Genomic DNA, 57,045 nt, shown 5'->3' on the forward strand with positions numbered 1-57,045 from the left:
GATGCGGCGCTGCTCTGCGCGCTCGCGTTCCCCGGCGCGTTTCTCACGGTGATCGTCGGGCAGACGAGCCTCCTGAGCGCGACGCTCGCCGGTTGCGGGCTGCTGATGCTGAATCGTCGTCCCGTCATCGCCGGCATCTGCTTCGGATTGCTGACGATGAAGCCGCAAATGGCGATCCTGTTCCCGCTCGCGCTGCTGTGCGCCGCTCAATGGCGCGCGCTGGCAGCGTGGGCGGCAACGATCGCCGGCGGCTTCGCGCTGTCGACGCTCGCGTTCGGCCTCGGCGCGTGGTTCGCATTCGCACACGGAATTCACGACGCAGCGCAGCTCGTCGGCGCCGGCCACGCACGGCTCGCGCGCATGCCGACCGTCTTCGCGCTCGCCACCCTCGCCGGCTGGCCAGTCTACGTCGCGCGCGGCCTGCAGCTGCTGTCGGCCGCGGTCGCCGCGATCGCCGTGGTGTACGCATGGCGCGGCGCGTGTTCGTACGCGCTGCGTGCCGCGACGCTCGCCTGCGCGTGCCTGATCGTCAGCCCCTATCTGTACGACTACGACCTGACCTGGTACGGGATCGTGATCGCATGGTACGCACGCTATGCGTGGACGCACGGCTGGCGGCGCTTCGATCGCGAATGGCTGCTGCTGATGTGGGTGATGCCGCTCGCCGGCCTCGTGCTGGTGCCGCATCTGTCGTTCCAGTTCATGCCGCTGGTCACGCTGGCTTCGCTGGCACTGCTCGTCAGCCGGATTGCACAAGAAAGGCACGACGTGCCGTCGATGCCCGACGCACGCGACAACTCGACCGAGACCGGCTTCCCGCATCCGGTCCGCTCACACCACCGCCCGGCGCACGGACTGCGCCGCAGCGGCCGCACGACCGTCGGCGTCGGCCGCTGACACGTCATCACAGGGGACCCATCATGCGCGAACCGCTCTACACACCGCTCGTCTCGCTGGTCGTACCGTTCTACAACGAAGGCGAAGCCGTCGAACGCTTCTTCGACGTCGTGATCCCGCTGATGGCCAGCCTCGACGCGATCCGCTTCGAGATCGTCTGCGTGAACGACGGCAGCCGCGACGACACGCTCGAGCGCCTGATCCGGGTCAGCATGGGCGACCGCCGCGTGCGCGTGATCGATCTCACGCGCAACTTCGGCAAGGAAGCGGCGCTGACCGCCGGCCTCGACGAAGCGGCCGGCGACGCGGTGATCCCGCTCGACGCCGACCTGCAGGATCCGCCGAGCCTGATTCCGGTGATGCTCGAGCACTGGCGCGACGGCGCGGAAGTCGTCGCCGCGAAGCGCAGCAACCGCGCGTGCGATTCGTTCGCGAAGCGCACCGCTGCCGCAATCTACTATCGCGTGCACAACGTGCTGTCGGACGTGAAGCTGCCGGAGAACGTCGGCGACTTCCGGCTGATGGACCGCAAGGTCGTGAACGCGCTGCGCAGCCTGCCCGAGCGCCATCGCTTCATGAAGGGGCTGTTCGCATGGGTCGGCTACCGGACCGTGATCGTCGAGTACCAGCGCGACGCGCGCAGCGCCGGGCATTCGAAGTTCTCCGGATGGAAGCTGTGGAATTTCGCGATCGAAGGGATCACGAGCTTCAGCACCGTGCCGCTGCGTAGCTGGACCTATATCGGCGTCGGCATCGCCGCGCTCGCGTTCCTGTACGGCGCGTTCATCGTGGGGCGCACGCTGCTGTTCGGCAATCCGGTGCACGGCTACGCGTCGCTGCTGTCGGTCGTGCTGTTCATCGGCGGCATCGAGCTCATCGGCATCGGCGTGGTCGGCGAATATATCGGGCGCATCTACGACGAATCGAAGCAGCGTCCCGTCTATCTGATCCGCCGCCGCTACCAGACGCAAGGCAAGGTGGTCGAGCTGCCGGTCGCGCGCGATACGCGCCGCGCGGCCGCACGCCGCCGCGTCCAGCCGGCCCGCATGCGGGTCGGCGCCCGCTGAATCGGTGCAGCCGGCGATGTTCGCACTGCTCTACGCCGAGCGCGTGCGGCTGGCGCGCTTCGGCCTGTCCGGGCTCTGCTCGACCGCGCTGCACGTGCTGATCGCGTCCGCGCTGTACGCGCTGTTCGATGCGACGCAAGTGATCGCGAACGCCGTCGCGTTCGTCGGCGCGACGGCGTTCTCGTATCTCGCGAATACGCTGTGGAGCTTCTCGTCGAGGGTGCACTCGCGCAACCTGGTGCGCTATCTGACCGTTGCGCTGGCCGGCTTCGCCGAAACGATGGCGCTCGCGCGCGCCGCCGAACTGCTCGACGTACCGCGCGGCTGGGCCATCGTCGCGATCGCGCTGCTGATCCCGCCGACAATGTTCGTGCTGCACCGGGTGTGGACGTATCGGTGAATCCTTCACGCCGGCATCGCGACATGTGATTCCGGCGATTGCAAACGCGCAATCGATACAAGGTCCGCCGGCGCGGCTGGCTGCATGCCGTCGTGACATCGATCGCCGAGCCATTCCACGCATCGCGACGAACGCATCCGCATCGGATTGCGTCGTCGGGGAGCAGGCCCGGTTCATCGCGAAGCCGGTCGCCGAATGCACATGGACGATGTCGAGCATCGCGTTCGGGACGGCCCGCGGTAGGGTCGAAGCATTCATCGATCCGTCACGGAACCATCGCACCCGAGACGCGCGATGCCTGCTAGCATGGCGCGTGGCCTGTCCGAATCGCGAGGCTGCCGGCAACATGTCGCGCGGCGCGGGTCGCGCCGTCGCCTCCGTGTCGGTCATGCCGCGGCACGTCGACGCGGACGCTTCCCGGGGCACGCATCGTGCGCCGCCATCATTCGCCTTCCACCCGACGGCCGGCTTCGCCGCATGCTGTCGCGCGCGCCGCCGGCACGAGATCCGTCCATGCCCAGGAAAAAATCCAGCCTCTGGCTACGGCCTTTCGACCTGTTGACCGCCGCGACGCGCACGCGGCCCAAAAGAAAGACCGCCAAGCCGGCGCCATCGGCGAAGCGCCCCGCCACCGCACGCACCACGCGTCCCGCCCGCGCGCCGGCGCCCGCCGCCCGCACATCGCCGCGCCAGGCACCCGGCACGTGGCTGCGCTCGTTTCATTCCGCGCGCCCCGCCGCCGGCCAACTCGTCAACCATCTTGCGTACGCGCTGTACCTGCCCGCTGCACCGGCGACGACCGACGGCCTGCCCGTCGTCGTCATGCTGCACGGCTGCAAGCAGACCGCCGAGTCGTTCGCCGCTGGCACCCGTATTTGCCGTGTCGCCGAGCGCGCCGGATTTGCCGTGCTGTTTCCCGAACAGGCGAAGACCGCCCACGCCCATCGCTGCTGGAACTGGCATGGCGATGCGTCGCAGTCGGAGGCCCCGGCGATCGCATCGCTCGTCGACGCGATCGTGCGGGAGCGCGGGTTCGATCGCGACCGTGTCTATCTGGCCGGCATCTCGGCCGGCGCCGGGCTGGCCGCGCGTCTGGCGCTCGACTTTCCCGATCGCTTCGCGGCCATCGGCCTGCACTCCGGGCCGGCCATCGCGCCGCCGATGTCGACGATGGCCGCGATGAGCCTGATGCGCCGCGGTCTGCGCGACGATCCGATAGGCGTCGTCGATGCCTGCGTCGACGGGCGCGCTTATCCGGGCATGCCGGCACTCGTCGTGCACGGCGGGCTCGATACGGTCGTCGCCGAGCAGAATGCGCTGCAGCTGGGAGTCGCGTTCGCGCGGATCAATCGGCTCGTCGACGCACAGGGTGAGCTGCGCGTCGGCGAGCAACATACGTACGCGCACGACGATGCGGATTACACCGACTATCTGCGCGGCGGCACGCTGATCGTGCGGGTCTGCATCGTGCGCCGCCTGGCGCACGCGTGGAGCGGCGGCGATCCGCGCGAAGCATTCCACTCCGCGACCGGGCCGGACGCGACCGCGATGTTCTGGAATTTCTTTCGAAGGCGGCGGCGCAAGCGGTAGCGGAGCGACGCGTCACCTGTCATTCAAACGCGTTGCCCGACTGCCGCCGCCGCGCCCGCGTGGCCCTGCGCGCGCCGGATCGGCAGTCGAACGCGGAACGTCGTGCCGCGCCCCGGCTCGCTCGTCACGTCGATTGTGCCGCGATGACGCTCGACGATCCCGTGCGACACCGACAACCCGAGCCCCGTTCCCTGCCCGACCGGCTTCGTCGTGAAGAACGGATCGAAGATCCGCCGGACGATATCGGGCGTCATGCCGGTTCCGGTATCGCTGATCGCGATCGACACCTGCTCGCCGTCGCTCGACGTGCGGATCGTGATCACGCCGCGCGTCGGCATCGCGTGTGCCGCGTTGACGAGCAGGTTCATGAACACCTGGTTCAGCTGCGACGGAAGACATTCGACCAGCGGCAGGTCGCCGTACTCGCGCACGATGTCGGCCTTGTACTTGAGTTCGTTGTGGACGACGTTGAGCGTGCTCTCGAGGCCCGCGTGGATATCGGCCACGCTCCACTCGCCGCTGCCCGGCCGCGAGAAATCGCGCAAGTCCTGCACGATCCGGCGCACGCGCACCGCGCCGTCGATCGATTCGTCGATCAGCGTCACGATCTCGTCGCGCACGTAGTCGAGATCGGCCGCGCCGCGCAGCGCCGTCAGCGCGTCGCGCGCCGCGGGTTCGAGCTGCGGCAGCGCGGCTTCGTGCGCGGCGATCACGTCCAGCAGGCTGCGCACCCACGTCCTCAGCGTATTGAGGTTCGCGCTGATGAAGCCGATCGGATTGTTGATCTCGTGCGCGACGCCGGCCGCGAGCTGGCCGATCGATGCGAGTTTTTCCGATTGAAGCAACTGCACGTGGGTTTCCTCGAGCGCGCGCAGTAGGCGCCGCTGTTCGTCCTTCTCCTGTTCGAGCCGACTCTGCGCCGCGCGGCGCTCGTCGATCTCGCTCGCCATGTTCTCGCGCGTGCGTTGCAGCATCGCCGTCGTCTGCTCGTAGCGCCGCAACGCCGTTTCGAGTTCGGCGGTACGCAATCGCACCAGCCGTTCGAGCGTGTCCGTCATGCCGCGCAGAAAGGTTGTGCGCGCATCGAAGCGGCAGACGAGCAGCGTGACGATCAGCGTCGCCGTCGTGAACAGCGCGATGGTCGTCGCAAGCCACGGCCCGTCGATGCCGTTCGCGGCGCCGCAGCGCGCGTCCGGCGCGAAATGCGCGGCCGCCATCGCCGTGTAGTGCATGCCCGTGATCGCGATGCCCATGATCAGCGCGGCGCCGATGCGTTGCGCGGTCGCATGGCGCGCCTGTTGCGCGCGCAACGTCTGCGCCATCCAGAGCGCGGCGGTCGATGCGATCACGGCCACGCCGATCGATGCCGCGAACAGCGCGGGTTCGTAGCGAATGCCCGGCACCATGCGCATCGCGGCCATGCCCGTGTAATGCATCCCGACGATCCCGGCGCCCATCAGCGCGCCGCCCGCGAGCAGGTGCCGGCGGCTCAGCCGCGCACGCGTGACGACGTTCAGCGCGAAATACGACACGAGCACCGCGATCGCGAGCGACGCGCCGGTATCCGGCAGCGCATAACCGAGCGGAATCGGCAGCGACAGCGCCAGCATCCCGACGAAGTGCATCGACCAGATCCCGGTGCCCATTGCCGCCGCGCCGCCGGCCAGCCATGCGCGCTTGAGCCGCGGGTCGTCGAGCAGCGAGATGAACGCCGCCAGGTCGAGCGCCGTATAGGAGGCCAGCGTCGCGATGACGAGCGACAGCAGGACCAGCAGCAGATTATAGGTGCCATGCATGATCGGCGTCCCGGTCGAAATGAACGCGGTGCTGCGGCGGTGCGGCCCCGTGCAGCGTCACGCGGGCGGCGCGGCGGCGCTCGCCTGCGTCGACGCGGCCGCGCCGGTCTGCACGAGAATGTCGAACGACGTGCCCTCGCGTGCTTCGAAGCGCCGCACGAGCTCGATCTGGTGCGCCGACATCACGCTGCCCTTCGTCATCAGCAGCACGCCGCGATGCGTGCGCAGATCGTCGGCGAGCTGCATCCCTTCGCGCAGTTGTTCGGACCGGATCTCCGCGACGGACGCGGCGATGCGCAGGCTCGCCGGATCCCGCACCAGCTCGATGAAGCGCGCGACGAGCAGCGGGTCGTAACGCACGCCGGCCTGCGAATGCAGCACGTCGATCGCCTGTTCGACCGAATGCGGCGAGCCGATCTCGCCGTTTCGCAACCCCTCGAAATCGCGCGCGATCGCGACGATCCGCGAGCCGAGCGGGATCGCGTCGCCCGCCAGCCCGTCGGGCGTGCCGCGGCCGTTGAAGCGCTCGTACTGGTGCAGCACGATCGACGCGACCTTGTGCAGCTGCGCGACCGGCGTGAGCACCATCTGCGCGCGCAGCGGATGCTGCTGGAACAGGCTGTGTTCGTCGGTCGTCATCTTGACGAGCGGCTTGTGCAGCAGCTCGTCGGGCAGCGACAGCTTGCCGATGCCGTGCAGCAGTCCCGCGTAATACACGTCCTGCGCGTGCAGGCTGCTCATCCCGGCCGACAGCGCGAGACGGCGCGCGATCTCACCCACGCGCATCGCATGGCCGCTCGCCGATCCGCAGCGCATCTCGATCATGCTCGCGCACACCTGGACCATCGCGGTGAAACTGCTTTTCAGGTCGTGCTGTGCGGCTTCGAGAAACAGCACCGTTTGGCCGAGTTCCTCGGTGCGCGCGCGCACCTGCGTTTCGAGTTCCGTATTGAAGCGGCGCAGCACTTCGTTCTGCGCTTCGGTCAGTGCTGCCAGTCGCGCTGCTTCGCCGCGCAGGCGCCGCTGCTCGAGCGCCTGCTCGAGAGTCATCAGCAAGTCGTGATCGTCCCACGGCTTGTTCAGGTAGCGATACACGCCGCCTTCGTTGACGGCCGCCACGATCGATGCGATGTCGGAATAACCGGTCAGAAGGATGCGCATCGTGTCCGGAAACAGCGCGCGGGCGCGGGCGAGAAACGCCGCGCCGCTCATGGTCGGCATGCGCATGTCGGACACGATCAGGTCGACTTCGGTCGACGCAAGGATCTCGAGCGCGGCTTCGCCGCTTTCGGCGGTCAGGACCTCGTAGTGCGCGGGCCGCAGCACGCGCCGCAGCGCGGACAGCACGCTCGGCTCGTCATCGACCAGCAGGATCGATGGGGCGGCGGCGGGGGTGTCGGATGCGGCGTCGGTGATCGATTCGGGTGGTGTAACGTTCGTTCCGTTTGTCGCGGATGTCGTCATGGCAGGCCTCGGATTGTTTATCTTCACCACCTCTGTGACATCGGCGCGTGCCGCGTATTCCGTATTGGGGAAAACGCTGATTCGTATGAACCGAAGCGGCATGCGACGCACGACCGGCAGCGCGCGAGCCGGTCATCCGGAACGCGTGATGCCGACTTCCGGTATCGTTGCGGGACGCGTCGATCGCGGCGCCCCGTCGCATCGCGATCCGTTCGCCTCATTCACCCCACAGGAGCATTCATGATTCTGGAAATGGCATCGCTCGAAATCGATCCGTCGCAGGCCGAGCCATTCGAGGCGGCGGTTCGCCAGGCCCTCCCGCTGTTCGCCCGCGCGCGCGGCTGCGGCGGCGCCGAGCTGCATCGCGTGATCGAGCGCAGCGGCGGCTACCTGCTCGTCGTCAAGTGGGACAGCGTCGACGACCACATGGTGCATTTCCGGCAGTCGGACGACTTCCAGGCGTGGCGTCAGCTGGCGGGCCCGTTCTTCAAGAGCCCGCCGCAGGTCGTGCATACGGAAGTTGCGGTGAAGTAAGCGCGGTGAAGCAACCGCCGCAACGAGCCAACCGATCCATCGCGGATGACGCTGCGTCGGCGCCCTGACCGTCCGCCGCGCCAGCGCACCCGCCTTCCCAACGAGCCCTTTCATGACCGTCGACCCTTCCGTCCTCTCCGCGTTCACGCCGACCGGCAAGCTGCGCGCGTCGATCAATCTCGGCAACCCGATCCTCGCGAACCGCGACCCGGCGACGGGCGAGCCGTTCGGCGTGTCGATCGACCTCGCGCGCGCGTTCGCCGAGCGGCTGTCGGCCGAGCTCGAACTCGTCGTGTTCGATACGGCCGCCAAGTCGGTGCAGGCGCTGACCGACGAGCGCGCCGATTTCGGCTTCTTCGCGGTCGATCCGCTGCGCGGCGAAACGGTCGCGTTCACCGAGCCCTATGTGCTGATCGAAGGCTTCTATCTCGTGCGCGACGCTTCGCCGATCCGCGGCAACGCAGACGTCGACCAGCCGCACAACCGCGTGGCGGTCGGCAAGGGCAGCGCGTACGACCTGTTCCTCACGCGTGAGCTGAAGGCCGCGCAGATCGTGCGTGCGCCGACGTCGCAGGCCGTCGTGCCGACCTTCGTCGAGCAGCAGCTCGAAGTCGCGGCCGGCGTGAAGCAGCAGCTCGAGGCCGATGCGGCGAAGACGCCGGGCCTGCGCCTGCTCGGCGAGCGTTTCATGGTGATCCGCCAGGCGATGGGCGTGCCGAAGAGCCGCGGCGAAGCGGCCGCGACGGTGCTCGGCGCATTCGTCGAGGCAATGAAGGCGTCGGGCTTCGTCGCGGAGTCACTGCGGCGGCATGGCATCGTCGGGGCGTCGGTCGCACCGCTGGCCTGATTCGCACACCCGTCAAGTGTTTCCGACGACGCCGTCGTGCCAGGTCGGCGCGGGCCGTCGACAACCCGGCGCCACCTGGCGCTCGACACTTCGCTCGCGTGGCTGAACGTCGTCATCGGCGGGATTCGGCGCGGCACGGTGTTTTGCGAACGACTGCCGGTGCGCACGTTCATGATGCGGCGCGATGTCCCGCTGCTGTTGCGCCGGCGGGCGATCGAGGCGCTGCCGTCGCGGGGTGCGCGGGCGAGCGGGACGCCGCGGCGCCCGGCCCGGTCGGCGGCTGCGGCGCGGAAGCGGAAGCGGAAGCAGGCGCTGGATTCGGCGGCGACGAAGCGGGTTGGCTCGTGTGGGCACTCCCTGCCGAGCCTGACGCCGCTGATCCAGAAGCTGCTGGTCCTGAGCCCGCTGATCCCGACGCCGCCGACCCCGAACCTGCCGACCCCGAACCCACTGCCCCTGAACCCGCCGCTCCCGAACCCGCTGCCCCCGAACCCGCCCCGCCCGAACCCGCCGACCCAACAGCCGGCGGCGCACGCAGCCCACCGTCCAGCGCGGTCCTGCGAGCGGCCATGTCGGCCTGTTCGGCACTACGCTGGGCGGCGCGATCGGCGGACAGGCGCGCCGCTTCTGCATCCGGATTGATCGTGTTGACGCGGATGCGTTCGACGTCGCCCACACCCGCCAGCCGGTTCAACGGCACGTAATCCGTACGAAACACCAGTTCGACGCCGCTGCTCAGGTTGAGGTCGGCGTGCGAGCTTTCGGTCGTCTGGGTCCGGTCGGTCGACACGTAGCCGATCGTGCTCTGCACATTGGCCTCCGCGCCCCAGGGCCCGAAGCGCGCGCCCCCGCTCACGCCCACCGTGTTGCGCGTGTCGAACTGCGAGCCGCGGTCGTTGGCGGCGACGCTGCTCGCGTCGATATGGAAATTCATCGCGGCATTGAGCCGCCCGCTCTCGATGACGATGCGCTGCAAACCCATCTGCACCATCGTCGCGAGCAACTGCTGGCGGTTGCGGGCCAGCACCTGCTGGGCGAGCGGCACCAGGCGCTCGGGATCGGCGGCCGTCACCGCGTCGCCCGGCCCCAATCCCAGCGCGGTGCGCAGCGCCGCTTCCGCCGGCGGGGTCGCGCCCGCGCGCAACGCCAGCCGGGTCGACGCGTCGCGCTCGGCCTGCAGTTCCTGCTGGCGCTGGCGGCGCTCGTCCGGCGGCAGGCCCGCCAGTTCGTCGGCGTCGTCGGCGGCCTCGTCGTCGCCGGTGACCTCGTAGGCGGTGGGGAAATGCTCGGCCAGCCACTGCCGCGCGCCGGCGATGCCGACGTTGCTGTCCGCGAAGCCTTCGGTGGTCTGCGCGACATTGCGGATCAGGTCGACGAACGCGGTCAGCTGCTGCTGGTTCGAATCGTTCATCGCCTTGAAGACGCCCGTGATCAGCTCGGTCACGAAGCGCGGGAACGACACCGCGTTGAGCACGGCCCGGGTGGTGCCGGCCATCCGGTCGATGGCGGTGCCCGAATACGCCGAGCCCGCGTCCTGCGCGACGGCCAGTGCGGTGCCGGGACGCGCCGCGAGCTCGTCATGATCGACCGCGAGCGAGCCGATCCGTGCCAGTCCGGACGCGAGATCGCGGCGCATGGCCGGATCGAGTGCGCCAAAGCCCTGCTGCGCAGACAGCAGTTCGCGGACACGGTGGCGAACGTCGGGCCGCGGCACCGCCGAACGCGCAAGATGGGCGGTTGCCGTCATCTCGGCGGCTCCGCCGCGCATCGCGCATTCCGCGTCCCGCAACTCATGCAGCACGGCCGGACGGGCGACGGCACGTCCGCCGCCGTCGGCACCCGGGTTCTGCCGCCCGTCTCGCGACGGCCTGAGCGACGCGGTTCCATGTCAGCTTCCGAGCGCCGCCCACGGGTTCGACGGCGCGGCCGGGCGCGCGGCCGGCGGCACGGCGCGGCCGTCGTCCGGGACGGAAGACACCGGGCCATCGGGTTTCTCGCCGAGGCTGAGCGTCGCCTCGATCCAGTCGGCGGCGGAGGCGATCACCGGATTGTCGGTGCGCAGCAGCGGCGACGCGCCGTCCAGCGCATCCGCGACGTCCGCCAGCCATGCGATCACGGTCATCCCGGCTTTGCCGCGCCGGACATAGGCGGCAGGCTGGGCCGGCGGCTGCCGCGAAAGCCGGCCGATGCCGGCCACCACGCCCCAGATGTCGCGCGCGGCGAAGCCGTGACGCAGGTCGGCATGGCCGAGGATCGCGAACGCGTCCCTGAGCATGCCGACGATCTCGCCGGCCATGAACGCGGTCACGCCGGTACAGGCGGCGCCGAGATTCTGCGCGAGCGCGCGCGCGGCGTTGCGGACCCGCGCCTGGCGCCCGGGATCCCCGCCCGGGTCGGCACCGGGCGTCTCGTCGAGCTTGTAGAGCGCCTCGCAAAGCACGAGCATGCATTCCTCGAACTGGACGTTGCGCTCGGCATCCGCGGCCGCCGGGCCGTACGCGGTGCCGAACAACCGTGCATAGAACGCCGCGCGCTCGCCGGCCGCGAGCTTCTCGGCGCGGTGACGCCACCAGTTGGCGACCAGCGGCTCCGCGCCGCCGAGATCGACGCCGACGGCGCCGCTCGCCGACAGGCCGGCGAGCGCCTCGACCGCGGGGATCACGCCCGCGGGCTCGAGGTCGGCCGCCAGATAGAGCGACGCGAGCGCCCGCAGCTGCGCCTTGTCGACGCGCGCGGCAACGGGATCGGGAATCGCGATGTCGCCGAGCTCGTCGAGCGCGAACGCGAGGCCGTGCGCGGTCGCGCGCTCGACGAGCCGCTCCCCCGACCGGATGGCCGCCGCGAGCCCGGCATCCGCCGGCGGGACGATGAGCGTGCGCGCCATGATTCAGTGCTGCCCGGCCGGCACGCCGGCGGCAGGGGCCGGCTTGTTGGGGTTGTACGGCGTCGAGTTGCCCTGGATCACCGACATCATCTCGGGCGTCGCCATCTTGTCGAGCGGCAGGTAGTCGCTCTTGAAGTTGACGCGAACCTCGCCCGACAGCTTCGCCTTCACCTCGGCCTTCGATTCGCTCGTGTCGTCGAGCGCCGACCCGACGGTGGCCACGTGTTCCTGCTGCCCCTCGAACGCGGCGTCGGCCGAATACGGCGTGTACCAGCTGCCGTAATGGGCGTTGAGCGATTCCTTGTACTTCTGGCTCTCGCGGTCGTGCATCGACGCGGTGTAGGTGCGTTTCGCCGTGTCGCTGGCGCGCATGTCGAACACCACCTTGGCGTTGATCGACCCGTCGGTGACGACGATGCGGTTGATGCCGAGCATGACCATCGACGACAGCAGCTGCTGGCGCTGCTTCGCCATCTGCAGCCGCGCCGCGGTGACGAGGCGCAGTTCCGACTTGTCGTCGGACAGGTCGGTCACGGGCGGATCGAGGTTGTAGTTCCGGCTGATCTCGGCCAGCCGCTGCTGCGCGTTGTCGCCCTGCGCCACCAGCCGCGTCGGGGCCGCCGCCGCGGCCGCGCCGGCGCTGTCCGCGTCGAACGCGTCGGCGCCGTCCTGCGCCTGCACCGACAGCACGTCGGGGAACGAATCGGCGAGATAGTCGCGGCCGGCGCCCTCGCTGATGTTGTCGCTCATGAACTGGGCGGTGGTCTTGGCGACATTGGCGATCAGTTCGCCATACGCGCGCATCTGCTCGATCGAGCTTTCGACGATCGCCTGGAACACGTTCTTGATCAGGCCTCCTACGAATTTCGGAAAATCGACCTTCTGCACCATCTGGCCGAACTGCTCGACGCCCTGCTTCACCGCGCCGGCCTGGAAGTCCTTGCCGGCGAAGCCGGGATCCTGCGCGAGCTGGCGCTTGGTCGCGGTGACGGGATCGTCGGCCAGCGCCGCGGCGGCCGGCGCCGGACGCGTCGGCACGAGCGGGTGCGCGAGGCCGGTGGGCGGCAGTTCGCCGTTCGCCTCGCGCTCGGCGATCTCGGCATGCACGCCGTTCGGGTCGGCCAGGTAGGCGAGCACCCGCACCGTATCGGCGGCGATGCGGCGGCGCTCGTCGTCGGGCAGGTCGAGGAACGACGGAATCGCGGTCAGCAGGCGGCGCACCTCGGGCCGCGTCGCGTCGAACGCGGCGGCGCTCGTGGGCGGCCGCACCGGGTGGAGCGCGTCGGGGGGAGCGGGCAGGCGCATGGCTCAGTTTCCCCTGGCCGCGGCCGGCGCCGGCGCGGCGGCCGGCGCCGCCGCCGGGGCTGAAGCCGCCGCAGGGGCGGACGCCGCCGGCGGCGTTTTCGGGCTGGGCAGCACGTTCGGATCGGCCGGCGTCGCGTTGCCGGTGATGGTGGCGATCATCTGCGGCGTCGCCATCTTGTCGAGCGGCAGGTAGTCGCTCTTGAAATTGACGTCGACCGCGCCGGACAGCTGGATCTTCGTCTGCATCGCCGCGTTGCTGGTTTCCGACGCGGCCGTCGACGCGGTGATGATCGGCTTGTTCTCGTATTCGTAGTCGCCCTTCGCGTAGTAGTCGGCGCTGTACTGACGGCCGTTGTCCTTGTCGTTGCTGGAGTCGTACTTGCCGCCGCGATCGTAGGTGCCCTTGCCGGCGTAGGTCGACTGGACGTTGCCGTCCTTGTCGCGGGCGAGGTCGACCGCGGTGGCGCTGCGCTGCTTCGAAAGCGTGTCCTGCGCGCGCACGTCGTAGATGATCTTCGCGGAGATCTTGCCGTCGGTGACGACGATGCGGTTGATGCCCATCAGCACGATCGACGCCAGCATCTGCTGGCGCTGCTTGGCGAGCTGCATCTTGAAGCGGTTGACGATCGCCAGCTCGGAGGCCTCGTCCGACAGGTCGAAGGTATCGCCGTCGCCCATCTGCAGGCGGGCGCGCACGGTCTTCGACGCTTCGTCCGGGTCGACCCCGTCGCGCACCTGCACGCGCGGGCTCGGCGTGTCGCCGCTGTCGTCCATGCCGATCTCGAACAGGTCGGGAAACTGGCCGACCATATGATCGCGCGCCTGGTTCTCCGTCACATGTTCGTCGGCGAACTGGCCGAGCGATTTCGCCACCTGCGCGATCATTTCCTGATACGCCTTCATCTGCTCGATCGAGCTGTGCGTGATCGACTGGAACACGCCGCTGATCAGGCTCGCGACGAAGGTCGGGAACTTGACCTGGTTCAGCAGCTCGCCCGCGACCGCCGCGCCCTCGTGCGCGGCCGCCGCGGTGAACTTGGACTTGCCGATGCTGTCGACGGCCTGGTTGTGCGTCGAGAAATCCGCCTCGTGCGCGGAATGATCCGTGTTGTCGTCGAGCGCGCGCGCCGGCGCGGTGCCCACCCCGCCCGGAATCTCGTGGCCGGCGAACCCTTCGGGCCGCGCGAGGTAATCGGCGATCAACGCGGTGTTGCGCGCGATGTCGCGGCGATCGGCGTCGGGCATCGCGTTGAACGCCTGCGACCGGGTCAACATCTGCGCGACGCCGTGGCGCACTTCGTCGGCGGGCACCGGCGGCGTGTGCCGCGGAGCGGCCGCCGCGGCGCGCGGCGGCGGCGGCGCGATCGGCGTGGAACGGGCAGCTTGCGGGAACATGGCGACCTCGCGGGAAACGCGTGACGAAGCGATTCGGATTCAGTTGGCCTGGGCGGGCGCGTCCACAGGCAGTTCGAACTCGATGGGGCGCAGGTAGAGACTCACGCGTGCCGGGCAGGCCGCGTCCGTGCGCAGGCTGATGATCGAGAAGCGGCCCGGCCAGTGCGCGTCCTCCGGCGTGAACGCGCCCATCCAGCGCTCGAGCGCCTGCAATCCGCGCGGACGCTCGGCGAGCCCCATCGTCAGCAGGCTGAGGAACGCGGGCGGCACGTCGGGGATCGCCGACAGCAGCACGTAGAGCTCGAAATCCGGCCCGTCCGGGCCGAGCCCGAACGCGAGCAGCGCGCCGTGCGGCGGCAGGTCGAAGCGTCCGCCGAGCACCAGCCCCAGGAGCTGCATGATGCCGGGCAGCCGATGGCCGATGCCGAGCGCATCCATGACCGGCTGCAGATCGGCGAGCCGCAGCGCGCGGGTGCACGCGAACGTGAGCCGCTGGCCGCCGAGATCGCGCTGGGCCGCCATCGTGGTGAAGAGCGGCTTGAGCCCCGGCACCATCTGCAGCGCGGCCTGGACGATGCCGGCCAGGTCGCGGGGCAGGTTCTCGATCGTGCCGGCGTCGCCGGGCAGCTCGTAGTACACCTTGGACGCATAGAGCCCGTCGCGGTCGTAGCTGGAGCCGAAGAACGCGCCGTAGTCGAGGTTGCCGCCCGGCCGCGCGAAGCCCCGGAACGGCTCGCTCGCCTGGTCGAACCAGTGCAGCGCCTCGCGGCCGATGAAGTCGCGGATCAGCTTGCGCATTTCGCGGGTCGACTCGTCGCGCCGGTCGATCGCCGACGCCTCCGGCGGCAACGGCTCGATCGTGAAGCGCAGCTTGCCCGGCTGGCTTTCCGAGAAGCTGGGCTCGAACGGCACCGCCATCGGCATCAGCGCGTTGTCGCGGAACCGCAGATCGTCGGCGCCGTCGCCGAAGGTGCGCAGGAACAGGTCGCGCGACGGCGCGAATGGATCGGCGGTGCCAAGGCTTCGCGCGGCGCTTTTCAGGCGGCGTTCGACCCGGGCGACGACCGGTTCGCGGATTGAGGTCAGGGGCATGGCTCGGCTCCGGCAGGGTTCGAAAATGGCGCGGCACACGCGACGCCGCTTCAGTGCGGACGGTTCGAGTAGTAGCTCGCGCCGTTGTGCGTGCCGACACCGTAGCCCGCCTTCACCGGCACGCCCGCGCCAAGGCCGATGCCGGCGCCGATGTCGCCGACGCCATCCAGCATCTCACGCGCCATCGCCGGGATCGGCACCGGCTTCGAGGTCATCTGCGGCGCCTCGCGCGGCTGCGAGAACTGCTCGATCTGCGTATCGGTGGTCGCGGTATCGGCCAGCCACAGCTCGCATGCGTTGACCAGGTCGTAGTCGGTCGGGTCGACGGTCGACTTGTGGTTCGACGAGACGTCCGGGTTGGCGATCTGGTCGATGCTGAGCAGCGGGCCGGTCGCCTTGTTGACGCGATCGACGTTGTTGGCCAGCCACGCGGTGATGATCGTGCCGCAGGTCGCGAGCGTGCGATAGCGCGAGCTGGTGCGCGCGCCGCCCAGGTCGTAGGTCGCGACCTGGTCGATCACCTGCCACATGTCCTTCGCGCCGTAGCAGCCGCGGATCTCGGGGTCCTGCAGCAGGTCGATCATGAACTTGACCTGCGACTGGATCTCGCGCGCGGCGTAATGCGCCATGCCGTAGCCGTGCAGCGACAGGTTGCCGGCGAGATCGCGGGCGGCCTTGCGCACCTGCTGGTGGTTGATCGGGTTCGGCACGTTCGCGCGCAGCAGCGAGTCGACCTCGGTCTGTCGCACGAACGACGACACCGACGACACGAAGCGGATCCACAGGTCGTTGAACTCGCGATTGCCGGCCGTGTTCGGATCGCCGCCCGGCACGCCGAGCGTGATGGCCGCGAAGTTCTTGCGCTCCTGCTCGGAGATGCGGTTCGGCGTTTCGCGCCAGTAGCGATAGAGCAGCTTGCCGGCATTGCCCGGGCCGATCGGCAGCGTGCCGTGCTGGAACTGCTCGACGATGCGGTCGACCACCTGGAACACCTTGAGTTCGTCGAACATCGCGGCGACGATCATCGGGCCCATCACGCGCACGTTGTCGGCGACGATGTTCGCGTCTTCCAGATCCTCGAGGTTCGGCAGGTCGATGCCGAGATCGGCGATCGCGTCCTCGCCGCCGATGTTCTGGACGGTGTTCAGCTCCTCGTTGATGCGGCGGCGCAATTGCGGCTCGTCGGCCTGGATCTTGCGGGCCTGCAGGCCGCGCATCACGCGCGCGAATTCGGTGGTGACCACGCCCGGCTGCTCGCCGCCGCGGCCGTCGGGATCGCCCTCGATGCACAGCAGCGCCAGCACCCGCTGCGCGAGCCCACCGTACGAATTGGCCTCGCCCACCGCCGCGAAGAACTGGCGGGTAAAGGCGTTCATCAGCACGTTGTCGCCGTCCGGCACGGTCTTGCCGCCGTCGACCTTCACGGGCGGCGGCGTGGCCCCGTCCACCGCGAGGATGCCCAGCACCAGCGCGACGAGCGTGATCGACACGGCCTCCGGGTCCGAGCCGTTCGCGCCATTGGCGCCATTGGCACCATTGGCGCCGCTCACGTCGCCCGCGTCGAACACGAGCTGGCCGTTGACCTCGGACAGCAACGGCGGATTCACCAGCGACTTGCTGGCGAGCAGTTCGCGGGTGGCGACGAACAGCGGATCGCACACCTGCGGCACGCCGTCGGACGGCTTCGTGTCGTAGACGACCGCGAGGATGGCCTTGCACAGCGCGAGCTGCTCCCGCTCGGCGGCGACCGGCGGCCGCTTCAGCGACTCGAGCCGGTTGACGATATCGACCAGCCCGTCGCGTGCCCGGGTCTCGAGGTCGACGAGGTCGAGGAAGCGGACTTGATTGTTGACATGAAACATTTAACTTCTCCTTGAAATCCGGTCGGTTCGGGGGAGTGAGCGGGATCCCGTGCGCCAGTCAGCCGTCGTCGGCACGGCCGTCCTTGCCCGTGCAACCGTCGTCGCCCGCCGCTTCGTACGCGTCGATGCGGCCGGACAGCGCCTGCAGCGCCGCCGCCGCGTCGAGAATGCCGGCGCCGCAGCCGTCGGCCGCGCCGGGCGCGAACGGGCGCGCGGTGGCGACGACCAGCTCGCGTACCGTCGCGCCGTCGAGCGGATAGGCGCGGCGCTGCGCGTACGCGACGAGTAGCGCCGCGGCGCCCGCGACGAACGGCGCGGCGAAACTGGTGCCGGTCGCGAGCTGATAGGCCTCGATCGCGCTCGTCAGCACCCGTTCGCCCGGGGCGCACAGCGCGACGTGCGGGCCGCGCGTCGAGAACGGGGTCGGCCGGCCGTCGTCGCCCACGGCGCCGACCGCGATCACCTGCGGATAGGCGGCGGGCCAGTAGCGGGTCACGGCGCCGTTGTTGCCGCTCGCGGCCACGAGGATGCAGCCGCGCGCGGCGGCATACGCGACCGTGTCGGCATGCGGTTTCGGGCGGTTGGCGGCGATCGTCGCGTCGTCGGTGCCGAAGCTCATGTTGATCACCTTCGCGCCGAGGTCGACCGCGAGCTTGAGCGCGCGATCGAGGTCGGCGATCGCGCCGAGCCCGATCGCATGCGCCTTGCCCGGCAGGCGGGCGGCCGCCAGCGCGCGCATCGGCAGGATGCGGCAGTCGCCGCCGAGCCCGCGCGGCATCGCCACGCCTTCGGCGGCGATGATGCCCGCGCAGCCCATGCCGTGACCGACGAAGCGGTCCTCGGGAAAATCGCCGCGATGGCCGTGACCGCTCAGCAGCTGCACGCCGGGCGACAAGTCGCCGGGCTCGAGCCGCACCGTATCGGCGCCCGCGCGGAAGGCATGCGCGAATTCGGGATGCTGGCGCGCGATGCCGCTGTCGATCAGACCGACCGTGACGCCGCTGTCGCCCGGCTCGATCGCGTGCGCGTCGGCCATGCGCACCAGCGCGCGCGCATCCTGCGCAACCCGCGCGGCCGGCGGCACGGGCGCCAAGCGGCCGGGCGCGTCCATCGGGACCGTCGCCACGTAGTTGGGCGTCACGCTTTCCACGGTCGCGAGCTGGGCGAGCGAATCGCACAGCGCGCCGATCGGCGTGCCCGCCGGCACGCGCAGCAGCAGCGTGCGGGCCATCCCGGTCGTCTGTTCGATCGCGTCGTAGCCGAGGTGCGCGTGCCCGGGCACCCAGCGCCCGGCCGCCGCGCTGAACGGGCGCACCGCGAGAAAGCGGCCGGCGAACGCAACCAGGATGCGGTCGACCGGGCCGCCGTCGATGCATTGCGCGGCGGCCAGCGCGCCGCGCGTCACGTCGCGGATCGACGGCACGTGCTCGGGCGCTTCGCCGAGCGCCAGCTTGACGAGCAGGCTGGTCGGCAGGCTGAACTGACGCTCGCCGGGCGATGCCCACGGCGTGCCGAGTGCATGGATCGTCATGGCCGCGCCTCCTCCTGGCCGGGCACGGCGGCCAGGGTCATGGGTCTGGCCGCGGGCGCCGGCGGCGGCGCGAATGCGCTCAGGTCGAACGCCAGCGCGGCGGCGTGGCGGCTCGTCGGCGAGACGGCGAGTTCGCCGGCCCACTGGTCGCGGCCGGGCGCGAGCAGCAGCTCGTCGTCCGCCGATTGCAGCACCGCGACCGGGCGATTGCCGATCCGCACCAGCGGCGCGTGCGTGCCGTTGACGAGATTGCGCCCGATCACGCGCAGCAGCGGCGCCGCATCGGGCTGCGCGTCGGTAGCGGGCGCCACCGGTTCGATCCGCTCGACGCTCGGCGCAGACGCCCGGTCGAGCGCCCGGCGCAGCCGGTCCACGGACAGGTTGGTGACGCGGCCGATCGCATGCACCATGTCGCGCTGCTCGGCCTGCCGAAATTGCCGGACCGTGCGCACGCCGGCCCATTCCAGCCGCTTGCGGTCCTCGGCCGAGAGCTCGTCGCCCAGCGCGTCGAGCGGCTGGTCCTTGCTGTCCTCGGACAGCGCGATCGCGTTCTCCTCGATCGCCGGCCGCGTGATGGTCGTGAAGACGAGATGGAACGTGCTGCTGTCGGTGTCGCCCGGGCCGGCGGGACGAATCCACACCTCGCTTTCGACGAATTCGACATGGGCACGCAGATCGAGGTTGACGTCCTTGATCGCGAAGGTCAGCGGCAGGTTGAGGTTGCGCGCCTTGATCGCCATCGCCGCCTGCGCGTTGTCGAGCTGGCTCTGCACGGCCTGGATGAAATCCTCGAGGCGCAGGCTGGCGTTGCTGTTCATCGCACCGCTCCTTCGACCGGCACGGCTTCGAGGACGATCGCGAGCCGCGCCGGCTCCGCATCGAAGGCCGTGCGGGTCAGGAACTGCGGCAGGTCGCCGACCAGCTCGATGCCGTCGGCGCCCCATGCAATGCGCAGGTCGAGCGGCAGTTCCATCGCCATCGAGCGCACCCGCAGCCCTTGCGCCGCGCCCGCGGCCAGCTGTCCGGCGACGTCGGCGAACGCGCCCAGCGTCTCGCCCAGCGGCCGCGGCGCGATCATGTGGGTTCTCCTCGTGCGGATGCGGGTGCGGGTGCCGCCGGCGCCGACGAAGCCGACGAGGCCGACGAGGCCGACGCGGCCGACGGGGCGGCGGACGCGGCCGGCAGCGCAGGCGCGGCGGCGGGCGCCTGCGTCGCGGCGGGAACGGGCGCCGCCACCGGCGCCGCGGGCTGGGCGGCCGTCGCCGCCGGCGCCGCGATCCGCGCCGCCGGCCGGCTGTGCCGCTCCAGCAGATTGCGCGACGCCTCGTCGACGAAACGGTCGAGCGGCAGCGTCTCCGATGCGAAATTGATGCTCACCTTCCCGGTCAGCGTCGCCTTGAGATCGGTGTCGGTTTGCGCGTTGACCGCGACGGTCGAGACCGTGGTGACGACATCGCCCGACGTTCCCCGTCCGCCCCAGGTCGTCTGCCCCGACGACGGGTCGTTCGACGTCGCATACTGCACGGCGGCGCGATCGCGCGCCTTGGCCTGGAAATTGAGGCTCGCCGCGATCGTCCCGTCCTTGACCACGACCCGCTGCATGCCCAGCAGCACCATCGTCGACAGCGTCGACAACCGGTGCTGCGCGACGCGCTCGCGGGCGCGGGGCAGCACCACCGATTCGAGCGTCTGGGTATCGAACGTGCTGTCGGCCGCACCGAAATCGGCGAGCCACGCGGGCGCGGGAGCCGCATCGTCGTCGCCGGGCCGGGCCACCGGCGCGAGGCGGTAATCGCCGCCGTTCTGCGTCAGCGTCACGTCGTGCGGATACTGCTCGACCAGCCACGCGCGCGCCTGCCCGTCGGTCACGTTCTCCTGCGTGAACTGGTCCAGCGGCTTGGCCACCGCGCCGACCAGGTCGGCGAAACTCTCGACCTGCTTGATCGAGCTGTCGACGATCGCGTCGTAGGTGCCATGCACGAGGCTCGCGACGAAGGTCGGAAAGTCGATCGCATCGGCGAGCGCCGCCGCACGCCGGCCGATGGCGTCCGTCGCCTTCTCCTTGGCGGGCGCCGACCCGCCCGGGGCCGCGGGCGCCGCGCCGCCGGCCGGCATTGCTTGCGGCAATGCGCCGTCCTGCCTGCCCGGGTCGCCCGATCCGGACCCGTCGACGATCTCGCGGCCGAACGCGTCGCGAGCAAGGGCCACCGCGGGCGTGATCGCGCCGCGGGGTGGCGGAGGGGGAATGTGGCGGGCCATCGCGCGTGTCCCTCGGGGTCAGGCGGGTTGCAGTTCGCGCGGCGCCGGCTGCGTGCCGCTGGCCGGAAGCGGCGGCGCGCCGTCGACGCCGTGCACGGTCTGGAAGCGGCCGTCGCCGTTCAGCGTCACCTCCGTCACGCCGACCTGGTCCTCCTCGCCGGCATGCCGGAACGTGGTGGTGATGCGCAGCTTGACGCTCGCCCGTTCGGGGGTGCCGGAACCGCGGCCGATATCCGCGCGCACGAACGCGCTCCAGCCGTCGAGCATCTGGCCGTGGTCCGCGGCAATCGTCACGTCGCCGACCGCGCCGCCCTGCCACGCCCAGTCGATCGACACCGGCGCCGACGTGCGGCCGCTCGGCCCGTCGATGTACGGCCAGTCGTCCAGGGTGATGCGCTGGCCGGCCATGCGCGGCTGCCCCGCGCCGCCCGCCAGCGCATTGGCGGGCTGGACCAGCCCGGCGAGCTGCGCGAGATCGTAGCTGCGCCCGTCGCGGCTCTCGGTGCGCCGGGTCAGGCTCACGCCGAAGCCGAACTCGCCGCCCGCGGCCGGCGGCTCGACGCCGAGCGCGTAGCCCGCACCCGCCGCGCTGCCGCGATTGATCGTGTGGCCGAACGTGCCGCCCGAATGCATCAGCTGGATCACGCCGATGCCGGCCGCCGCCTCGTATTCCGACACGAAATCCTCGTAGGTCATGATGTAGCGGCTGCCGGTCGAGTGGGTCGGCGGCACGGTCCGCGCGCCGGGATGGCCCGGCGTGCCGACCACGCGGTCCAGCGGATCGGTGATCCGCACGAAATACGCGTCGCCGCTGCGATACATGCCCGTCACCACCACCGCATGGAAGAAGTTGACCGGCGCGCGCACGACTTCGGCGACCCAGATCGGTCCGTTCGCCTCCAGCAGCCGCCGAAAGCCTTCGGGCGCGAAGCACGCATTGGGTTCGACCGTGAGCGTCGACGCCCCGGCGAACCCCGCCACCTCGGCCGGCGCCAGGCCATCGCGCATCTGGCGCTCGAGGCTGATGCAGCGCGCGAGCAGCGTCGGGTCGACGCTCTGGTTGTCGCGCCAGCCGATCACCATCGACGCGGCCGTCGCCCAGCAGCCCATGTCGGTGGGCTGCGGGGTCAGTTGCACCTCGTCCCAGTTCACCGACCAGTCGTCGGCGCCCAGCGTGCGCGCGGCGCCCGCGGCGACCGACAGCGCCTGGCTCGTGCCGAAGAAGCCGCGGCTCGGGATCGGCGCCTTCAGATGGCCGACATACGCGAGCGTTCCGGGGGCCATCGTGCCGGTCGACAGGCTGGCGAGATCGCCCGGCGGCACCCAGTGCGGCGGCACGCTGACGATCGGCCTGCCCGCGTCCTGGAAGGATTGGGCGACCAGTTGCGAGCAGAAGAAGTTGTCGGTGTCGGCGCCTTCGCCGAGCTCGATGCGGCCGACGAAGCGGCGGCAGCGCTCCGCCGCGTCGCCCGACAGCAGGTCGCACGCGTGGCGGTCGATCAGGTAGCTGCCGCAGCGGACCAGCCCGACGTAGTTGAAACCGCGATCGAGGTAGCGCGCGGCGGCATCGGCAACCTGCTGCCGCTGCGTATCGGTCAGGCCCGGCACCCGGAACGCGACCGCGAGGCGCGCGTCGGCCAGCGCGTCCGCGAGCGGGCGCAACTGGACCCCGCCGGGAATCGCCTCGATCACCTGCCCGCCCTGGCCGACGTAGAGCATCGCGTGGCTGACCTCCGCACCCGAGCCGGCACGAATGACGCCGGAGCCGGGATTGCCGGTGGTGCTGAGAATGATGTCGCCGATCTCCAGCGCGTCGGTGCCGATCGACAGGCCGCCGACGCCGGGATCGAGCGGAATGTCGTCGCCGAGGCCGCGCGCGGCGAGGCCCAGCGCCTGGCCGGCCGACTGCGGCTGGCAGGTGCGACTGGTGACCAGCCGCATGAAGTAGTCCCAGTCCCAGTTGCCGTCGGGGCATGCGGTATGGCCGGTCGAGGTGTCGGCCTCGCGATGGCCCATGATCGTCGTGCGGTTGATCGGCAGCTGATACTTGTCGCACAGCGACGCGACCAGCGCCGCCGAGGTTTCGTACTGGAGCTGGGTCGGCGCCAGCGCATCGAAATGCTGGACGGTGCCGTTGCGACGCGGGTAGTCGGCGCCGCCGCGCTTCACCGCGATGTGTTCGATGCCGATGCTGCGCTGGTTCGAGCCCTTGCAGTGCCACGCCGTGTCGGCCTCGGAGACGAACTGGACGACTTCGCCCTCCTGCCCGACCAGGTAATGCGAACTCACCTTCGACGACGCATTGGTGAAGGTATTCACCACCTGCTGGACGGTCGGTACGTCGGCGATGTGGATGATGATGCGGTCGATCGTCTTGCTGCCGCGCCCCTCGTCGAAATTCGGGCTGGCCGCGGTACGCGTGACGAGACTGTTCTCGCGCGCGCCTAGGGCCAGCGCACTGGCCGTCGCGGACGGCTCGGCGGCCGCATCGTCGTCGCTGTACGGCGGCGTATCGATGCCGTAGGCCTCCGGGTCGGCGCTCAGGCCGCGCGACCACGCGAGCGACGACGACGACGAGGTGGCGATCGTGCCCGCCGCGGCGCGCGAGACGCCGACGAACACGCTCACCGGGCTGCCGACGCTGACGCCGGCCGACAGCGTGACGCCGACGAATTCGCCGCGGGCGTTGAACAGCGCCGAGATGCCGCCGGCCGGGGCTTCGCCGACCATCACGCCGACCGTCGTGCCGGTGCCCGCGAAATCGTCGATATGGCCGCGCAGCAGGCTGATCTGACCGGTGAGGCTCGCCGACACGATGTAGCCGAAGTCGAGCTCGCCCGACACGAAGACGCCGATGTCGTCGCCATTGGCGTCGAAGATGAGGCCGACCGCGCCCGCGCCCCCGGATTCCAGCCCCGCGCCCGCACCCGCGCCGATCGAGACCGACAGGCCGTTGCGCATCGCGACCGGCAGCAGCAGCATCAGCGACGCGGTGGCCGGATTCGCGCTCAGAATCGCGCGCAGCGCGGCCCGCTCGACGGTCGAGAGCTTGCGCGGCCGCGGCCAGGTGAAGCCGCGGCGTTCGCCCGCGAGGCGGAACCCGGCATCGTCGCTCATCCCCTGCGACACGGGTGCCGGTGCGATGGCGGGTGCTGATGCGATGGTGGGTGCCGGTGCGACGGCGGGTGCCGATGCGACGGCGGATGCCGGGCGCGCGCCCGGGGTCGACGCCGGGGCCGGCGCGGCGGGCGTCGCGGCGCCCGGCGTTGCGGCATTGAGCGGCGGAAGCGGACCGAAGCCGTCGTCGTAATGGACGTCGTGGTGCGGCGCAGCGGCCTCGACGGCCGGCTGCGGCGTGGCGGTGGCGGCGCCCGGTGCGGCCGGCGCCGGCACGGCGGTCGCGCCCGGCCGCGTGGCGTCGCCCGCCCAGTTCAACAGCGGACTCCGGACGGCGGCAGCGCCGCGCGTCGGGAACACGCGGACCCGGCGCAATCCCCGGTCGCTGAGCCCCGACAGCGACACGTACGGACTGTCGGCATTCGGCAGGACGTCGACCGTCCACGCATCGGCAGCGGGCGACGCCGCGGTGGCGAGGCCGAACCACAGCCGGCTCGCGCCCGCGAAGCGCGCCAGCACGGCAGGCGGCACCATGAACACCGCTTCGCCGCGCGGGATCGCCAGCAGGCCGTCCTCGCGGCTGGTATAGAACGTCGACGACGTGCGCCCGTCCTTGCGCGTGAATAGCGCGGGATCGGTGGCGATCACCAGTTCCGCGACGCACGGCGCGTGGCCGACGCGAATCGTGAAGCCCAGCATCGGGAAACGGTCGGTCAGGACCATGCGGTTGGGATGGAGTTGCGCTGCCATGTCGTGTCCTCAGCTCTGGTTTTGATCGGGCTCGTCGTGACGGCCGCCGAGCATCGGCTTGCTGCGCGCATCGATCGCGCGCCGTTCGAATTCCTGCGGGGAAAGCATCTCCAGATCCGGTTCCGGGTCGCCGATGTCAGGGATTTCGTGATGCGTCGCTTCGAACTGGGCGATCGCGCGCGCCAGCAGTTGGGCGAGCAGCTTCGCGTGCACCGGGCTGATCGCGACGCGGCTCATCAACTGGACGTTGCCGGACTGCGGCTCGACCTGCCCGGCATCGATCAGGAACTCGAACGCGTTGTGCCCGACCTCGAAATAGTTCGCATAACTGGCGAGCAGCGGCCGTGGCTGGCCGGCCGGCTGGGCCGGCTCCGGCGGGGCGTCCTGGCTTGGCTCGATGACGTGCACGACGGCCTCCTTGCATGGCGACGGGCGGTCTGTCCGTTCTGCTTCGCAAGGAGCGGGCCAACGCGGGTGCGCCGGCGCAAGCGCATGATTTGCCGTGGAATTTCCCGGCCGGAGCGGGATTCGGGAACGCTGCCGGGCTGTACCATGTGACAGCCCGGCTGTCACACCGATGCAGTGTTGCCGGCGTCCAGGTTGTACTTGGCCAGCTTGCGGTACAGCGTCATGCGTGACCAGTTCATCTGGCGCGCGGCTTCCATCTTGTTCCAGTTGGTCTGGCGCAGTACCGAGACCAGCCGCTCGCGCTCATGCTCGCCGGCCGAAAAGTCCTGCAGGAACAGCCGGCGAAACGCCGGCGGCAGGTCGCCCAGCCCGAACGGGCGCCCTTCGGGTGCATCGATGAACAACGCCTCGACCAGGTTGCGCAACTCACGCACGTTGCCCGGCCACCGGTAATGCCGCATGCACTCGAGCAGGGCGGGATCGGGCCGCCCCACCCGCATCGCCCGCTGCAGGTTGTGTTCGGCGACGAAGTGATCGACGATCGGCGCGATGTCCTCCGGCCGTTCGCGCAGCGGCGGTATCTCGATGCGCGCGACGTTCAGGCGATAGAACAGGTCGGCACGGAAACGGCGTTCCGCGACCAGATCCTCCAGTCGTTCGTTGCTCGCCGCCACGATCCGGACGTCGACCGGGCGCCGGCGCTGCGAGCCGACCGGCATCACCGTGCGGTCCTCGAGCAGGCGCAGCAGCTTCGCCTGGACGGCGAGCGGCATCTCGCTGACTTCGTCGAGGAACAGCGTGCCGCCGTCGGCCTCGACGAAGCGGCCGGGAAACGCGTGCTGGGCGCTGGTGAACGCGCCGCGCTCGTGGCCGAACATCTCGGATTCGAACAGGCTGTCGGGCACCGCGGCGCAGTTCACCGCGATGAACGGCTTGTCGGTCCGGGTGCTGAGGCGATGGACGGCGCTGGCGACGCGCTCCTTGCCGGTGCCGGTTTCGCCGGTCACGAGCACCGTCGTATCGGTGCGCGCGACCTTCGCCAGATAGCGGCGCAGGTCGGTCATCGCCGGGCTCGAGCCGTGCAGCCCGAGTGACGTCGCGCCAATGCCTCCGGTCGTGCTCATGCGCGCGCCGCCCGGCTAGCGAACCGTTGACGGATGATGCGCAGCCCCGATGTTCATCGCCACTTCCCCCCCGCTGGATGTTGAGGAACAAGACAACCATCCTCGATGGCGATTGTTGGCACGCGTTTAATTAGTACTGTGATGCGTGTTGAATGGAGAGCCGCGTGTCACGGCGCCGGCCGATAACCAGTGTAGTTTCAATATGGAGATTCGTACAACCTGAGGACGGCCGATGTTTGCACGCGACCGGCCGGCCGCCGTGCGCGGGCGAAACGGTCGACTCGGGCATGCCCTGGCGCAATGGCGAATGTGTCATGTCACGCACGTTCATCGAATCGTCCGCAATCAGCATCACGAACGAATGGCCGGGCGCGGCATTGGAGAATGCGTATCGTTCACACGGCACGCGCAGGGACTTCGCGAGCGGCGGTCGAGGCGGTCGAGCGCGGGGGGCGTGCGCGGCGATGGGCCGTCCGCGCACCGGCTCGCGGGCTGAGCCCGCGCGTCACGCGCGTCACGCTCATCACGCTCATCACGCTCATCACGCGCATCACGCGCATCACGCCCGTCACGCCCGTCACGCCCGTCACGCCCGTCACGACGGCGCGGATTCGCCCTCGCGCAGCGTGATACCCGTCCACGCGCCGCTTGCGGCCAGTTCGCCGATCAGCTCGACGATCGTCTGCCGCACGGCAAGCGCGGCGGAATTGACGGGAGACGTGTTCGACCAGCACAGGCTCGCGGGCCGGCGGATCTCCGGCTCGACGATCCGGCGCATCTTCGGCCGGCTGGACGGCTCGCGCGACGCCAGCGCGGACGCCGGCAGGATCGTGCACGCGAGGCCCGACTGCGCGAGCGAGATCATGGTCGGCAGCGAGTCGATATCCGCGATGATGTTGAGCGGCACCTCCTCGCGCGCGAACGTGCGTTCGAGCAGCAGGCGCAGCCCGTTCTGCACGCCCGGCGCGACGAGCGGCACGCCGGCGAGCGACGCGAGCGGGCAGGTTCGCGCGCGCGACGGCACCGCGCCGCCCGGCTCGCCGAGCAGATACAGCACCTCGTCGAACAGCGGCATCGCGGTGATGCCGGTCGTGTTGGATTCGCGGAACAGGATCGCGAGGTCGAGCCGCCCGTTCGCCAGCAGCTCGTTGATGAAGCCGCTCATGCTCTCGAGGTACTGCAGCCGGATGCCCGGATAACGCGCCCTCACGCGCTCGAACAGCGGCACCGCGAGGATCGACGTCATCGTGGTCGGGAAACCCACCGCGACCGTGCCCGACTCGCTGCCCGCGCCTTCCCGCACCTCCTGGCGCAGCTGCTCCATCTGCCGGAGCACGAGCCGCGCATGGCGGTACAGCGCCTGCCCGGCCGCGGTCGGCTTCACGCCCTGCGGGCTGCGCACCAGCAGCGTGACGCCGATGTCGCCCTCGAGCTTCGCGATCTGCTGGCTCAGCGACGGCTGCGCGACGAACAGCTTTTCGGCCGCCTTCCCGAGGCTCCCGTATTCCACGATGCTGACGAAGTAACGGAGCTGGCGGATGTCCATGGCGGTTCGTTCGATGCGAAAGCCATAGGATACCCCTATGACCGGCACATCCAAACGGTATTTCCGCCGCGCCTGCGCTTCACCTAAAGTCACTTCATGCCAAGTCAGAACAGCCGGCCCGCCCGGCGATGGAGGTGACAGTGAACGCTCCCCGGTCGCATGCCAGCGACGATGTCCAACAGGTCGCGACCGACCTGATCAGCGCCGAACGTGCGATCGCCTTCGCGGCCACGCTCGACCATCCGGTCGTTCCCGCCGTGGGCGACGCGTTGCTGCCCGCCTGGCACTGGCTGTATTTCTGGTCGATCGCGCAGCAGGCCGAGCTCGGCCCGGACGGCCATCCGCGCAAGGGCGGCTTCCTGCCGGATCTCGGGCTGCCGCGGCGCATGTGGGCCGGCGGCCGGCTGACGTTCGAACGCCCGCTGACGATCGGCGCGATCGCGACGCGCACGTCGCGCATCCTGTCCGTCGAACGCAAGGAAGGCCGCACCGGCACGCTCGGCTTCGTGACCGTCGAGCACGTGATCGAATCCGCGGGTGAAGTCGCGATCCGCGAGGAACACGACATCGTCTATCGCGGCGCGGCCGCGCCCGGCGCCGCCACGCCCCCGCTGAAGGCCGCGCCCGACGCCGCGCAATGGCAGCGCGACATCACGCCCGACGAAGTCATGCTGTTCCGCTATTCCGCGCTGACCTTCAACGGCCATCGCATTCACTACGACCGCACCTACGTGCGCGACGTCGAAGGCTATCCGGACCTCGTCGTGCACGGCCCGCTGATCTCGACGCTGCTGCTCGACCTCGTGACGCGCTCGCTGCCCGGCGCGACGATCGTCGAATACGCGTATCGCGCGGTACGGCCGACCTTCCTCGGCAACACCTTCAGCGTGTGCGGCCGCCTCGCCGACGACGGCAAGACCATCGAGCTCTGGGCAAAAGATCACGACGGCTGGCTGACCATGTCCGCAACCGCGACCCTCGCCTGACTCATTTCGAGCATTCCCCGATACGAAACATGAATCCGACCGACGCGTACCAAGACATTCGCGAAGCCGTTCGCGACCTGTGCGGCGAATTTTCCGCCGAGTATTTCCGCAAGATCGACGAGGAACGCGGCTATCCCGAAGCGTTCGTCGACGCGCTGACGAAAGCCGGCTGGCTCGCCGCGCTGATTCCGCAGGAATACGGCGGCTCGGGCCTCGGCCTGACCGAGGCGTCGGTGATCATGGAGGAAATCAACCGTGCAGGCGGCAACTCCGGCGCGTGTCACGGCCAGATGTACAACATGGGCACGCTGCTGCGCCATGGCTCGGCCGAGCAGAAACAACGCTACCTGCCGAAGATCGCGAGTGGCGAGCTGCGCCTGCAGTCGATGGGCGTGACCGAGCCGACCACCGGCACCGACACGACCAAAATCAAGACGACGGCGGTACGCAAGGGCGATCGCTACGTGATCAACGGCCAGAAAGTGTGGATCTCGCGCGTGCAGCACTCCGACCTGATGATCCTGCTCGCGCGCACCACGCCGCTGTCGGACGTGCAGAAGAAGTCCGAAGGGATGTCGATCTTCATCGTCGACCTGCATCACGCGATCGGCAACGGGATGACGGTGCGCCCGATCCCGAACATGGTGAACCACGAGACCAACGAACTGTTCTTCGACAACCTCGAGATTCCCGCGGAGAACCTGATCGGCGAGGAAGGCCGGGGCTTCAGGTACATCCTCGACGGGCTGAACGCCGAGCGCACGCTGATCGCGGCCGAATGCATCGGCGACGGCTACTGGTTCGTCGACAAGGTGTCGCAGTACGTGAAGGATCGTGTCGTGTTCGGCCGCCCGATCGGCCAGAACCAGGGCGTGCAGTTTCCGATCGCCCGCTCGTTCGTCAACGTCGAGGCCGCGAGCCTGATGCGCTTCGAGGCCGCGCGCCGGTTCGACGCGCACGAGCCGTGCGGCGCGCAGGCGAACATGGCGAAGCTGCTCGCGGCCGATGCGTCGTGGGAAGCCGCGAACGCGTGCCTGCAGTTCCATGGCGGCTTCGGCTTCGCGTGCGAATACGACGTCGAACGCAAGTTCCGTGAAACGCGCCTGTACCAGGTCGCGCCGATCTCGACGAACCTGATCCTGTCGTACGTCGCCGAGCACATCCTCGGCCTGCCGCGTTCGTTCTGACGGGAGTGACGAGCATGCGCCCACTGGAAGGCATCAAGGTCGTCACGTTCGAGCATGCGATCGCCGCGCCGTTCTGCACGCGCCAGCTCGCCGATCTCGGCGCGCGCGTGATCAAGGTCGAACGGCCGGGCGTCGGCGATTTCGCGCGCGGCTACGACGAACGCGTGTCGGGGCTCGCGTCGCACTTCGTGTGGACCAACCGCTCGAAGGAAAGCCTCACGCTCGACGTCAAGCAGCCCGCGGCGCTCGACGTCGTGCACAAGCTGCTCGCGGATGCCGACGTGTTCGTGCAGAACCTCGCACCCGGCGCGACCCAGCGCCTGGGGCTCGATTACGATGCGCTGCGCGAGCGCTATCCGCGGCTGATCGTCTGCGACATTTCCGGCTACGGGCTCGACGGTCCGTTCCGCGACAAGAAGGCGTACGACCTGTTGATTCAAAGTGAATCCGGATTCCTGAGCATTACCGGATCGAACGGCGAGCCGGCCAAGGCCGGCTGCTCGATCGCCGATATCGCCGCCGGCATGTATGCGTATACGAACATCCTCGCCGCGCTGATCGAGCGCGGGCGCACCGGGCGCGGCCGGCACATCGACGTGTCGATGCTCGAAAGCATGGTCGAGTGGATGAGCTATCCGCTCTACTACGCGATCGACGGCCAGTCGCCGCCGCGGCAGGCCGGCGCGTCGCACGCGACGATCTTTCCGTACGGCCCGTTCAGGGCTGGCGACGGCAACACCGTGATGCTGGGCCTGCAGAATGAGCGCGAATGGAAGCGCTTTTGCGAGACCGTGATCGGCATGCCCGAGCTGGCGGCCGACGAGCGCTTCGGGTCGAACAGCCGCCGCGTCGCGAATCGCGACGCACTCGCGGCCATCATCGTCGATGCGTTCTCGACGCTGACGTCTGCCGACGTGATCGACCGGCTCGAGCAGGCCGGCATCGCGAACGCGCGGATGAACGACATGCACGGCGTCTGGACGCATGCGCAACTCGCCGCGCGGCATCGCTGGACGCGGGTCGACACGCCCGCCGGCGAGATTCCTGCCCTGCTGCCGCCCGGCGTCGCGCCGGGCGACGATCCGCGCATGGACCCGGTGCCGGCGCTCGGCCAGCATACCGATGCCGTGCTGCGCGAGCTCGGCTATGCCGATGAACAGATTCACACGTTGCACGCATCCGGTGCCGTCTGACCGGGCCTTGCCGCGCTGATCGAAGCGCGCCCCTCACCCATGTTTCGAAGCGTCTCCGCGTCCGGTCACGGGCGCGAGAGCGCCACATGACTGGAGACATCATGGCGAACACCGTCAATGCCGCCGGCCGGCTCGACCGGCTGCCGATTTCAAGGTTTCACTGGAAGATACTCGGCCTGATCGCCGGCGGCGCGTTCCTCGACGCGTTCGATATCTATCTCGCCAACGGCTCGGTCGCGGCGATGGTCAAGGAGGGATTCACCGACCTGCGGCATGGCGCGATGTTCGTGTCGTCGACGTTCGTCGGGATGATGATCGGGGCGTTCGTCGCGGGTTACGTCGGCGATCGGCTCGGGCGGCGCTATTCGTATCAGCTCAATCTGGCCGTGTTCGGGCTGGCTTCGATCGTCGCGTGTTTCGCGCCCGATATCGCGTGGCTGATCGTGCTGCGTTTCATCATGGGAATCGGGCTGGGCGCCGAACTGGTCGTCGCGGCCGGGACGCTCGCCGAGTTCGTGCCGTCCGAGACGCGCGGCAAGTGGGTGTCGCTGCTCGCGATCATCACCAACAGCGGGCTCTTCGCGGCGCTCGCCGCGGGGTACTGGATCATTCCTTATCTCGGCTGGCGGTACATGTTCGCGCTGGCTGGCGTCGGCGCGCTGGTCGTCTGGTTCATGCGCAAACGGATGCCGGAGTCGCCGCGCTGGCTCGAATCGGTCGGGCGGCTCGACGAGGCCGAGGCGACGCTTGCCGCGATCGAGCAGGAGGTCGGCCGGCAGGTCGGCACGCTGCCGCCCGTGCGACGCACCGTCGACCTGCATGTCGGCAAGGTGCCGCTCGGCGTGCTGTTTTCGAAGGGGATGCGTGGCCGGACGATCGTCGCGGCGTTGACCGCGATCGGTGTGAACGTCGGGCTCTACGGCTTCATTGCGTGGCTGCCGACGTTCTTCGTCACGGAAGGGTTGTCCGTCGTCAAGTCGCTCGGGTTCGTGTTCCTGATGTCGATCGGCTCGCCGGTCGGCGGGTTGATCGGCTATCTGATCGCGGATCGGATCGGGCGGGCCAAGGGCATCGTGATCGCGTCGATTCTCAGCATCGCGCTCGGCTGGCTGTATGTGTCGCTACGCGATACCACCGCGATCATCGTGGTCGGCTTCTGTCTCGTCAGCGCGATCTACACGATCACGACGCTCGGGCTGTTCGGCTACATTCCCGAACTGTTCCCGACCGAAGTGCGGCTGCGCGGCACCGGTGTCGCGGGGATGTGCGGACGGATGTCGTCGATCGGCACGCCTGCGCTGGCCCTGGCGCTTTACCAGGCGTTCGGCGTATCGGGCGTGATCGCGATGGTCAGCGCGACGCTCGGCGTGCTGTGTGTCGCGATCGGGCTGCTGCGCGTCGAAACCGGACGGCAGGCGCTGGAGGAGGTCGCGCCGGGGATGCAGGACGCGGAAGACGCCGCGGTCCACTCCGGCGTCAGGCAAGCCTGATTGCCGGCGGGCCGGCCGCGGCGAACGCTTGCCGCGCGCAGACGGGCAGCCAGTCGGCAGGATGGTCGATATGGCGCAAAAACGTGTCGAGACCGGTTCCGGAGAGCGATACGCTCGCATCGTTCTCCAGCGGATGAAACAGAAAACGCTCCTCGCCGCGCAGTTCGACATCGATGATCAGACGCACACGTCCGGTTTCGTCATTGACGAGCGCGAGCGGGCTCAAGGACCCCGGACGAATACCCAGCAACTCGAAGAGCTTGTCCGCGGACGCAAACGACAGACGCTTGCTGCCGAGCGCCGCGGCGAGTTCAGCAAGATCGAGCGACTTCGCGGCCGTCGTGACGACGAGGAAATAGTGGCCCTTCCGGTCCTGCAGCAGCAGGTTCTTGCAGCGGGCGCCCGCCACGGACAGCGTCAGCATGTCGGACTCGGACATGTTGCGTACCGGGTCGTGTCTCTCGCACGAGAACGGAATACCGATTTCTTCAAGAAGCCTCAGAACTTCGTCTTTTCCCAGCATGGTGTCGTTCATGTTCGTTCATAAGAGGGCCGACCCTGCGCCCATTTCAGCGTCGCCCCTCTTTCATTCAGTGTCAGGCATCGAAGACCGGGTACGACGCCGTTCGGATCGCAGCGATCGTGTCATCCTTCGAGAGCAGTCCCGATTCATCCAGAATCGTCACCAGCGAGCGGCCTTCAGCCACGGATTGGCGCGCGAGCTTGCTCACGCGAGCATAGCCAATCTTCGGCACGAGCGCGGTGGCGACAGCCATGGATTCCAGCACATGCTGCTCGTTGCGCGCGACGTCGGCTTCCATTCCGCGCACGCACTTCTCGCCGAAGCGTCGAATCCCGTTGGTGAGCAAGGCGATGCTGTCGAACACGCGCGAAGCCACCACCGGCTCGAAATGATTGATCTCCAGTTCGCCGTACTGAACCGCCTGCGCGACCGCGACATCGTTGCCGACAACCGCAAAGCTCAACTGGATCATCGCCATCGGCAAGACCGGATTCACCTTGCCCGGCATGATCGACGAACCCGCCTGCGCTTCCGGCAGTTTCAATTCTCCGAGCCCGCCGGCCGGACCCGATGACAACACGGTCAGATCGGATGCGATCTTCGCAAGCGACGCCGCGCAGGTACGCAATTCCGCCGAGACGCGCGAGAACACGTCCATGTTCTGCATCGCGTCGAACGGATTGACCGGCGCTTCATAAGCGACGCCGGTGATGCTGCAAAGATGCGCGTACGCCGCCGCGCGATAACCCGCCGGCGCGCCGAAGCCGGTTCCGATTGCCGTGCCGCCGAGCGGCAGCGTGCGCAGCTTGTCACGCACCACGGCAAGCTCGTCGGCCAGGCGAGCCGTCAATGAAGCGTAGCCTCCGAAGAGCTGGCCGAGCCGCATCGGCTGGGCATCCTGCAGACAGGTGCGGCCCAGGTGCAGGATATCGGCAAATTCGCTCGCCTTGTCGTTGAACAGGCCTGCGAGTTTCGTGACTTCCCCGATGAGCGAACCGAGCATCGCGTATGTGGCGATCTTCAATGCGGCGGGATACGCATCGTTGGTCGATTGCGAGCGGTTGACGTGATCATTCGGGTGGATGACCTCGTAGTTTCCGGCCGCGTGGCCGAGGATTTGCTGAGCCCGGTTCGCAATGACTTCGTTGAAGTTCATGTTGGTCGACGTGCCGCCCGAGCCTTCCATCAGATCGACCACGAGCGAAGCATCGAGCTTCCCTTCGATCACTTCCCTGCACGCCGCGACGATCGCATCGCACTGCTCGCCGGTGATGACTTCGTTATCGCGATTAGCCAATGCCGCCGCCCACTTGACCTGTGCAAACGCGTCGCGAAACGCCGGATAGTGGGCGATGTTCAACGGCGACACCGTGAGGTTATCGACCCCTCGAACCGTGTTCACGCCATACAGTTTGCCGCCGGGAATGGCGACTTCGCCGACGTAGTCGCGTTCGATGCGAGCGTCGCTTTGAGCAGGCTTATTCATGGAGATTCCTTCCGCCAACGGTAATGAGTTTTTCGATGTCCCCGCCGAGCGCGGCCAGCCTCGGCAGAAACGATGTTTCGATGACTTCGCGTGCCGTATCGCAGGCATCGTCGAAGAAAGCGTTGTATTCGTCCCGGCGCGCCACGAGGTATAACGAGCGCTCCAGGCCCAGTTGTTCGACCACGTGAACAGCAACGTTGCCCGCATGCGTCACGCCCTGAAGCAGGCACATCGGCGATGTAATGGCCCAGCCGATGCCTTCCGCAACCATCGAGGTCAAGGCATCGGCGTTGTCGAGTTCGAGCCGCGCGGGCGCGCGAATCTCGATACGCCGAAGATATCTCTCGATCTGCAGGCCCACCTGAGACGTCCGGTTGAATCGCACGATGGGCATGCTGTCGCTCAGTGTGCGCAGGTCGTCGAGCGTCTTCACGGCGATGCCGAGGCCTTTCGGTGTGATCACGAAATAGCGCTCGGAGAACAGGCGGTATCGCACGACATCGTTGGCATCGATCAGCGGATCGCTCGTGACGATCAGATCCAGATCCCGGCGCAGCAGCGCCTCGCCTTGTTGAGGGCTCAGGCCCGTGCGGATCGACAACTGTGACACCTTGCCGATCAACTTCTTCGTGAAGACCGAGCCGCAAGTAGATGCGAACGAATCGACCAGCCCGATGCGCAAGTCGGGTTTGATCCCGCGCCCCGCTTCGACGACTTGCGCCTTGAGATTCGCGATTTCCTCGCTCAGTACCGCACCGCGATTTCTGAGCGCGATGCCGAAGGGCGTCAGCGCCATCGGCCGCGTGGTCCGATTCACCAGCACGACACCCAGTTCGTCTTCCAGTTGCCGGATGATCTGGGATACGCCCGATTGCGATATGCCCATCCGCGCTGCCGCGGCGGACATGCTTCCCTCTTCCGCGACGGCGACGAAGACCTGCACCGCGTGCATGTCAATGGGTTTGTGAGACGGCATGTCGAGTCCTCATGTGGGCGTCCTGTAGCGGCCGTCATCGACGACACGCCGAAGGTCAAGGACGCGTCGTGCGTCCATTCGATGCGGATATCGCGAGCGTCGCATCATGGTGTCCCGCGGCATGGGCAAGATCTTCCGGCGCGCCGTCGGACTTCACGTCGGCAAGATGCTCGCTGCCGGTTTCAGGCGCCATGAAGTGGCAGAACACGCCGCCGAAGACCAGTACCGCGACGCACACGCTCAATGCCGCATGAATGCCGGCCTGCTGCACGGCGATCGGCAGCAGGAAGGTGCTGATGGCCGAACCGAATCGGCTTGAAGCAACCGCAAGGCCTACGCCCGACGCGCGAAGATGTGTTGGAAAGAGTTCGGGCGGATAGACGAACTCGAGGTTCGCGGCGGCCGAAAGAATGCACGCGAAGAGACCGAAGACGAGCATCGTTCCGATGGGACCGAAGTTCGCATAAGTCAGCACCGCGAGGCCTAACGCCGCAAGATAGAAGGTTCCGATCAGGAACGTGCGACGCGAAATCCGGTCGATCAACAGCAGGCCTATCACGGCGCCCGCGAGGAGCAGAATGTTGTAGACGAGGCCGCCCACGAACTTGTCCTTGACGTGCAGCGCCTCGAGCACCTTTGGCGCAAACGTGCCCAACGCAAAATAAGGAATGACCTGGCAGGTGTAGAACACGCATCCGACCAGCGTGTTCTTGCGCCAGCGCGGCGAGAACAGTTGCGACCAGGCTCTCGTCGTTTGCTGTGGCACGGCCGCCTTCGTCATCGCAAGCGTGACTTCCGGGCCGAATCTGCGACGGACAATGGCAAGGGCTTCGTCTCCCCGTCCGCGTTTCATGAGCCACATCGGCGATTCGGGCACGAGCAGGCGGAACGGGAGAATCAGCAACGCGGGAACGCCGCTCGCCGCCAGCATGATTCGCCACGCATCGGGGCCTGTATCGCGCATCGCGAAGCCTGCGAGGTAGGCGCCGACATAACCCGCCGCCCAGGCGGCTGCGAGCACGCTGAGCAGCCGGCCACGGTATCGGCGTGGCGAATATTCGGTCACGAGCGATTTGCTCACGACGTAGTCGGCGCCGAGGATGAGTCCGAGCACGAGACGCAACACCAGCAATTGCGCGGGCGACGTCACGAAATACTGGGCGGCCGAGACGAGCGCGAAAAGCAGCATGTCCCATGCGAATATCGTTCGGCGACCATACCTGTCAGCGATCGGGCCGGCGAACATGCTGCCGAAGAAAAGCCCTGCGAGCGATGCCGCGCCGAGCAGTCCCATCCAAAGCGCATCGAGGTGCATCGGACCGGCTGCCATGCTCACCGCGATGCCGATGATGCCCAGCACGAAGCCATCGCTGAATTGGCCGCCCGTCCCGCTGAACGCCACGCCCACATGGAATGGGCGAAGCGGCAAGTCTTCCAGTAGTACCTGTTTGCTCACGTCTGTCTCCTGTCTCTGGTATGGCGCCCATGCCGATGCGCGTTGAAAACCAGTGTAGAGCGACGACTTCAGGAAAACAGCAGGTCACATGACAGTATTACGAACTCTGATACTGCTTTCTATCAGGGCTGAAACCGAGGCTTTTGGGCGCGCTCGAAAAGCAAAGGCCGGACGGCTGTTGCCGTCCGGCCAGCAAAGCCGCGTCGTGCGTTCGGGCGCCGCCTAGAACCGCTGAAACATCTGTTGAATCTGCTCGGGGTTATGCGTCACCGTAAGCGCGAGCATCAAGAGGATGCGGGCTTTCTGCGGATTGAGGTTGTCGCCGAGCAGACCGATATACGCCGGATCATCAGGGATGTAACCGCTTCCGGTCCTCGATGACCGGACGACGATCACACCCTTGTCGACGGCTTTCTTGATGGACGGAAGCGCAAGCAAGGATTCGCTGCCGGCGCCGACGCCCGCGACGACGATCCCGCGGGCGCCGTGCGCGACCGCTGCGTCGTACAGGTAACCGCCATCATTCTGGTGCCCGTAGACAATATCGACCTCGGGAAGTGAATCCAGCTTCGCTATGTCGAACGGTGTCTGCGTGGTCTGCAGTTTGGTCACGGCGGTTTCGAAATGCGGTACGTTGTCGATCAGCGTGCCCAGATGGCCGTCGTCGGGACTTTTGAATGTATCGAGCGTGTTCGCATTGGTCTTCGTCGTATATCGGGCGGAGCCGATGCGATCGTTGAGCACGACCATGACGCCTCGTCCGCGCGCCGCCGGCGACGCCGCGACCGTCACCGCTTGAAGGATGTTGCCGGGACCGTCGGCGCTGAGCGCGGTCGACGGGCGCATCGAACCGGTAATCACGACGGGCTTGTCGCTTTTCACGACGAGGTTGAGGAAATAGGCGGTTTCCTCGAGCGTGTCCGTGCCGTGCGTGATGACGACACCTGCGATGTCGGGCAGTCCAAGAAGCTGGTTCACGCGCTTCGCGAGCTTGAGCAAGACTTCGTTGGTGATGTTCTCGCTCCCGACATTCGACACCTGCTCTCCGAAAACCTGCGCCACTTTCCCGAGCGAAGGTACGGATTTCAGCAGCGCATCCGCCGTGAGCACACCGGACTTGTAGCCCGTGCTTTGCGTCTCGCTGAGACCGGTGCCGGCGATGGTGCCACCCGTGGCCAGCACGGCAACATGCGGAAGCGGCACGGGGGCGGGCGCTGCAGTTTGCGCATGGCCGATTGCAGGTGCAGTGAAGATCCAGGTCATCAGCAGAAGCTTGCAGACAATCTTTCCATACTGGCTCGATCGAGCGCGTTCGTCTATCACATCGGACTCCGAATGAACGATAAAAGATTTCCGTCACGTCAAGCGATGCGTGGTCCTTAACCGACTTGCGCAATGACGCGGCCGGGGAAAGTCGGCTCCTCGCCGACATCGAATGCCTTGGCTTTCGACGATGAAAAGTGTAGAGAACCGCACGCTCGGACAAATTATCCGGCAGCGACAATTATTGAATCTGATACTGCATTGGAGATTTTTTGAAGGCCGTCCTACCTGCGATTTCGTTTGGTATGGAGGTTAAAGCTCGACGTTGCCGGTGGTTCCATCCGGTACGTACCCGCCTACCGCGCGGCCGGAGCTGACATAAAATAGAACGTATTCCGGACTGAAAAAAGGGGGCCGACATGAGGCGCCTCTATTTCCTCGTACCCGACACGCAGATGGCGAAGGCCATCGTGGATGACTTGCTGCGCGCTCGCATCATCTGGCGCCATATCCATGTCCTCGCGGATCACAGTGTCACGCTCGAAGAGTTACCCGAAGCGTCCTTGCTGCAAAGCAGCGATGTCGTGCACGCGCTCGAGCGCGGCGTCGCGCTCGGCGGCGCAACGGGCGCGCTCATCGGCCTCGTCGCGCTCGTCTACCCGCCTGCCGAGCTCGTGATCGCGGGCGGCGCCGTCGTCGCATTGACGGTGGCGGGTGCGGGCTTCGGGGCGTGGACGGCCGGGATGATCGGCATCGCCGAACCGAACGCGCGACTCGAGCGATTTCGGGAGGCGATCAAGGAAGGCCAGATTCTGATCATGGCCGACGTGCCGGCATTGCGAGAGCAGGAAATCGAGCAGATGATCGCCCAGCATTTTCCGAAGGCGGATCTGGAGGGCGGCGAGCCTACGTCACCGGTTTTTCCCTGACACGCGGAACCCGGCATGCACGGCGCCTGGGGCCGCCCCGCATCGAGCGGGTCGGCAGCAGGCAAGGGTGAAACCGGCATCCGTCCACGCAGACGATTTGTCGGAGTACTTAATTTACCCCGGCACGCCGGCACGAGGACGATTCCGTGACGGCCCGCTGCCCTTTTGGCGTTGCATCCGGTGAGATGCGCGTGACCGCGCAACGTCACGGACTCCGCTCCCGTGTCGCGCCGCCGACGCCCGCCGCAAGCCGATCCTGAACGGAACACCGTACTGCCATGCGACGCGCAGGGTTTTTGCACCTTGCGTTGCCCCCCATATCTGCCATTCTGAATCGAATAGCCGACGTATTTTCGACGCGCGAACCGTCAGCAAGGAGGTCGTATGGAACTGCACATTCAATCGCATCATTGGCAACGGCGCATGCCGGACTGGCTCGCCGCGGCCGTGGCCGGGCTTGCCGGGGGCGCCCTGGTGATCGTGCTCGAATTCTTCTGGTCGACCATGGTGCTCGATGAAAGTCCGTGGCAGCCGACCCACAAGATCGCGGCGATGGTGATGGGCCGTGGCGCGCTCGAACAGATGTCGGTGTTCAGCTTCAGCATCGTGGGAGTGGCACTGCTGTTGCACTACGTGCTCGGCGCCATCATGGGGATGATCCTCGCCGCGATCATGGCGCCGTTCCGCTTCGATTCGAGCGTCGGCATGGAGGCCGTCATCGGGCTGGCTTTCGGGATCGTCGCGTACGTATGGAACTTCTACGTGATGACCGCCGTGTTCCCGTGGTTCATCTCGGAGCGGGGTTCCGGACCGTTGCTGGCCAACCTGCTGTTCGGCGTGGTCACCGCCGTCGTCTACGGCATGCTCGAACGGCGCAAGCAGAACGCGATGCACTGACATGCCGTTGCTTCGCGCCGCGCGGGACGGCTGCCTCGACAACTCACGCCGGAGGCGGCCGTTTTGCATGTTGTCGCGGCAGGTGACGCCGTCCGTGGTGCGACGCGGGTATGGGGTGCTTCCCCCCTTCCTCTTGCGCTGCCTTGCGCGATGCAAGGCAGCAGACTACCTTTTTCTTTAGAGCCGCCGACGCCGCCTGGCGAATCGGTCCTGGTGGATTGCCGGCAAACAATCGTACGAAATTCGGCAAGGCGGCACGACGATGCCCGGAGCGCCGGTTGGCGGCTCCGGCGAGTGACGCGCGGCGAGGCGGCCCATGGTGCTTGCGATTGCCCTGATCGTGATCATCGCGTTGGCGGTGGGGTTTCACTTTGCCAGTCCCTGGTGGATCACGCCGATCGCGTCGAACTGGGTGCGCATGGACGACATGCTGACGATCACGCTCGTCATCACCGGCGCGTTCTTCATCGCCATCAACCTGTTCATCGCGATCGCGCTGATGCGCTACCGCCACCGCGGCGGGCATCGCGCGGCCTACGAGCCGCACAACAGGCGGCTGGAATGGTGGCTGATCGGCCTGACCGCCGTCGGCGTCGCGGCGTTGCTGGCCCCCGGTCTGTTCGTCTATGCGGACTACATCCGGCCGCCGCGCAACGTGCTGCAGATGGAGGTGCTCGGCCGGCAATGGCAATGGCGCTTCCGCTTCGCCGGCCCCGGCGGCAAGCTGGGCACGACGGACGTGCGCTATATCGGCAGCGACAATCCCTTCGGCCTGAACCCCGCCGACCCCAACGGCCGCGACAACTACCTGATCGAGACGCCCGAGGTCCATCTGCCGCTGAACCGGCCGATCCAGGTCCTGACACGGTCGCTCGACGTGCTGCACGACTTCTATGTCCCGCCGTTTCGTGCGCGCATGAACATGGTGCCCGGCATGGTGACGACCTTCTGGTTCACGCCGACCAAGGCAGGCCGTTACGACATCCTGTGCGCGCAGCTTTGCGGTGTCGGGCACGCGGGCATGCGCGGCGTGGTGGTGGTGGAAGACGATGCAGCGTTCTCGCGCTGGCTCGCGCAGCAGACCACCTTCGCGCAGCGGCAGCAGGCCAAGGTTCAGGCCGCGGCGGCAACGCCAGGCGGCAGCGCGCAGGCGCTTGCCGACCAGGGCAAGGCGCTCGCCGCGGCCAAGGGCTGTTTCGCCTGCCATACCGTGGACGGCAGCCCGCGCGTGGGTCCGACCTGGAAGGGCCTGTACGGCAAGACCGAAACGATGGCCGACGGCAGCACCGCGAAAGTTGACGACGCCTATCTGCGCGCCTTCATCCGCGATCCGGCGGCCCGCGTCGTGAAGGGCTATTCGCCCATCATGCCGCATTTCGACCTGAGCGATCAGGAGCTGACCGCGCTGGTGACCTACATCGAATCGCAAGGCGGCCCGGCTGCCGGCAGCACGGCCAACCGCCAGCCCTAGCGGAGCAGACGCAATGCCCTACGCGCACCTCGACCACGCCCCGAAAAGCTTCTGGACCCGCTACGTCTGGAGCCAGGACCACAAGGTCATCGCCGTGCAGTATGCGCTGACGGCCATCGCCATCGGCCTGGTCGGCCTCGTCCTGTCGGACCTGATGCGGTTGCAGCTCGGCTTTCCCGGCAAGTTCAGCTTCATCGACGCCAACCACTACTACCAGTTCGTCACCATGCACGGGATGATCATGGTGATCTACCTGCTGACCGCGCTGTTCCTCGGCGGCTTCGGCAACTACCTGATCCCGCTGATGCTGGGCGCGCGTGACATGGTGTTCCCGTTTCTCAACATGCTGAGCTACTGGGTCTACCTGCTGGCCGTGCTGGTGCTGGTGGCGAGCTTCTTCGTGCCGGGCGGGCCGACCGGCGCGGGCTGGACGCTGTATCCGCCCCAGGCCATCCTGCCCGGCACGCCGGGCGTCGAATGGGGCATCGTGCTGATGCTCGTGTCGCTGGCGATCTTCATCGTCGCGGCAACCATGGGCGGCCTGAATTACGTCACCACGACGCTGCAGGCGCGCACGCGCGGCATGACGCTGATGCGCATGCCGCTCACGGTGTGGGGCATCTTCATCGCGACCATCATGGCGCTGCTGGCGTTTCCGGCGCTGTTCGTGTCGGCCGTGATGATGCTGCTCGACCGGACGCTCGGCACCAGTTTCTTCATACCGGCCGTGGTGTCGATGGGGCAGTCGCTCAAGCATGCCGGCGGCAGCCCGCTGCTGTTCCAGCACCTGTTCTGGTTCTTCGGGCATCCGGAGGTCTACATCGTCGCACTGCCGGCCTTCGGCATCGCGTCGGACCTCATCAGCACCCACGCGCGCAAGAGCATCTTCGGCTACCGGATGATGGTGTGGGCCATCGTCGTCATCGGCGCACTGAGCTTCGTGGTCTGGGCGCACCACATGTTCGTCGCCGGCATGGATCCGTACTTCGGTTTCTTCTTTGCCACCACCACGCTCATCATCGCCATCCCGACCGCCCTCAAGGTCTACAACTGGGTGCTGACGCTGTGGCGCGGCGATATCCACCTGACCGTGCCGATGCTGTTTGCCATCGGCTTCATCAGCACCTTCGTGCTGGGCGGGCTGACCGGGCTCTACCTCGGCAACGTGAGCGTGGACATTCCGCTGTCGAACACGTACTTCGTGGTCGCGCACTTCCATATGGTGATGGCCGTGTCGCCGATCCTGGTAGTGTTCGGCGGCCTCTACCACTGGTATCCGAAGGTGACGGGCCGCATGCTCGACGACAGGCTCGGGCGCGCGCACTTCTGGATCACCTTCCTCGGCACGTACGCGATCTACTTCCCGATGCACTATCTCGGCATCCTCGGCATGCCGCGGCGGTATTACGCGTACGAGGGCTACAGCTTCATTCCGCATTCGGCGCAGACGCTCAACACGTTCATCACCGTCGCCGCGCTGATCGTGGGGGTCGGACAGTTGCTGTTCCTGTACAACCTGGCGTGGAGCCTCGTACGCGGCAAGCGTGCCGACGGCAATCCGTGGCGGGCCACCACGCTGGAATGGCAGACGCCGCAAACGCCGCCGGTGCACGGCAACTGGGGCGCCGCGCTGCCGGTCGTCTACCGTTGGGCGTACGAATACAGCCCGCCGGGACAAGCGGAAGACTTCGTCCCGCAAAACCAGCCGCCTGCAACGGCGCCGGAGCCGGAACCGGCCCGCCCGACGGTTCAACCCGGCGAGGCACGCAAATGACCACGCTGCCGCGCCCCTTCGTTCCCGACACGCCGCCGCCCGTCCTGCCGAATGCGAGCCGCGTCGGCCTGATCGTGTTCATGGCCGTGGCGACGGCCTTGTTTTCATTGCTGCTGCTCGCCTACGGCATGCGCATGCGCGAGCCCGACTGGCAGCCGATCCCGCATCCGGCGCTGCTGTGGTGGAACACCGGCGCGCTCGCGCTGGCCAGCGTCGCCATACAGCGTGCCCGGCAGCTGACCGGGCATCGCGTGGCGTGGCTGGTGGGCGGCGGCGTGCTGGCCGCCGTGTTCGTGATCGGGCAACTGATCGCCTGGCGCATGCTGTCGGCGGCCGGGCAAACCGTCGTCGCCAATCCTTCCAACAGCTTCCTCTACCTGCTCACCGGCCTGCACGGACTGCACGTGCTGGGCGGGCTGGCGGCCTGGGCCGTGACGATCGCGCAGCGCCGGCGTGCGGATCCGTTCCGCGCTCAGCGCGCCATTTCGCTGTGCGCGCTCTACTGGCATTTCCTGCTGGCGGTCTGGCTCGTGTTGCTGGCGGCAATGTGGTGGCTCACCCCCGCGGTTGTCGCCGCCATCTGCGGACCGCTGTATGGAGCCGCGCCATGACCTCGCCTCCGCTCCCGCCCGAATCCGCCACCACCCCGCCCGCCGACGCCGGGCCCGACGGCTGGCGCGGCATCGTCACGGACTGGTCGGCCGACCGCGAAGCCTTCAAGGTGCCGTGGGGCAAGGCGATGATGTGGATCTTCCTGCTGTCGGACACCTTCGTGTTCAGCAGCTTCCTGATCGGCTACATGTCGGTGCGCATGTCGACCACGGCGCCGTGGCCCGACCCGTCGAAGGTGTTCGGGCTCACCGTGGCCGGCGTCGAGGTGCCCTTGCTGCTGATCGCGATCATGACGTTCACGCTGATCACCAGCAGCGGCACGATGGCGATGGCCGTGAATTTCGGCTATCGGCGCAATGCCCGGCGCGCCGCCGCGTTGTTGCTGGCGACCGCGCTGCTCGGCGTGACCTTCGTGTCGATGCAGGCCTTCGAATGGACCAAGCTGATCGTCCATGAAGGCATCCGCCCGTGGGGCAACCCGCTGGGCGCCACGCAGTTCGGCGCATGCTTCTTCATGATCACCGGGTTCCACGGCTTTCACGTGACCTGCGGCGTGATCTACCTGCTGCTGATCGCACGCAAGATCCTGCAGCCGGGGTTCACCGAGCACGGCAACTTCCAGATCGTCGAGATCGCCGGCCTGTACTGGCACTTCGTCGACCTGGTGTGGGTGTTCATCTTCGCGCTGTTCTATTTGTGGTGAGGCAGGCCATGGACCACACCGATCCCGCCGATCGACCCGACGCCGCGCACGGCCAGCAGCACCCGATCGGCATCTACCTGAAAATCTGGGGCCTGCTGTTCGTCCTGAGCACGTTGTCGTACCTGGTCGACTACTTCAAGGTGCAAGGCGTGATGCGCTGGGTGCTGATCGTCGTGCTCATGATCGCCAAGGCCGGGCTGATCGTGTCGATCTTCATGCACATGATGTGGGAGCGTCTGGCGCTGGTGTACGCGATCCTGATACCGCCGCTGTGCCTGCTCGTGCTCATGGTGCTGATGGCGGCCGAAGCGCATCACACGTTCGGCATGCGGGCGCTCTTCTTTCATTGATCGCGTCGCCGGTTCGTTCTTCCGGCGGCGAACGCTTCGGATCACGTACGATCCGGCTCTGCGCGAGGAGGGGGATGGGGACAACGCGCGCCTGGCGCGTGCCCGCGTGCCCGCGTGCAGCCGAACGTTTGGAATTGGACGCTGGCCAGCACGCACACGTGTGTGACGAGAGGATGCGCACTGCCGCGAGCAGCGAGCATCCTCCCGGAGGGCGGCGATCAGTAGGCCGCCACCTTTTCGGTATTGCGTCGTTCCACGGACGTCCTGGATTTCGCCACTGCCGTGATGAACAACATGGTCGCGATGCCACCGGCGATCAGTGCCGGGTAAGCGGCCAGGATCTGGACCAGGGAATACTTCCAGCTCAACGGGCGCCCGACGCCAAGCATTGCCGCATAGAACCACGAGACGGCGGAAATCACGCCCGCGAAAATGGCAACCATGCGCCGTTCGAACGAAAGCTTCAGCAAGGATCCCGCTTTCCGCAATGCCGGCAGGACCGCGGAGTGCAGCGCGATACCGTTGAAGGTCAGCAACGCGACGATGCCGATCTTGGCCTGCAGCTTGGGATTGCCGAGATACCGGAGACCCTGGGTCCGCATGTCGAACGCAATGATCGCGATGCCGGTGATCCAGAGAATCGTCAGCGCCAACGTGACGGTGCGCTGCAGGCTGGCCAGATGAACCTGGGCAGGATCGGTAGGCGCGTCGGTATCCAGCAGTTGCCTGACCATGGCAATGTCGCTGGTCAGCACGAGACCAATCGCGACACAGCAGGCAATGAGATGAACATAGACGATTCCCATTCGTACGAATTCCATTTTCTGTCCTTTATCGGCGCGGTGCGCAAAGTTAAGTTGTACCGTCGTGAATCTGGGCGAATTCCGTCGATACATATTTAGGATTGCGACGCAAACATCAAAATTCGATCATGGATTCCGCTATCAAGCTGGCTCCAGTTCGGCATGACATGAACAACGTGGTGAGCCCATTCCGGTGCGTCCGGTCGCAATGGGCTGAATGCAGTCGAACCGACACCCATCGCGAGTTCGACCACTTGATCAAGCCCGCACGGCGTGCAGACTTGTAGTGTCGGATGGCTGGCCATCCGGGTATCCGGCATGCGTGACTTGCAGATTGAAAGGTCGCCCGACTGCCGGATGCTGCTGGGCGACGGGCAAAATTTAAAACAGCGAGCCCTGACGAATCAACCCGAGTTGTTACGAAATGCAAAGGACGTAACGAGCGCTGAATGCGCCGAGAGAAGGGTCGGACCGGGCGCAATTTCTGCTGATACGGAGTATGCGGAATTGTTCTGACCTGGATTCCGGAACTGATTGACGGGTCACGTCTTTTTACATTTGAGCGGTAAATAGTAAAGGGGTCGCAGTTCGCAGTGCATATTGCGAAACTTTCATATGTTGAATAGGGAAATTCTCGGTCATTCGGGATATCGTTGAGCATTGATTTTCTCAGACGAAACGCCAACGGCATCGGGCGTTGATGCACCGATCAGTGCCTGAAAATCCGCGCGGTTTTCCGAGAGATCTCTCGTCTCTTCCTTCGCATTACGCCGTCTGGCGGGGCTGAGCGTCAAACCGGCAGTGACGGCGGAGACACCGACCGGGTCGACATGACCAAAATCGGATGGCCCGAATTTTTTAGGGTATGGTTCCGCAATAAATCGAAGCAGATCGCGCGATCGGCCGAAAGAATATTTTTGACGACTGGCAGGAAGTAAAAATCGCGGACGTCAAAAATCAAAAATACCCTGATTAACCGAAATCAAAACCATGCCTTGCGAATACCTTTCGATCAAGGCCGAGAAATCCCGCCGGATCGAGATTCGTCGATGGCGGCTGAGGAAGTCGAGCCTCATTCGCAAAGCGCCGCTCATGCGTCGGTTTGAGCGTTCACCAAACGCCGCTGCAACGTGCTCGTGCGCGTCGAGCGCGGTCGCCCCTCGGATTGCCTTCTCCCGGCAGTCCCGTCGAATCCGGGAATAACCGTCGTGTGCTCACGGTATTGCAGGAAACACGAACCGGGTGACCCCTATGGACATCATCGACACGGCCCATGCAACGGATACCAAACAGGAATCGCCCGCGGTGCGCACACCGCACCGTGAATCGAAAGTCCGGATGCAATCCGTGCTGCGCGGTCTCCAGCTCGGATCGGGCGTGGTGCTGCTGACCTATCTCTTTCTGCACCTGATCAATCATGCACTCGGAATCTGGTCACTCGAACTCGCCGGACGCGGTCTCGTGCTGGCGTTGCGGCTCTGGCGCAGCGCACCGGGGACGTTCGTGCTGTACGGCGCGGCTTCGCTTCATTTTGCGCTGGCGTTGCACACGATATACGGGCGCCGCCACTGGACCCTGCCGCCCGCCGAATGGCTCCGCCTCTGGGCAGGCCTCAGCCTGCCGCTGCTGCTGATCCGCCACGCGGTGACAACCCGGCTCGCGTCCTCGCTCTACGGCTTCGAGCCGGACTACGAGCGTGTCGTCACCGTGCTGCTCACCAGCGGCACGCAGGGCCTGCAACTGGCCCTGCTCGCACCCGGCTGGATACACGGATGTCTCGGACTGTGGTTCCGGTTGCGCCATCATCCGTGGGCGTGCCGCGCCAAACCCGCACTGCTGGCATTCGTCGCCCTGCTGCCGTTGCTCTCCGCAGGCGGCTTTGTTCATATGATGCGGGTCGTCGAGGCGAAGGGCTCGCTGTATCTGCCCCCCGATCCGAAACTGGTTTCACACCAGCTCGCCCTTGACGCGTGGCGTCACTATCTCGTCACCCTCTACGTGTGCCTGATCATCGGCGCGTTGATCGCGGGCCTGTTGCGCAACCGCCTTGAACGTCGACGGTTGCAGAACGCGTGACGACGATCGGGAAGCTCCGGCCGAGCGGCGGCGGCCGGCACGCCTCATCCCCGTCGATCAGGGTTGACGTTTGCCGCGACCACCGGCGGGTTTCCCGGCCGGCTTGCGTGAACCCGCAGCCGCCTTGCCGGCGGGTTTGCCGCGCGGCTTTTGCACGCTGAACGGACTGCCGCTCAACACGCTTGCCGCCTTACCCGCGGCGCCGGCACGCTGCCCCTCGGCCTTTCGCTTGCCGTCCCCACCTTGCGGCTTCGGCTTCTTGCCGGCCGCCGGCATGGCACCCGCCCCACCTTGCGGCACCTTGGGTTTCTTCGGCTTTTTGGGCTTCTTGATGATCTGCCCCGTCGCGCTGGTTTCCGGCACGCGGTGTTCGGCTTCGAAACCCGGCTCTTCTTCACGGCGCAGCGTCTGCCGGATCAGCGCTTCGATCGCGGCCAGCTGCGGTGCTTCATCGGCACACACCAGCGACACCGCCACGCCGCTGGCGCCCGCGCGGCCGGTACGGCCGATACGGTGCACATAGTCTTGCGCGACGATCGGCAGATCCACGTTGATCACCAGCGGCAGGTCGTCGATATCCAGCCCGCGCGCCGCGACATCGGTCGCGACCAGCATCTGCACTTCGCGCGTCTTGAAGCGCTCCAGCGCACGCAGGCGCGCGGGCTGCGGCTTGTCGCCGTGGATGGTGTCGACCGCGTAGCCGGCTTCATCCAGCATCGCCGCCAGGTAGTCCACGCCATTGCGGGTCTTGACGAACACCAGCGCGTGGTCCCAGTTGTTCTCGGCCACCAGGTGCATGAAGAGGTCGGGCTTGTTGCGCTTGTCCACCGGCACGACCCACTGCTTGATCTTGCTGGCCGTGACGTTGGGCGGGCTGACGCTGATATCGACCGGGCTGTGCAGAATGGTCGCCGCCATCGCGCGAATATCGTCGGTAAACGTGGCGGAGAACAGCAGCGTCTGGCGCCGGGCGGGCAACGCAGCAAAGACGGCGTTGAGTTCGCGCGCAAAACCCAGATCGAGCATCCGGTCGGCTTCGTCCAGCACCAGCGCCTGCACCTGATCGAACTGCACCGCGTTCTGCCGGTTGAGGTCCAGCAGACGGCCCGGCGTGGCAACGAGCACATCCACGCCCTTGCGCAGCTTCATCATCTGCGGGTTGATGCTCACACCGCCGTAGGCGGCCAGGAACCGCAGGTCGAGGCCCTTGCCGTACGCGACGAAGCTCTGCAGCACCTGTTCGGCCAGCTCACGCGTGGGCACCAGCACCAGGACACGCGCACGGTTGCTGGACACCGCCGGCCCGTGTTGCACCAGCCGCTGCAACAGCGGCAGCGCGAAACCCGCCGTCTTGCCGGTGCCGGTCTGCGCCGCGGCCATGACGTCCTTGCCGCCGAGCACCGCGGGAATCGCCTTGGCCTGCACCGGCGTCGGTGTCTGGTAATTGAGGTCCTGCAGATTACGCAGCAAGGGATCGATCAGGCCAAGCGAGGCAAAAGACATGGACGTGTTCCGGGCTAAAACCGCAATTCTAGCCGTTACCGCCGCGGCGACCGCATCGCGCAGGCCGAACGCCGCGCCGCGCGATGCGGCGTCACCGGTCCTGTTTCGACGCGCCGCGCGTGAACGGCTGCGGCCGCCTGCCCGCCGCCTGGCGATCGATCATCCAGCCGGGATAGCCGGCAGGCACCGCACTGACCGCATCAAGATGCGCGAGTTCGTCCGCGGTCAGCGCGACCTCGGCCGCGCCGAGATTGTCTTCGAGCTGTTCGACCCGTTTGGCGCCGATGATGACGCTCGTGACATGCGGCTTGGCGAGCAACCACGCGAGCGCGATCCGCGCGACCGACACACCGCGCGCGTCGGCGATGGCGCGCATCGCGGCAACGCACGGCCAGGCCCGCTCGAGATCGACCGGCGGAAAATCGAAATGGCTGCGCCGCGACCCTGCTTCGGCCGGCGCCCCGGGGCCGAACTTCCCCGAAAGCAGTCCCCCGGCGAGCGGCGACCAGACGAGGAGGCCCATCTGCTCGTCGATCGCGAGCGGCACCAGTTCGTGCTCGACGTCCCGTCCGGCGATCGAATAGTAGGCCTGCAGCGTCTCGAAGCGCGTCGCATGGAGCGCCTGGCTGAGCCCGAGCGCCTTCCCGATCTTTCCGGCGCGCCAGTTCGAGACGCCGACATGGCGAACCAGCCCCTGCCGCGTCAGATCGTCGAGCGCCCGCAGCGTCTCTTCGATCGGCGTGACGGGGTCGTTCGCGTGTATCTGGTAGAGGTCGATGTGGTCGACCTGGAGCCGTTCCAGGCTTCGCTGCACGGAATCCATGATGTGGCCGCGCGACGCCCCCTGATCGTTGGGCTTCGGGCCCATCACGCCCGCCGTCTTCGTCGCCAGCACGATCTCGCCGCGCGGCACGCCGAGGTCCCGGAGCGCCTGTCCGACGAGGCGTTCCGACTGACCGAACGAGTAGATGTCGGCGGTATCGATGAAGTTGATGCCCTCGGCCAGTGCGCGGGAAATCAGCCGGGTCGCGTCGTCCTGGCCGACCGCGCCGATCGACGCCCACATGCCGGCATCGGCATTGCCGCCCAGCGTCATCGTGCCGAGACACAGCTCGGAGACATACAGGCCGGTGCGGCCTAGTTGCTTGTATTTCATGGCCGTTTCCTCATGGTCGGCTGGAAAGCGTGCGGTGGCGTCCGGTCAGGCGCCCCGCACGCCGGGATGTCAGCTGATTCGCGCGTGCCCTGCCCGAAACTGTCCGGCGATCGTTGCGACGCGTGCGCCATAGCGGCGTGCCGTCTCGAGATCCCCTGGCGACATCTCGTCGGGCGACGCGTCGGCCGGCGTCTGCGACATCGGCGCGAGATAGGAGCCCATGCGATTCAGGTCGTCGCGCATCGACGCCTTCAGGTTCGCCGGCTTGATGTCCATGCTCACCCAGACACCGCCGTGCTGCCCGGCGAGCAGCACGAAGTATTCGAGCGTATTGAGCTTGTCGCCGTTGACGCTCGCGCTATTGGTGAAGCCGCCGAAGATCTTGTTGCGCCACCGGCCGTCGAACCAGGCCGTCGACGATGCGTCGGCGAACTTCTTGAACTGCCAGCTGGGGCCGCCCATGTAGGTCGGCGAGCCGAACAGGATGGCGTCGGCGCCCGCGAGCGTGTCCCACGCGTCCGGTGCGATGTTTCCGTCGGCGTCGATTGCGACGAGGACGGCGCCGGCGCCCTCGGCGACAGCCGTTGCCATACGCCGGGTATGCCCATAGCCGGAGTGGTAGACGACGGCCGTCTTAACCGGTGCGATGTGTTGTGTCATGGTTGCGCCCTTTCGTTCAGGTGGTCGTCGGGAGACGACATCGGAAAGCACTCTACTGAGTCGCAATTGAGTTATAAATGACGGCCGATTGAACGTTCTGTTACTCGCCGAGTGAACAATGCAAAACCTCGATGCGCTGTTGATCTTTGCCCGTGTCGCCGAAATGACGAGCTTCACGCGGGCGGCCGAAAGCCTGGGCATCCAGAAGGGACGTGTCTCGATGGTGATCCGTCGACTCGAGCGCGACGTGGGCGTTGCGCTGTTGCATCGGACGACGCGGAGCGTGCAGCTGACCGAGGACGGACGCGCGTTCTATTCGCGCGCACGGGACCTGCTGGCCGAAGTCCAGGAATTGCAGTCGATGTTCTCCGGCAACGGCTCGCGACTGCGGGGAAGATTGCGCGTCGACATGCCGACCGAACTGGCCCGCAGTGTCGTGGTTCCCGCACTCCCGCAACTGCTGGCCGCGCATCCGGAGCTGGAACTGGAGCTGTCGAGCACCGATCGGCGTGTCGATCTCGTCCAGGAAGGCTTCGATTGCGTGATCCGTCTGGGCCCGATCGTGGACGAGACGCTGATCGCGCGACCGCTGGGCCGGCTGCGCATGATCAATGCGGCGAGCCCCGGCTACCTGGCGCGATACGGCGTACCGCATACGCTCGACGATCTGCTCGGCCAGGGACACCGGATGGTCCACTACACGCTGACACTCGGCGCGCGTCATCCGGGATGGGAGTACCCGGACGGCACCGGCTATGCGTCGCTGCCGTTGCCGAGCGCGATGCAGGTCAACAGCGTGCAGACCTATCACGCTGCCGGGCTGGCCGGCATCGGCTTGATCCAGGCCGGGTATTCAGGGGTCGCGGCTCACATCGAAAGCGGCGCGCTGGTGGAGGTGCTGCCCGATCTGCGCCCGGAGCCGCTGGCCGCGTGGCTCGTCGTGGCCCATCGGCGCAATCTGTCGCCGCGCGTTCGGGCGTTCATGGACTGGATCGAGCGGGTGCTGGAGCCTTATTTCGCCTGAGAGCGGCGCGGCGGATCGGCTCGGGGGGGCATGGCCCGCGGCCGGGAAACCGATGAGGCTGCTCATGCGATTTGGCCGGGCCGCCGACATGGTTTGACTGCAAGCTGCGCCGTAACCGGCGACCTCGCGTCGTGACGCCGCAGCTAATCCTTCGGCGCGGGCGGCAGAGGAATCCAGTGCGTGTACGCCGACTGCAGCAGCGCGACGTCGTCGAATCGAGCAACGACCGCAAATCCTCGTGAATCCCACGCCAACACATTAGACGCCGAGTCCGCATCCTGACGCGTCGGGCAGTGCTGATCCGCCGGAATCCAGTTCTGGCCCTGACGTGCCCCCTGCCATCCATCCCAGGCGGCCGCCGCACGTGTTCCCCTGACGTAGCCGCCCTGGTCCCGAACGCGATAGGCCAGGTCGGCGCGATATTCCACCGGCGTGTCGCGGAACCACCATTGTTCAAAAAGCTCTCTCTCGGTGCTCACCGACTTCTCCAGTGACGCAGCTTCAGCTTGAATCCGCGGCCGCGAATTCGGCTACGCCCAGCACCGTGCAATTCGCGTTCCTGCGGCCTCGCAGGCTGACTTCGTCGCCCATCAGGCCGAATCGTACTGCCCTCGGCACAGCGCGAACCCAGCCCGCCATCCCGCCAGCATATCGCGATGTGCTGCAACGATGCTGTACGGCACGCGGCATCGTCGTCATGGATAGCGCCATGAGTCGAAGTCGCTTGCTGGCTACCATGCGCCGAACTTCGCTTGAATGTCAAAGCATCGACACGTTGCCGATTTGGCACGAAGCGCAGCGAAATCACGCTCCGGTCAAGTCGATCCCGCGGGGATGGCGGTCGCAAAAGTCAAAGGTACTCACGGAGTACGAATTGCCCATGAATCGACCGGAAACGTGGTGTTTATAGGCGAATTTGCCCGACTGTCGACGAGCATACTTGAGACCGCGACGACCATCCCGCACACGGCACCGAACTTCAGCTTTCCCGTGCGTCGGACCGCACGAGACTCGCCCGCACCTTGACGTCAGAGGGTCATCAACAATCGCAACTGGTGTTCGGTTTCCGTTCCCTTGACCAGCGCATAACATCGCGTCTCCCGTCGCTCGATCGCAGAAAGGCCTTCAGCATCGGAGAAGGTGTTCCATGCGACACCGTCGATACTTGCCCATTCTCCGCGGGTTCGCGCAAAGGCCCGCAACAGCGGACTGGCTTCACGGCGCAGAACGACACGGTCCGCATTCAGCACACAGGTCGACCAGCCACCGCGGAGGATCAGGTAACAGGGTACCGAACGGTGATCAATTCTCGTGAGCACAGTTGTTTCTTCCATTTTCATCGCGACGAGGTCCAACGGTTCGCATTGCAGACGAAGTTATCGACCCGATCGAAGCGTGCGCGGCCACGGCCGGATGGTGAAGCCGGCCGGATCGCGACACATCCTGACGGCGGACGCTTCTGCTCGTGCGGCCCCGCACGGCAGCCCCGCTCGCGACAACCAGACAGGGAGGAGCCCATGCTCTTCAATACGACACGCTTCCGGATCGATCCGACGCCCCGCAGGGCCGATGGCGAGTACATCGCACATGCGAGAATCACCACGACGCTGCTGGACGGAGGTGAGAGAGAGGTGCATTCCAGCGGCGATCTGGCCGGCTTCGATGCGCGCGACGATGCGATTGCGTACGCGACGCAATGGGCGCAGGGATGGCTGGCCGCTCAATTTGGCTGAAGGCAAGAAGGCGGTGGCGCAGCTGTGGCTCGAGCGTCGGGCATCGTGGCTGCGTTACCGCCTGGGATGCTTCATTTCCTCGGCTTCCATCGCGGCGAGCCGCTCTTCACTCGCAGATACGGATTCCATGGCTTCGTCGATCGAAGTCAATGCATATTCGCAGGCCAGTTTCACTTCTTCAACAATAGTCTCTGGCTGCTCGTCGTCGCCAGGCGGCGGGGAAAGCATGTCTGCGAGCATCATGGCCAACTCGGGGGTGTCCCATGGTTCGCCCTTTTGCGCCTTCTTCTTTATATAGTGCCGGATTTCCGCGTCTTGCTCGGGCGAGAGTGGAAGGTGTCGAAACGTGTTGCCTGGGTTAGCGTCAATCATGTGTTGCTCCGAAATTCGAATGCGACTCCCGTGGGCTGCTCCCTGCCATGCGCGTGCACCCGGAACAAGACGAGAACGAAGGAGCAGCTTCCTATTTTCGGCAGCGCGAATCCTGAATGCGTTCGAGGCGGACCAAAAGCTCGTCCACCTGCAGTGCGAGGACCTTGCTTCGCTCGGATCGTGTGCGGAGCTTGTCGAGCTTGACTCTCCAGTACGCGGGATCGTTCACGGACGATCGGTTGATGAAGGCGTGTTGCGCTTGCTCGAGCAGCCCGACCGATCGTCTGATATGGGCCAACTCGCGTTCCGCGTCGCAGTACCAACTCATGTTTGCCGCCTTCCGATCATGATTTTCATCCTGGTTGCTGCATGGCGCGACGCGCGTACCGATCATTTCTTCCTGCCGCTGCGCGGCGGCCGACCGGCATGCTGCCTGCGTCGTCCGGCCGCGGTACCGCATGCCGGGGATCGGTACGGCGACGTAAGCCCCCCTCGGCCGGCACGCTGTTCCCGCCGTTCTTCTAGTACATCTTGCGGGGCGGCAACATGCGCTTCGCCCGCAAGCGCTGCCGGGCAACTGCACTGGCTTTTTTCCGCTTGCGCTCCGTCGTGGGCTTTTCGTAGCTGGTGCGACTGCGCAACTCGCGAATCAGCCCGGTCTTCTCGATACCGCGCCGGAAGCGCCGCAGCGCGACATCGATGGGTTCGTTGATCTTCAGTGTGATGGTTGTCATGTAATGCCTGTTGGAAAACGTTCGAATAAAACTAGCCGAGTCGTGTCATGACGGTGCTCGCTATCGCGTCGGATTCGAACTCCGAATACCCGGCTCCGATCGAAAATGCGCGCACCGCCGCGAACATCTGCAGCTCTTGTTGATGGCACCGCGCAGAATGGGTCATTCCAGCGGGCAGGACAGCATCGCTCCGAGTGAGCTTGCACCGCTGGACCAGATCGAGAAGCTCGTCGACGATCATTTCGCCCTCCAAATTGATGGCAAGTCACGCTGCCATGCTGATGGCAAGTCACGCTGCCATGCGAGTCGTGTCAGAGGGCGTCCGAAAAGAAGGCCAGCTTTTCGCGATCGTCGTCAATGACGCGCTCGGCATAGCGCAGTGACGCACGCCGTGCGTCACCGGCAGTGTCGAACGGGCCGTCGCCGACGAGCCTGAAAGTCTGGCTCTGCGTCAGCGTGTCGGTGGTGCCGCGAAGACAAATCTTGACCGCTGCATCGAAGCCGGCCTCGTAGTTGTGCGGCAAGCCATCCAGCGCAGGCACGTGCGGGTAAATCAGTGGATAGATCTCGAATCCACGGTAGATATGCATGCTCATCATGAACTCCTGACGATCGCTTCTCGGCGACTCGCAAGGACGAGCGTAGGCAGCCAGCATCGCCTGATGCATGGCGCGACGGGTCGTGGTGAAAGGGACAAACGTTGCGCGCGAGGCAATGCGCGACGCAACACGGTGGCAGGTGAAGGGCGAGCGGTCGAACAGCAAAAGGAGGCTCGAATGAAACCATCATACGCGCATCGTCGATCGGGTGTCCATCTTATTTCGACCGCAACGAGGCAGATGACGAAGTGCGTTGTCGCGCCGTGATCGCGGCTCACCCCATGCCGTCGTGCCCTCGTTCATCGAAACGCTTTCGCCGTGGCGAGTCGACCAGATGAAGACCACGCCGATCACCGTCGTCGACGAGCATCTTCCCGGCGACCAGACTTTTGCATCTCCACCATCTTCCGTCAGTCGACCGAATACAGAAGCAACGCCGCCTGATGCTTGCCGCCCAGGCATGCACGCACCCGTTCATTGATCCGACGATAGCGGACGGCCGTGGCCACCCCAACTCACGCCGCCGAGCATTCGCCGGCGGCGGCGTTCGATCCGGCGTTGACGGCTGCAGCCAGCGCGGCGATCCGCTCGGCGCGCAACAGCACCGGCCGATCGACCATCTTCCCGTCGACCGTCACCACGCCGCCGTTCGAATCGCGCATCGCATCGAGCACCCGCCGGGCCCAGCGCGCTTCGTCGTCGCTCGGTCGAAAGCATCGGTGCACGAACCCGATCTGCTTCGGATGGATGCACAGCTTCGCGCCGAATCCCAACTGCTTGCCGTTGAATGCATCGCGCGCGATACGCTCGCCGTCATCGATATCCGGCGTCACGCCGTCGACCGGCGATTCGATCCCGGCCACCCGCGATATCAGCGCGAGTTGCGAGCGGAAGTGATTGAGCGAAACGCCATCGTCCGACATGCCCATGTCCGCGATGAAATCGAGCGTGCCGAACATCAACCGCTCGACGTACGGCGCTTTCGCGACATCGAGCGCGTTCCACATGCCGTGTGCGCTTTCGATCAACGGATAGACCGGCACACGCCGGCGCGCGAGCGCAACGGCAGCGCACACGTCGTCGGCACGCTCGGCCTTCGGCAGCACGATACCGGCCACGCCCTTCAACGCGCCGAGCGCGGCATCGGCCTCGAACCATCGCGTGTTCCGCGCGTTGATCCGCACGAGCACCGGATGCTCGGGCGAAACCCACGCCGCTATC

General features: G+C 66.9%; 55 protein-coding genes (2 of these 55 running past the window's edge). 21 read left to right on the forward strand and 34 right to left on the reverse strand.

Translation table 11 applies throughout. The annotated features are described in order from the left end of the window. From DID98_RS14980 to DID98_RS14995, 4 genes are all read left to right on the forward strand, one after another. Positions 1–897: the 3' portion of a glycosyltransferase family 87 protein gene (locus DID98_RS14980; RefSeq protein ID WP_124487333.1), read on the forward strand. It extends 483 nt beyond the left edge of the window; 897 of the gene's 1,380 nt are visible here — the last part of the coding sequence; the start codon falls outside the window, past its left edge; its stop codon occupies positions 895–897. 23 nt (positions 898–920) lie between these two features. After that, the gene (locus tag DID98_RS14985; RefSeq protein ID WP_124487334.1) at positions 921–1,964 is read left to right on the forward strand and encodes a glycosyltransferase family 2 protein; all 1,044 of its coding nucleotides are present in this window, start codon (positions 921–923) and stop codon (positions 1,962–1,964) included. Between the two features lie 16 nt (positions 1,965–1,980). Continuing rightward, entirely contained in the window at positions 1,981–2,364 is a 384-nt protein-coding gene (locus tag DID98_RS14990) for a GtrA family protein (RefSeq protein ID WP_124487335.1), read from the forward strand. 513 nt (positions 2,365–2,877) lie between these two features. Then, positions 2,878–3,954, forward strand: coding sequence for an alpha/beta fold hydrolase (locus DID98_RS14995; RefSeq protein ID WP_124487376.1), 1,077 nt, complete (start codon positions 2,878–2,880; stop codon positions 3,952–3,954). Between the two features lie 23 nt (positions 3,955–3,977). Here the strand turns inward: DID98_RS14995 and DID98_RS15000 are convergent, their stop codons facing one another. Beyond that, positions 3,978–5,750, reverse strand: a complete 1,773-nt coding sequence (locus DID98_RS15000) for a histidine kinase (RefSeq protein WP_124487336.1) — start codon at positions 5,748–5,750, stop codon at positions 3,978–3,980. 57 nt (positions 5,751–5,807) lie between these two features. After that, a complete protein-coding gene (locus tag DID98_RS15005) occupies positions 5,808–7,214 on the reverse strand; it encodes an HD domain-containing phosphohydrolase (protein WP_124487337.1) in 1,407 nt (468 codons plus the stop codon). On the opposite strand from DID98_RS15005, the gene DID98_RS15010 reads away from it, so the two are divergent. From DID98_RS15010 to DID98_RS15020, 3 genes are all read left to right on the forward strand, one after another. Further along, entirely contained in the window at positions 7,213–7,458 is a 246-nt protein-coding gene (locus tag DID98_RS15010) for a hypothetical protein (protein WP_124487338.1), read from the forward strand. The genes DID98_RS15005 and DID98_RS15010 overlap by 2 nt on opposite strands. Next, positions 7,455–7,748 carry an antibiotic biosynthesis monooxygenase gene (locus DID98_RS15015; RefSeq protein WP_044844322.1) on the forward strand — a complete coding sequence of 98 codons (294 nt, stop codon included), beginning with the start codon at positions 7,455–7,457 and terminating at the stop codon, positions 7,746–7,748. Before DID98_RS15010 ends, DID98_RS15015 begins: the two co-directional genes overlap by 4 nt. Positions 7,749–7,860: 112 nt before the next feature. Further along, complete coding sequence (locus DID98_RS15020) at positions 7,861–8,595, forward strand: ABC transporter substrate-binding protein (protein ID WP_124487339.1); 735 nt, start codon at positions 7,861–7,863, stop codon at positions 8,593–8,595. A gap of 169 nt (positions 8,596–8,764) precedes the next feature. On the opposite strand, the gene DID98_RS15025 is transcribed toward DID98_RS15020, so the two are convergent. The 15 genes from DID98_RS15025 to DID98_RS15095 form a co-directional block, all read right to left on the reverse strand. Further along, positions 8,765–10,363: a hypothetical protein gene (locus DID98_RS15025; RefSeq protein WP_124570977.1), complete on the reverse strand. Its 1,599-nt coding sequence runs from the start codon at positions 10,361–10,363 to the stop codon at positions 8,765–8,767. Between the two features lie 120 nt (positions 10,364–10,483). After that, positions 10,484–11,479: a hypothetical protein gene (locus tag DID98_RS15030; protein ID WP_124570978.1), complete on the reverse strand. Its 996-nt coding sequence runs from the start codon at positions 11,477–11,479 to the stop codon at positions 10,484–10,486. A gap of 3 nt (positions 11,480–11,482) precedes the next feature. Then, positions 11,483–12,784, reverse strand: a complete 1,302-nt coding sequence (locus DID98_RS15035) for a hypothetical protein (RefSeq protein WP_124570979.1) — start codon at positions 12,782–12,784, stop codon at positions 11,483–11,485. Positions 12,785–12,787: 3 nt separating this feature from the next. Continuing rightward, positions 12,788–14,179, reverse strand: a complete 1,392-nt coding sequence (locus DID98_RS15040) for a hypothetical protein (protein WP_124487343.1) — start codon at positions 14,177–14,179, stop codon at positions 12,788–12,790. A gap of 39 nt (positions 14,180–14,218) precedes the next feature. After that, positions 14,219–15,271 (reverse strand): hypothetical protein, encoded by a 1,053-nt coding sequence (locus DID98_RS15045; protein WP_124487344.1) that lies wholly within the window; start codon positions 15,269–15,271, stop codon positions 14,219–14,221. Positions 15,272–15,321: 50 nt separating this feature from the next. After that, positions 15,322–17,133, reverse strand: a complete 1,812-nt coding sequence (locus DID98_RS15050; RefSeq protein ID WP_124570980.1) for a hypothetical protein — start codon at positions 17,131–17,133, stop codon at positions 15,322–15,324. A gap of 58 nt (positions 17,134–17,191) precedes the next feature. After that, positions 17,192–18,664, reverse strand: a complete 1,473-nt coding sequence (locus tag DID98_RS15055) for a S8 family serine peptidase (RefSeq protein WP_124570981.1) — start codon at positions 18,662–18,664, stop codon at positions 17,192–17,194. Beyond that, complete coding sequence (locus tag DID98_RS15060) at positions 18,661–19,482, reverse strand: hypothetical protein (protein ID WP_044844334.1); 822 nt, start codon at positions 19,480–19,482, stop codon at positions 18,661–18,663. Before DID98_RS15060 ends, DID98_RS15055 begins: the two co-directional genes overlap by 4 nt. Next, positions 19,479–19,742, reverse strand: a complete 264-nt coding sequence (locus DID98_RS15065) for a hypothetical protein (protein WP_124570982.1) — start codon at positions 19,740–19,742, stop codon at positions 19,479–19,481. The genes DID98_RS15060 and DID98_RS15065 overlap by 4 nt, the downstream gene beginning before the upstream one ends. After that, positions 19,739–20,872: a hypothetical protein gene (locus DID98_RS15070; protein WP_124570983.1), complete on the reverse strand. Its 1,134-nt coding sequence runs from the start codon at positions 20,870–20,872 to the stop codon at positions 19,739–19,741. The genes DID98_RS15065 and DID98_RS15070 overlap by 4 nt, the downstream gene beginning before the upstream one ends. Before the next feature lie 69 nt (positions 20,873–20,941). Next, positions 20,942–24,790 (reverse strand): N-acetylmuramoyl-L-alanine amidase, encoded by a 3,849-nt coding sequence (locus tag DID98_RS15075; RefSeq protein WP_260428078.1) that lies wholly within the window; start codon positions 24,788–24,790, stop codon positions 20,942–20,944. 9 nt (positions 24,791–24,799) lie between these two features. Continuing rightward, positions 24,800–25,198 (reverse strand): DUF3467 domain-containing protein, encoded by a 399-nt coding sequence (locus tag DID98_RS15080; RefSeq protein ID WP_124519912.1) that lies wholly within the window; start codon positions 25,196–25,198, stop codon positions 24,800–24,802. Positions 25,199–25,359: 161 nt separating this feature from the next. Beyond that, positions 25,360–26,322: a sigma-54-dependent Fis family transcriptional regulator gene (locus DID98_RS15085; RefSeq protein WP_124487350.1), complete on the reverse strand. Its 963-nt coding sequence runs from the start codon at positions 26,320–26,322 to the stop codon at positions 25,360–25,362. 395 nt (positions 26,323–26,717) lie between these two features. Beyond that, the gene (locus DID98_RS35820) at positions 26,718–26,921 is read right to left on the reverse strand and encodes a hypothetical protein (protein ID WP_185640855.1); all 204 of its coding nucleotides are present in this window, start codon (positions 26,919–26,921) and stop codon (positions 26,718–26,720) included. Further along, entirely contained in the window at positions 26,918–27,868 is a 951-nt protein-coding gene (locus DID98_RS15095) for a LysR substrate-binding domain-containing protein (protein ID WP_124487351.1), read from the reverse strand. Before DID98_RS15095 ends, DID98_RS35820 begins: the two co-directional genes overlap by 4 nt. Positions 27,869–27,996: 128 nt before the next feature. Here DID98_RS15095 and DID98_RS15100 point away from each other — a divergent pair, with 128 nt between their 5' ends. From DID98_RS15100 to DID98_RS15115, 4 genes are all read left to right on the forward strand, one after another. Then, positions 27,997–28,854: a MaoC family dehydratase N-terminal domain-containing protein gene (locus DID98_RS15100; protein ID WP_185640856.1), complete on the forward strand. Its 858-nt coding sequence runs from the start codon at positions 27,997–27,999 to the stop codon at positions 28,852–28,854. 29 nt (positions 28,855–28,883) lie between these two features. Further along, a complete protein-coding gene (locus tag DID98_RS15105) occupies positions 28,884–30,041 on the forward strand; it encodes an acyl-CoA dehydrogenase family protein (protein WP_124487353.1) in 1,158 nt (385 codons plus the stop codon). Positions 30,042–30,055: 14 nt separating this feature from the next. Beyond that, the gene (locus DID98_RS15110) at positions 30,056–31,234 is read left to right on the forward strand and encodes a CaiB/BaiF CoA-transferase family protein (RefSeq protein ID WP_124487354.1); all 1,179 of its coding nucleotides are present in this window, start codon (positions 30,056–30,058) and stop codon (positions 31,232–31,234) included. A 101-nt stretch (positions 31,235–31,335) separates the two neighbouring features. Next, positions 31,336–32,724 carry an MFS transporter gene (locus tag DID98_RS15115; RefSeq protein WP_124570998.1) on the forward strand — a complete coding sequence of 463 codons (1,389 nt, stop codon included), beginning with the start codon at positions 31,336–31,338 and terminating at the stop codon, positions 32,722–32,724. Here DID98_RS15115 and DID98_RS15120 read toward each other — a convergent pair. The 5 genes from DID98_RS15120 to DID98_RS15140 all read right to left on the reverse strand — a co-directional run bounded on the left by DID98_RS15120 (position 32,711) and on the right by DID98_RS15140 (position 38,488). Beyond that, positions 32,711–33,259: a prolyl-tRNA synthetase associated domain-containing protein gene (locus tag DID98_RS15120; RefSeq protein ID WP_124487356.1), complete on the reverse strand. Its 549-nt coding sequence runs from the start codon at positions 33,257–33,259 to the stop codon at positions 32,711–32,713. The two genes, DID98_RS15115 and DID98_RS15120, sit on opposite strands and share 14 nt — an antisense overlap. A gap of 61 nt (positions 33,260–33,320) precedes the next feature. After that, entirely contained in the window at positions 33,321–34,733 is a 1,413-nt protein-coding gene (locus DID98_RS15125) for an aspartate ammonia-lyase (RefSeq protein ID WP_124487357.1), read from the reverse strand. After that, positions 34,726–35,709, reverse strand: a complete 984-nt coding sequence (locus DID98_RS15130; RefSeq protein ID WP_124487358.1) for a LysR family transcriptional regulator — start codon at positions 35,707–35,709, stop codon at positions 34,726–34,728. The genes DID98_RS15125 and DID98_RS15130 overlap by 8 nt, the downstream gene beginning before the upstream one ends. Before the next feature lie 55 nt (positions 35,710–35,764). Next, entirely contained in the window at positions 35,765–37,165 is a 1,401-nt protein-coding gene (locus tag DID98_RS15135) for an MFS transporter (RefSeq protein ID WP_124487359.1), read from the reverse strand. A gap of 222 nt (positions 37,166–37,387) precedes the next feature. Then, entirely contained in the window at positions 37,388–38,488 is a 1,101-nt protein-coding gene (locus DID98_RS15140; protein WP_311767932.1) for a type II asparaginase, read from the reverse strand. A 359-nt stretch (positions 38,489–38,847) separates the two neighbouring features. On the opposite strand from DID98_RS15140, the gene DID98_RS15145 reads away from it, so the two are divergent. The 7 genes from DID98_RS15145 (at position 38,848) to DID98_RS15175 (ending at position 45,164) form a co-directional block, all read left to right on the forward strand. Beyond that, the gene (locus DID98_RS15145) at positions 38,848–39,357 is read left to right on the forward strand and encodes a hypothetical protein (RefSeq protein WP_044846925.1); all 510 of its coding nucleotides are present in this window, start codon (positions 38,848–38,850) and stop codon (positions 39,355–39,357) included. A gap of 384 nt (positions 39,358–39,741) precedes the next feature. Beyond that, positions 39,742–40,254, forward strand: coding sequence for a hypothetical protein (locus DID98_RS15150; protein ID WP_124570985.1), 513 nt, complete (start codon positions 39,742–39,744; stop codon positions 40,252–40,254). Between the two features lie 316 nt (positions 40,255–40,570). Then, a complete protein-coding gene (locus tag DID98_RS15155) occupies positions 40,571–41,725 on the forward strand; it encodes a c-type cytochrome (RefSeq protein ID WP_124487360.1) in 1,155 nt (384 codons plus the stop codon). 13 nt (positions 41,726–41,738) lie between these two features. Then, positions 41,739–43,499: a cytochrome c oxidase subunit I gene (gene ctaD, locus DID98_RS15160; protein WP_124570986.1), complete on the forward strand. Its 1,761-nt coding sequence runs from the start codon at positions 41,739–41,741 to the stop codon at positions 43,497–43,499. Continuing rightward, a complete protein-coding gene (locus tag DID98_RS15165) occupies positions 43,496–44,110 on the forward strand; it encodes a cytochrome c oxidase subunit 3 (protein ID WP_124570987.1) in 615 nt (204 codons plus the stop codon). The genes ctaD and DID98_RS15165 overlap by 4 nt, the downstream gene beginning before the upstream one ends. Beyond that, positions 44,107–44,814 (forward strand): heme-copper oxidase subunit III family protein, encoded by a 708-nt coding sequence (locus DID98_RS15170; RefSeq protein ID WP_044846930.1) that lies wholly within the window; start codon positions 44,107–44,109, stop codon positions 44,812–44,814. Before DID98_RS15165 ends, DID98_RS15170 begins: the two co-directional genes overlap by 4 nt. Positions 44,815–44,822: 8 nt before the next feature. After that, positions 44,823–45,164: a cytochrome C oxidase subunit IV family protein gene (locus DID98_RS15175; RefSeq protein ID WP_124570988.1), complete on the forward strand. Its 342-nt coding sequence runs from the start codon at positions 44,823–44,825 to the stop codon at positions 45,162–45,164. A 218-nt stretch (positions 45,165–45,382) separates the two neighbouring features. Here the strand turns inward: DID98_RS15175 and DID98_RS15180 are convergent, their stop codons facing one another. Then, positions 45,383–45,985, reverse strand: coding sequence for a hypothetical protein (locus DID98_RS15180; protein WP_124487363.1), 603 nt, complete (start codon positions 45,983–45,985; stop codon positions 45,383–45,385). Positions 45,986–47,305: 1,320 nt separating this feature from the next. On the opposite strand from DID98_RS15180, the gene DID98_RS15185 reads away from it, so the two are divergent. Next, the gene (locus tag DID98_RS15185; RefSeq protein ID WP_124570999.1) at positions 47,306–48,043 is read left to right on the forward strand and encodes a hypothetical protein; all 738 of its coding nucleotides are present in this window, start codon (positions 47,306–47,308) and stop codon (positions 48,041–48,043) included. Between the two features lie 57 nt (positions 48,044–48,100). Here the strand turns inward: DID98_RS15185 and DID98_RS15190 are convergent, their stop codons facing one another. From DID98_RS15190 to DID98_RS15200, 3 genes are all read right to left on the reverse strand, one after another. Next, entirely contained in the window at positions 48,101–49,546 is a 1,446-nt protein-coding gene (locus DID98_RS15190) for a DEAD/DEAH box helicase (RefSeq protein ID WP_185640857.1), read from the reverse strand. Positions 49,547–49,637: 91 nt separating this feature from the next. Continuing rightward, the gene (locus DID98_RS15195; protein ID WP_124487365.1) at positions 49,638–50,702 is read right to left on the reverse strand and encodes an aldo/keto reductase; all 1,065 of its coding nucleotides are present in this window, start codon (positions 50,700–50,702) and stop codon (positions 49,638–49,640) included. Between the two features lie 69 nt (positions 50,703–50,771). After that, a complete protein-coding gene (locus DID98_RS15200; RefSeq protein ID WP_124487380.1) occupies positions 50,772–51,362 on the reverse strand; it encodes a flavodoxin family protein in 591 nt (196 codons plus the stop codon). A 118-nt stretch (positions 51,363–51,480) separates the two neighbouring features. On the opposite strand from DID98_RS15200, the gene DID98_RS15205 reads away from it, so the two are divergent. Continuing rightward, positions 51,481–52,386, forward strand: coding sequence for a LysR family transcriptional regulator (locus DID98_RS15205; protein WP_124570990.1), 906 nt, complete (start codon positions 51,481–51,483; stop codon positions 52,384–52,386). A gap of 143 nt (positions 52,387–52,529) precedes the next feature. On the opposite strand, the gene DID98_RS15210 is transcribed toward DID98_RS15205, so the two are convergent. Together DID98_RS15210 and DID98_RS15215 are read right to left on the reverse strand one after the other, a co-directional pair. Next, the gene (locus DID98_RS15210; RefSeq protein WP_124487367.1) at positions 52,530–52,865 is read right to left on the reverse strand and encodes a hypothetical protein; all 336 of its coding nucleotides are present in this window, start codon (positions 52,863–52,865) and stop codon (positions 52,530–52,532) included. A gap of 549 nt (positions 52,866–53,414) precedes the next feature. Beyond that, positions 53,415–53,726, reverse strand: a complete 312-nt coding sequence (locus tag DID98_RS15215) for a hypothetical protein (protein ID WP_260426231.1) — start codon at positions 53,724–53,726, stop codon at positions 53,415–53,417. Positions 53,727–53,903: 177 nt separating this feature from the next. Between DID98_RS15215 and DID98_RS15220 the strand changes: the two genes are divergently transcribed. Further along, on the forward strand, positions 53,904–54,119 hold the full coding sequence (locus tag DID98_RS15220) for a hypothetical protein (RefSeq protein ID WP_044846937.1): 216 nt from the start codon (positions 53,904–53,906) through the stop codon (positions 54,117–54,119). A 54-nt stretch (positions 54,120–54,173) separates the two neighbouring features. Here the strand turns inward: DID98_RS15220 and DID98_RS15225 are convergent, their stop codons facing one another. The 6 genes from DID98_RS15225 to DID98_RS15250 all read right to left on the reverse strand — a co-directional run. Then, a complete protein-coding gene (locus DID98_RS15225; RefSeq protein WP_124487368.1) occupies positions 54,174–54,491 on the reverse strand; it encodes a hypothetical protein in 318 nt (105 codons plus the stop codon). Positions 54,492–54,582: 91 nt separating this feature from the next. Continuing rightward, positions 54,583–54,951 (reverse strand): hypothetical protein, encoded by a 369-nt coding sequence (locus DID98_RS36290; protein WP_260427914.1) that lies wholly within the window; start codon positions 54,949–54,951, stop codon positions 54,583–54,585. Between the two features lie 61 nt (positions 54,952–55,012). After that, on the reverse strand, positions 55,013–55,225 hold the full coding sequence (rpsU, locus tag DID98_RS15235) for a 30S ribosomal protein S21 (RefSeq protein WP_124487370.1): 213 nt from the start codon (positions 55,223–55,225) through the stop codon (positions 55,013–55,015). A gap of 31 nt (positions 55,226–55,256) precedes the next feature. Beyond that, entirely contained in the window at positions 55,257–55,466 is a 210-nt protein-coding gene (locus DID98_RS15240; RefSeq protein ID WP_044846941.1) for a hypothetical protein, read from the reverse strand. A gap of 70 nt (positions 55,467–55,536) precedes the next feature. Beyond that, entirely contained in the window at positions 55,537–55,821 is a 285-nt protein-coding gene (locus DID98_RS15245) for a hypothetical protein (protein WP_124519976.1), read from the reverse strand. Positions 55,822–56,339: 518 nt separating this feature from the next. Next, a protein-coding gene (locus tag DID98_RS15250; protein WP_124570991.1) for a CoA ester lyase crosses the window boundary here: on the reverse strand, positions 56,340–57,045 show its 3' portion. It continues 182 nt past the right edge of the window; 706 of the gene's 888 nt are visible here — the last part of the coding sequence; the start codon falls outside the window, past its right edge; the stop codon is at positions 56,340–56,342.

The organism is Burkholderia sp. Bp8984, from assembly GCF_003853755.1.
Lineage (GTDB): Bacteria > Pseudomonadota > Gammaproteobacteria > Burkholderiales > Burkholderiaceae > Burkholderia.

Coding starts and splice junctions, on each gene's coding strand:
- DID98_RS14985 (WP_124487334.1), top strand. CDS start 921: ATGCGCGAACCGCTCTACACACCGCTCGTCTCGCTGGTCGTACCGTTC.
- DID98_RS14990 (WP_124487335.1), top strand. CDS start 1,981: ATGTTCGCACTGCTCTACGCCGAGCGCGTGCGGCTGGCGCGCTTCGGC.
- DID98_RS14995 (WP_124487376.1), top strand. CDS start 2,878: ATGCCCAGGAAAAAATCCAGCCTCTGGCTACGGCCTTTCGACCTGTTG.
- DID98_RS15000 (WP_124487336.1), bottom strand. CDS start 5,750: ATGCATGGCACCTATAATCTGCTGCTGGTCCTGCTGTCGCTCGTCATC.
- DID98_RS15010 (WP_124487338.1), top strand. CDS start 7,213: ATGGCAGGCCTCGGATTGTTTATCTTCACCACCTCTGTGACATCGGCG.
- DID98_RS15005 (WP_124487337.1), bottom strand. CDS start 7,214: ATGACGACATCCGCGACAAACGGAACGAACGTTACACCACCCGAATCG.
- DID98_RS15015 (WP_044844322.1), top strand. CDS start 7,455: ATGATTCTGGAAATGGCATCGCTCGAAATCGATCCGTCGCAGGCCGAG.
- DID98_RS15020 (WP_124487339.1), top strand. CDS start 7,861: ATGACCGTCGACCCTTCCGTCCTCTCCGCGTTCACGCCGACCGGCAAG.
- DID98_RS15025 (WP_124570977.1), bottom strand. CDS start 10,363: ATGCGCGGCGGAGCCGCCGAGATGACGGCAACCGCCCATCTTGCGCGT.
- DID98_RS15030 (WP_124570978.1), bottom strand. CDS start 11,479: ATGGCGCGCACGCTCATCGTCCCGCCGGCGGATGCCGGGCTCGCGGCG.
- DID98_RS15035 (WP_124570979.1), bottom strand. CDS start 12,784: ATGCGCCTGCCCGCTCCCCCCGACGCGCTCCACCCGGTGCGGCCGCCC.
- DID98_RS15040 (WP_124487343.1), bottom strand. CDS start 14,179: ATGTTCCCGCAAGCTGCCCGTTCCACGCCGATCGCGCCGCCGCCGCCG.
- DID98_RS15045 (WP_124487344.1), bottom strand. CDS start 15,271: ATGCCCCTGACCTCAATCCGCGAACCGGTCGTCGCCCGGGTCGAACGC.
- DID98_RS15050 (WP_124570980.1), bottom strand. CDS start 17,133: ATGTTTCATGTCAACAATCAAGTCCGCTTCCTCGACCTCGTCGACCTC.
- DID98_RS15055 (WP_124570981.1), bottom strand. CDS start 18,664: ATGACGATCCATGCACTCGGCACGCCGTGGGCATCGCCCGGCGAGCGT.
- DID98_RS15060 (WP_044844334.1), bottom strand. CDS start 19,482: ATGAACAGCAACGCCAGCCTGCGCCTCGAGGATTTCATCCAGGCCGTG.
- DID98_RS15065 (WP_124570982.1), bottom strand. CDS start 19,742: ATGATCGCGCCGCGGCCGCTGGGCGAGACGCTGGGCGCGTTCGCCGAC.
- DID98_RS15075 (WP_260428078.1), bottom strand. CDS start 24,790: ATGGCAGCGCAACTCCATCCCAACCGCATGGTCCTGACCGACCGTTTC.
- DID98_RS15085 (WP_124487350.1), bottom strand. CDS start 26,322: ATGAGCACGACCGGAGGCATTGGCGCGACGTCACTCGGGCTGCACGGC.
- DID98_RS15095 (WP_124487351.1), bottom strand. CDS start 27,868: ATGGACATCCGCCAGCTCCGTTACTTCGTCAGCATCGTGGAATACGGG.
- DID98_RS15100 (WP_185640856.1), top strand. CDS start 27,997: ATGGAGGTGACAGTGAACGCTCCCCGGTCGCATGCCAGCGACGATGTC.
- DID98_RS15105 (WP_124487353.1), top strand. CDS start 28,884: ATGAATCCGACCGACGCGTACCAAGACATTCGCGAAGCCGTTCGCGAC.
- DID98_RS15110 (WP_124487354.1), top strand. CDS start 30,056: ATGCGCCCACTGGAAGGCATCAAGGTCGTCACGTTCGAGCATGCGATC.
- DID98_RS15115 (WP_124570998.1), top strand. CDS start 31,336: ATGGCGAACACCGTCAATGCCGCCGGCCGGCTCGACCGGCTGCCGATT.
- DID98_RS15120 (WP_124487356.1), bottom strand. CDS start 33,259: ATGAACGACACCATGCTGGGAAAAGACGAAGTTCTGAGGCTTCTTGAA.
- DID98_RS15125 (WP_124487357.1), bottom strand. CDS start 34,733: ATGAATAAGCCTGCTCAAAGCGACGCTCGCATCGAACGCGACTACGTC.
- DID98_RS15130 (WP_124487358.1), bottom strand. CDS start 35,709: ATGCCGTCTCACAAACCCATTGACATGCACGCGGTGCAGGTCTTCGTC.
- DID98_RS15145 (WP_044846925.1), top strand. CDS start 38,848: ATGAGGCGCCTCTATTTCCTCGTACCCGACACGCAGATGGCGAAGGCC.
- DID98_RS15150 (WP_124570985.1), top strand. CDS start 39,742: ATGGAACTGCACATTCAATCGCATCATTGGCAACGGCGCATGCCGGAC.
- DID98_RS15155 (WP_124487360.1), top strand. CDS start 40,571: ATGGTGCTTGCGATTGCCCTGATCGTGATCATCGCGTTGGCGGTGGGG.
- ctaD (WP_124570986.1), top strand. CDS start 41,739: ATGCCCTACGCGCACCTCGACCACGCCCCGAAAAGCTTCTGGACCCGC.
- DID98_RS15165 (WP_124570987.1), top strand. CDS start 43,496: ATGACCACGCTGCCGCGCCCCTTCGTTCCCGACACGCCGCCGCCCGTC.
- DID98_RS15170 (WP_044846930.1), top strand. CDS start 44,107: ATGACCTCGCCTCCGCTCCCGCCCGAATCCGCCACCACCCCGCCCGCC.
- DID98_RS15175 (WP_124570988.1), top strand. CDS start 44,823: ATGGACCACACCGATCCCGCCGATCGACCCGACGCCGCGCACGGCCAG.
- DID98_RS15180 (WP_124487363.1), bottom strand. CDS start 45,985: ATGGAATTCGTACGAATGGGAATCGTCTATGTTCATCTCATTGCCTGC.
- DID98_RS15185 (WP_124570999.1), top strand. CDS start 47,306: ATGCAATCCGTGCTGCGCGGTCTCCAGCTCGGATCGGGCGTGGTGCTG.
- DID98_RS15190 (WP_185640857.1), bottom strand. CDS start 49,546: ATGTCTTTTGCCTCGCTTGGCCTGATCGATCCCTTGCTGCGTAATCTG.
- DID98_RS15195 (WP_124487365.1), bottom strand. CDS start 50,702: ATGAAATACAAGCAACTAGGCCGCACCGGCCTGTATGTCTCCGAGCTG.
- DID98_RS15200 (WP_124487380.1), bottom strand. CDS start 51,362: ATGACACAACACATCGCACCGGTTAAGACGGCCGTCGTCTACCACTCC.
- DID98_RS15205 (WP_124570990.1), top strand. CDS start 51,481: ATGCAAAACCTCGATGCGCTGTTGATCTTTGCCCGTGTCGCCGAAATG.
- DID98_RS15215 (WP_260426231.1), bottom strand. CDS start 53,726: ATGAAAATGGAAGAAACAACTGTGCTCACGAGAATTGATCACCGTTCG.
- DID98_RS15220 (WP_044846937.1), top strand. CDS start 53,904: ATGCTCTTCAATACGACACGCTTCCGGATCGATCCGACGCCCCGCAGG.
- DID98_RS15225 (WP_124487368.1), bottom strand. CDS start 54,491: ATGATTGACGCTAACCCAGGCAACACGTTTCGACACCTTCCACTCTCG.
- DID98_RS36290 (WP_260427914.1), bottom strand. CDS start 54,951: ATGCGGTACCGCGGCCGGACGACGCAGGCAGCATGCCGGTCGGCCGCC.
- rpsU (WP_124487370.1), bottom strand. CDS start 55,225: ATGACAACCATCACACTGAAGATCAACGAACCCATCGATGTCGCGCTG.
- DID98_RS15240 (WP_044846941.1), bottom strand. CDS start 55,466: ATGATCGTCGACGAGCTTCTCGATCTGGTCCAGCGGTGCAAGCTCACT.
- DID98_RS15245 (WP_124519976.1), bottom strand. CDS start 55,821: ATGAGCATGCATATCTACCGTGGATTCGAGATCTATCCACTGATTTAC.